This is a genomic window from Vibrio sp. D420a (assembly GCF_030248625.1).
Taxonomy (GTDB): Bacteria; Pseudomonadota; Gammaproteobacteria; order Enterobacterales; family Vibrionaceae; genus Vibrio; species Vibrio fortis_A.
On sequence record NZ_JAHGAN010000031.1, the window covers coordinates 1 to 57,671 of the forward strand.

General features: G+C 45.2%; 53 protein-coding genes (1 of these 53 running past the window's edge). 22 read left to right on the forward strand and 31 right to left on the reverse strand.

Translation table 11 applies throughout. The features are described 5' to 3' along the window. The 5 genes from KI743_RS19605 to KI743_RS19625 form a co-directional block, all read right to left on the reverse strand. On the reverse strand, positions 1 to 1,334 hold a 1,334-nt coding region (locus tag KI743_RS19605), incomplete at its 3' end, for a VWA domain-containing protein (RefSeq protein ID WP_285467832.1). Then, entirely contained in the window at positions 1,327 to 2,304 is a 978-nt protein-coding gene (locus KI743_RS19610) for a VWA domain-containing protein (protein WP_285467833.1), read from the reverse strand. The genes KI743_RS19605 and KI743_RS19610, both read right to left, overlap by 8 nt. Further along, positions 2,301 to 2,768 (reverse strand): DUF4381 domain-containing protein, encoded by a 468-nt coding sequence (locus KI743_RS19615; protein ID WP_285467835.1) that lies wholly within the window; start codon positions 2,766 to 2,768, stop codon positions 2,301 to 2,303. The genes KI743_RS19610 and KI743_RS19615 overlap by 4 nt, the downstream gene beginning before the upstream one ends. Continuing rightward, positions 2,758 to 3,690: a DUF58 domain-containing protein gene (locus KI743_RS19620; RefSeq protein WP_285467837.1), complete on the reverse strand. Its 933-nt coding sequence runs from the start codon at positions 3,688 to 3,690 to the stop codon at positions 2,758 to 2,760. Before KI743_RS19620 ends, KI743_RS19615 begins: the two co-directional genes overlap by 11 nt. Positions 3,691 to 3,698: 8 nt before the next feature. After that, positions 3,699 to 4,655 carry a MoxR family ATPase gene (locus KI743_RS19625; RefSeq protein ID WP_285401615.1) on the reverse strand — a complete coding sequence of 319 codons (957 nt, stop codon included), beginning with the start codon at positions 4,653 to 4,655 and terminating at the stop codon, positions 3,699 to 3,701. Between the two features lie 379 nt (positions 4,656 to 5,034). Between KI743_RS19625 and KI743_RS19630 the strand changes: the two genes are divergently transcribed. Both KI743_RS19630 and KI743_RS19635 read left to right on the forward strand, forming a co-directional pair. Then, positions 5,035 to 6,951, forward strand: a complete 1,917-nt coding sequence (locus KI743_RS19630; protein ID WP_152469861.1) for a methyl-accepting chemotaxis protein — start codon at positions 5,035 to 5,037, stop codon at positions 6,949 to 6,951. A gap of 132 nt (positions 6,952 to 7,083) precedes the next feature. Beyond that, positions 7,084 to 7,281, forward strand: coding sequence for a hypothetical protein (locus KI743_RS19635; protein ID WP_032550492.1), 198 nt, complete (start codon positions 7,084 to 7,086; stop codon positions 7,279 to 7,281). A 413-nt stretch (positions 7,282 to 7,694) separates the two neighbouring features. On the opposite strand, the gene malK is transcribed toward KI743_RS19635, so the two are convergent. Beyond that, positions 7,695 to 8,807 (reverse strand): maltose/maltodextrin ABC transporter ATP-binding protein MalK, encoded by a 1,113-nt coding sequence (gene malK, locus KI743_RS19640; RefSeq protein ID WP_285401617.1) that lies wholly within the window; start codon positions 8,805 to 8,807, stop codon positions 7,695 to 7,697. Positions 8,808 to 9,493: 686 nt separating this feature from the next. Here malK and malE point away from each other — a divergent pair. The 3 genes from malE (at position 9,494) to malG (ending at position 13,230) form a co-directional block, all read left to right on the forward strand. After that, complete coding sequence (malE, locus tag KI743_RS19645; RefSeq protein WP_032550490.1) at positions 9,494 to 10,678, forward strand: maltose/maltodextrin ABC transporter substrate-binding protein MalE; 1,185 nt, start codon at positions 9,494 to 9,496, stop codon at positions 10,676 to 10,678. A gap of 78 nt (positions 10,679 to 10,756) precedes the next feature. Next, a complete protein-coding gene (gene malF, locus KI743_RS19650; RefSeq protein ID WP_285467840.1) occupies positions 10,757 to 12,328 on the forward strand; it encodes a maltose ABC transporter permease MalF in 1,572 nt (523 codons plus the stop codon). 11 nt (positions 12,329 to 12,339) lie between these two features. Next, a complete protein-coding gene (malG, locus tag KI743_RS19655; protein ID WP_239839628.1) occupies positions 12,340 to 13,230 on the forward strand; it encodes a maltose ABC transporter permease MalG in 891 nt (296 codons plus the stop codon). A gap of 519 nt (positions 13,231 to 13,749) precedes the next feature. Here the strand turns inward: malG and KI743_RS19660 are convergent. The 3 genes from KI743_RS19660 to KI743_RS19670 all read right to left on the reverse strand — a co-directional run bounded on the left by KI743_RS19660 (position 13,750) and on the right by KI743_RS19670 (position 16,101). Next, positions 13,750 to 13,995: a hypothetical protein gene (locus tag KI743_RS19660; protein ID WP_032550642.1), complete on the reverse strand. Its 246-nt coding sequence runs from the start codon at positions 13,993 to 13,995 to the stop codon at positions 13,750 to 13,752. A gap of 168 nt (positions 13,996 to 14,163) precedes the next feature. Then, positions 14,164 to 14,658 (reverse strand): acyl-CoA thioesterase, encoded by a 495-nt coding sequence (locus KI743_RS19665; protein WP_032550487.1) that lies wholly within the window; start codon positions 14,656 to 14,658, stop codon positions 14,164 to 14,166. Positions 14,659 to 15,207: 549 nt separating this feature from the next. After that, positions 15,208 to 16,101, reverse strand: coding sequence for a DMT family transporter (locus tag KI743_RS19670; RefSeq protein ID WP_285467841.1), 894 nt, complete (start codon positions 16,099 to 16,101; stop codon positions 15,208 to 15,210). A 99-nt stretch (positions 16,102 to 16,200) separates the two neighbouring features. Here KI743_RS19670 and KI743_RS19675 point away from each other — a divergent pair, with 99 nt between their 5' ends. Together KI743_RS19675 and KI743_RS19680 are read left to right on the forward strand one after the other, a co-directional pair. Then, complete coding sequence (locus KI743_RS19675; RefSeq protein WP_032550484.1) at positions 16,201 to 16,989, forward strand: helix-turn-helix domain-containing protein; 789 nt, start codon at positions 16,201 to 16,203, stop codon at positions 16,987 to 16,989. 99 nt (positions 16,990 to 17,088) lie between these two features. Further along, entirely contained in the window at positions 17,089 to 18,264 is a 1,176-nt protein-coding gene (locus KI743_RS19680) for a MalY/PatB family protein (RefSeq protein WP_285467844.1), read from the forward strand. A 31-nt stretch (positions 18,265 to 18,295) separates the two neighbouring features. Here KI743_RS19680 and yidZ read toward each other — a convergent pair whose 3' ends face one another. Continuing rightward, positions 18,296 to 19,243: an HTH-type transcriptional regulator YidZ gene (gene yidZ, locus KI743_RS19685; RefSeq protein ID WP_285467846.1), complete on the reverse strand. Its 948-nt coding sequence runs from the start codon at positions 19,241 to 19,243 to the stop codon at positions 18,296 to 18,298. Next, positions 19,218 to 20,402, reverse strand: coding sequence for an MFS transporter (locus tag KI743_RS19690; RefSeq protein ID WP_285467847.1), 1,185 nt, complete (start codon positions 20,400 to 20,402; stop codon positions 19,218 to 19,220). Before KI743_RS19690 ends, yidZ begins: the two co-directional genes overlap by 26 nt. Positions 20,403 to 20,777: 375 nt before the next feature. On the opposite strand from KI743_RS19690, the gene KI743_RS19695 reads away from it, so the two are divergent. Continuing rightward, positions 20,778 to 21,197: a hypothetical protein gene (locus KI743_RS19695; RefSeq protein ID WP_285467849.1), complete on the forward strand. Its 420-nt coding sequence runs from the start codon at positions 20,778 to 20,780 to the stop codon at positions 21,195 to 21,197. A gap of 117 nt (positions 21,198 to 21,314) precedes the next feature. Continuing rightward, the gene (locus KI743_RS19700) at positions 21,315 to 21,914 is read left to right on the forward strand and encodes a cytochrome c oxidase assembly factor Coa1 family protein (RefSeq protein ID WP_285467850.1); all 600 of its coding nucleotides are present in this window, start codon (positions 21,315 to 21,317) and stop codon (positions 21,912 to 21,914) included. Positions 21,915 to 22,217: 303 nt separating this feature from the next. Here the strand turns inward: KI743_RS19700 and KI743_RS19705 are convergent, their stop codons facing one another. The 5 genes from KI743_RS19705 to KI743_RS19725 all read right to left on the reverse strand — a co-directional run bounded on the left by KI743_RS19705 (position 22,218) and on the right by KI743_RS19725 (position 27,943). After that, complete coding sequence (locus KI743_RS19705; RefSeq protein ID WP_285467852.1) at positions 22,218 to 23,330, reverse strand: lipocalin-like domain-containing protein; 1,113 nt, start codon at positions 23,328 to 23,330, stop codon at positions 22,218 to 22,220. Next, complete coding sequence (locus KI743_RS19710) at positions 23,330 to 25,828, reverse strand: FtsX-like permease family protein (RefSeq protein ID WP_285467853.1); 2,499 nt, start codon at positions 25,826 to 25,828, stop codon at positions 23,330 to 23,332. The genes KI743_RS19705 and KI743_RS19710 overlap by 1 nt, the downstream gene beginning before the upstream one ends. Further along, the gene (locus tag KI743_RS19715) at positions 25,815 to 26,534 is read right to left on the reverse strand and encodes an ABC transporter ATP-binding protein (RefSeq protein WP_285467854.1); all 720 of its coding nucleotides are present in this window, start codon (positions 26,532 to 26,534) and stop codon (positions 25,815 to 25,817) included. The genes KI743_RS19710 and KI743_RS19715 overlap by 14 nt, the downstream gene beginning before the upstream one ends. A gap of 215 nt (positions 26,535 to 26,749) precedes the next feature. After that, positions 26,750 to 27,370, reverse strand: coding sequence for a heme-binding beta-barrel domain-containing protein (locus tag KI743_RS19720; protein WP_285467856.1), 621 nt, complete (start codon positions 27,368 to 27,370; stop codon positions 26,750 to 26,752). A 189-nt stretch (positions 27,371 to 27,559) separates the two neighbouring features. Next, positions 27,560 to 27,943: a hypothetical protein gene (locus KI743_RS19725; RefSeq protein WP_285467858.1), complete on the reverse strand. Its 384-nt coding sequence runs from the start codon at positions 27,941 to 27,943 to the stop codon at positions 27,560 to 27,562. A gap of 690 nt (positions 27,944 to 28,633) precedes the next feature. Between KI743_RS19725 and KI743_RS19730 the strand changes: the two genes are divergently transcribed. The 4 genes from KI743_RS19730 (at position 28,634) to KI743_RS19745 (ending at position 34,696) form a co-directional block, all read left to right on the forward strand. Then, positions 28,634 to 29,722: a hypothetical protein gene (locus KI743_RS19730; RefSeq protein WP_285467860.1), complete on the forward strand. Its 1,089-nt coding sequence runs from the start codon at positions 28,634 to 28,636 to the stop codon at positions 29,720 to 29,722. Then, on the forward strand, positions 29,719 to 31,644 hold the full coding sequence (locus tag KI743_RS19735) for a DUF3857 domain-containing protein (protein ID WP_285467862.1): 1,926 nt from the start codon (positions 29,719 to 29,721) through the stop codon (positions 31,642 to 31,644). Before KI743_RS19730 ends, KI743_RS19735 begins: the two co-directional genes overlap by 4 nt. Before the next feature lie 323 nt (positions 31,645 to 31,967). Continuing rightward, on the forward strand, positions 31,968 to 33,353 hold the full coding sequence (locus KI743_RS19740) for a TldD/PmbA family protein (RefSeq protein WP_152469846.1): 1,386 nt from the start codon (positions 31,968 to 31,970) through the stop codon (positions 33,351 to 33,353). Further along, positions 33,353 to 34,696, forward strand: coding sequence for a TldD/PmbA family protein (locus KI743_RS19745; RefSeq protein WP_285467863.1), 1,344 nt, complete (start codon positions 33,353 to 33,355; stop codon positions 34,694 to 34,696). Before KI743_RS19740 ends, KI743_RS19745 begins: the two co-directional genes overlap by 1 nt. A gap of 127 nt (positions 34,697 to 34,823) precedes the next feature. Here KI743_RS19745 and KI743_RS19750 read toward each other — a convergent pair whose 3' ends face one another. Together KI743_RS19750 and KI743_RS19755 are read right to left on the reverse strand one after the other, a co-directional pair. Further along, positions 34,824 to 35,402, reverse strand: a complete 579-nt coding sequence (locus tag KI743_RS19750) for a hypothetical protein (RefSeq protein WP_285401647.1) — start codon at positions 35,400 to 35,402, stop codon at positions 34,824 to 34,826. Between the two features lie 192 nt (positions 35,403 to 35,594). Beyond that, positions 35,595 to 37,193, reverse strand: coding sequence for an isocitrate lyase (locus KI743_RS19755; protein ID WP_152469843.1), 1,599 nt, complete (start codon positions 37,191 to 37,193; stop codon positions 35,595 to 35,597). Positions 37,194 to 37,324: 131 nt separating this feature from the next. On the opposite strand from KI743_RS19755, the gene KI743_RS19760 reads away from it, so the two are divergent. From KI743_RS19760 to KI743_RS19770, 3 genes are all read left to right on the forward strand, one after another. Next, the gene (locus KI743_RS19760; RefSeq protein WP_032550470.1) at positions 37,325 to 38,278 is read left to right on the forward strand and encodes a LysR family transcriptional regulator; all 954 of its coding nucleotides are present in this window, start codon (positions 37,325 to 37,327) and stop codon (positions 38,276 to 38,278) included. A gap of 116 nt (positions 38,279 to 38,394) precedes the next feature. Beyond that, positions 38,395 to 40,581 carry a malate synthase G gene (locus KI743_RS19765; protein ID WP_285467864.1) on the forward strand — a complete coding sequence of 729 codons (2,187 nt, stop codon included), beginning with the start codon at positions 38,395 to 38,397 and terminating at the stop codon, positions 40,579 to 40,581. A gap of 344 nt (positions 40,582 to 40,925) precedes the next feature. Then, on the forward strand, positions 40,926 to 41,498 hold the full coding sequence (locus tag KI743_RS19770; protein WP_032550467.1) for a malate synthase: 573 nt from the start codon (positions 40,926 to 40,928) through the stop codon (positions 41,496 to 41,498). 93 nt (positions 41,499 to 41,591) lie between these two features. On the opposite strand, the gene KI743_RS19775 is transcribed toward KI743_RS19770, so the two are convergent. From KI743_RS19775 to KI743_RS19790, 4 genes are all read right to left on the reverse strand, one after another. Then, the gene (locus KI743_RS19775) at positions 41,592 to 42,521 is read right to left on the reverse strand and encodes a M14 family metallocarboxypeptidase (RefSeq protein WP_285467865.1); all 930 of its coding nucleotides are present in this window, start codon (positions 42,519 to 42,521) and stop codon (positions 41,592 to 41,594) included. Between the two features lie 146 nt (positions 42,522 to 42,667). Then, complete coding sequence (locus KI743_RS19780) at positions 42,668 to 43,885, reverse strand: GGDEF domain-containing protein (RefSeq protein ID WP_285467867.1); 1,218 nt, start codon at positions 43,883 to 43,885, stop codon at positions 42,668 to 42,670. 138 nt (positions 43,886 to 44,023) lie between these two features. Next, positions 44,024 to 45,052: a dihydroorotase gene (gene pyrC, locus KI743_RS19785; protein WP_285467868.1), complete on the reverse strand. Its 1,029-nt coding sequence runs from the start codon at positions 45,050 to 45,052 to the stop codon at positions 44,024 to 44,026. Positions 45,053 to 45,245: 193 nt separating this feature from the next. After that, positions 45,246 to 45,404 (reverse strand): YqaE/Pmp3 family membrane protein, encoded by a 159-nt coding sequence (locus KI743_RS19790; protein WP_032550463.1) that lies wholly within the window; start codon positions 45,402 to 45,404, stop codon positions 45,246 to 45,248. A gap of 226 nt (positions 45,405 to 45,630) precedes the next feature. Between KI743_RS19790 and KI743_RS19795 the strand changes: the two genes are divergently transcribed. Beyond that, positions 45,631 to 47,472 carry a hybrid-cluster NAD(P)-dependent oxidoreductase gene (locus KI743_RS19795; protein ID WP_285467869.1) on the forward strand — a complete coding sequence of 614 codons (1,842 nt, stop codon included), beginning with the start codon at positions 45,631 to 45,633 and terminating at the stop codon, positions 47,470 to 47,472. A 127-nt stretch (positions 47,473 to 47,599) separates the two neighbouring features. On the opposite strand, the gene nadE is transcribed toward KI743_RS19795, so the two are convergent. After that, complete coding sequence (nadE, locus tag KI743_RS19800) at positions 47,600 to 48,430, reverse strand: ammonia-dependent NAD(+) synthetase (RefSeq protein WP_285467870.1); 831 nt, start codon at positions 48,428 to 48,430, stop codon at positions 47,600 to 47,602. A gap of 107 nt (positions 48,431 to 48,537) precedes the next feature. Between nadE and KI743_RS19805 the strand changes: the two genes are divergently transcribed. Next, complete coding sequence (locus KI743_RS19805; RefSeq protein WP_285467871.1) at positions 48,538 to 49,059, forward strand: nicotinate-nicotinamide nucleotide adenylyltransferase; 522 nt, start codon at positions 48,538 to 48,540, stop codon at positions 49,057 to 49,059. Positions 49,060 to 49,086: 27 nt separating this feature from the next. Continuing rightward, positions 49,087 to 49,572, forward strand: a complete 486-nt coding sequence (locus tag KI743_RS19810) for a hypothetical protein (RefSeq protein ID WP_032550459.1) — start codon at positions 49,087 to 49,089, stop codon at positions 49,570 to 49,572. A gap of 109 nt (positions 49,573 to 49,681) precedes the next feature. On the opposite strand, the gene KI743_RS19815 is transcribed toward KI743_RS19810, so the two are convergent. Then, positions 49,682 to 50,308, reverse strand: coding sequence for an AraC family transcriptional regulator (locus KI743_RS19815; RefSeq protein WP_032550458.1), 627 nt, complete (start codon positions 50,306 to 50,308; stop codon positions 49,682 to 49,684). Positions 50,309 to 50,484: 176 nt separating this feature from the next. Between KI743_RS19815 and KI743_RS19820 the strand changes: the two genes are divergently transcribed. After that, complete coding sequence (locus tag KI743_RS19820) at positions 50,485 to 51,591, forward strand: 1-acyl-sn-glycerol-3-phosphate acyltransferase (protein ID WP_032550457.1); 1,107 nt, start codon at positions 50,485 to 50,487, stop codon at positions 51,589 to 51,591. Between the two features lie 104 nt (positions 51,592 to 51,695). Here the strand turns inward: KI743_RS19820 and KI743_RS19825 are convergent, their stop codons facing one another. Then, the gene (locus tag KI743_RS19825; RefSeq protein ID WP_285467872.1) at positions 51,696 to 52,295 is read right to left on the reverse strand and encodes a hypothetical protein; all 600 of its coding nucleotides are present in this window, start codon (positions 52,293 to 52,295) and stop codon (positions 51,696 to 51,698) included. Positions 52,296 to 52,434: 139 nt separating this feature from the next. On the opposite strand from KI743_RS19825, the gene KI743_RS19830 reads away from it, so the two are divergent. Further along, positions 52,435 to 52,698, forward strand: a complete 264-nt coding sequence (locus KI743_RS19830) for a DUF1496 domain-containing protein (protein WP_285467880.1) — start codon at positions 52,435 to 52,437, stop codon at positions 52,696 to 52,698. A 29-nt stretch (positions 52,699 to 52,727) separates the two neighbouring features. Here KI743_RS19830 and KI743_RS19835 read toward each other — a convergent pair whose 3' ends face one another. Beyond that, positions 52,728 to 53,027, reverse strand: coding sequence for a YfcZ/YiiS family protein (locus tag KI743_RS19835; RefSeq protein ID WP_285467873.1), 300 nt, complete (start codon positions 53,025 to 53,027; stop codon positions 52,728 to 52,730). A gap of 529 nt (positions 53,028 to 53,556) precedes the next feature. Between KI743_RS19835 and KI743_RS19840 the strand changes: the two genes are divergently transcribed. Next, positions 53,557 to 54,018, forward strand: coding sequence for a TetR/AcrR family transcriptional regulator (locus KI743_RS19840; RefSeq protein WP_032550453.1), 462 nt, complete (start codon positions 53,557 to 53,559; stop codon positions 54,016 to 54,018). Positions 54,019 to 54,286: 268 nt separating this feature from the next. Here the strand turns inward: KI743_RS19840 and KI743_RS19845 are convergent, their stop codons facing one another. The 5 genes from KI743_RS19845 to KI743_RS19865 form a co-directional block, all read right to left on the reverse strand. Next, a complete protein-coding gene (locus KI743_RS19845) occupies positions 54,287 to 55,069 on the reverse strand; it encodes a heme ABC transporter ATP-binding protein (RefSeq protein WP_285467874.1) in 783 nt (260 codons plus the stop codon). Then, positions 55,069 to 56,106 (reverse strand): iron ABC transporter permease, encoded by a 1,038-nt coding sequence (locus tag KI743_RS19850; RefSeq protein WP_285467875.1) that lies wholly within the window; start codon positions 56,104 to 56,106, stop codon positions 55,069 to 55,071. Before KI743_RS19850 ends, KI743_RS19845 begins: the two co-directional genes overlap by 1 nt. A gap of 35 nt (positions 56,107 to 56,141) precedes the next feature. Continuing rightward, complete coding sequence (locus tag KI743_RS19855; protein ID WP_285467881.1) at positions 56,142 to 56,984, reverse strand: hemin ABC transporter substrate-binding protein; 843 nt, start codon at positions 56,982 to 56,984, stop codon at positions 56,142 to 56,144. A gap of 188 nt (positions 56,985 to 57,172) precedes the next feature. Beyond that, positions 57,173 to 57,589 (reverse strand): biopolymer transporter ExbD, encoded by a 417-nt coding sequence (locus KI743_RS19860; protein WP_032550449.1) that lies wholly within the window; start codon positions 57,587 to 57,589, stop codon positions 57,173 to 57,175. A 2-nt stretch (positions 57,590 to 57,591) separates the two neighbouring features. Continuing rightward, positions 57,592 to 57,671 carry the end of a MotA/TolQ/ExbB proton channel family protein gene (locus KI743_RS19865; protein ID WP_285467877.1) on the reverse strand. It continues 610 nt past the right edge of the window, so the window shows 80 of its 690 coding nt (coding positions 611–690); its start codon lies beyond the right edge, outside the window — the gene reads right to left on this strand; the stop codon is at positions 57,592 to 57,594.

Here is a 57,671-nt window from a genome sequence, read left to right on the forward strand (position 1 = left end):
TGCTGTTGCTGTTGCTCCAGAATCTCTAGATTGCTTTTGGCAAAGGCGTGATCAGGATTGTTCTCAAGGATGCGTTTGTACTCGTCAATTGCGGGTTCGAACTTACCTTGCTGTGCAAGAGCATTGGCGTGGTTGTAGCGCGCACGCTCTGTATCTAAAGCAGACAGTGTGTTTTCTGCCTCTTGGTATTGTCCGGCTTGATATTGAGCGACCCCTTTCCATTCCGGATCAGTAAACAGTTTTGCTGCTTGCTCAAAGTCACCTTGTTCGTAGTATTGATGGGCTATTTGATCATCGGTGAACCAAGGGCTCGCGAATGCTGGGTTTGGTTGAGCAGCCAATAACGCAAAGCCTAGAAAGCTCCAAATCACGCCCGGTCGGAATAGCCCCAAAGCAGGGAATAGAATCAATGGCAGTAGCCAAAAGCCGTGATTTACGCGGCTAGTGACACCTTGTGTCGTCTTCTCAACTTCAGCGGTTAGGCTATGAGATTCAATAAACCGAGTGATTGTCTCTATGTCTGAGTTGTCAGCTTGCACCAAAGCAAACACACCTTGGTTAGACTGGCTGATTGAACGCATGTTGTCGATGTCGCTTTTGGCGATTACGGTTTGACCTGAATCTTGAGTGAGCATGGAACCATTGCTCATCGTGATCGGTGAACCAGCTCGACTGCCAACGGCTAAAACTGACAAGCGCCAAGGTGTACCAGAAAGTAGGTCATTGATCGCTCCTTTCTCGTTGTCATCGATGTCATCAGCGATCAATATCAGATCGCCCTGAGAGACATTGGCGCGTTGCAGCATCTCAATACTTCGCTTGACCGCCTTGGCTGCATCAGCACCTTGATAAGGCATAATATCTGGCGACAGGTTAGGGACAAGGTTCGAGATGGTCGCGCTGTCGGTCGTAAGAGGGCTGACAGTATAAGCGTCACCCGCGTAAGCGACCATGCCTGTTACTCCTTCACGCCATTGAGAAAGCAGATCCAACGCCTTGTAACGAGCTTGGGTTAATCGGTTAGGTTTCACGTCGGTGGCATACATCGACATTGACATATCCATGATCAAAACTCGTGCTTGAGTCTTTTCAAAGCTTGGGCGTTCGCTGGTACTGAAACTTGGGCCCGCAAGCGCGATGATGGTGATGGTCCACCAAACAGAGAAAAGTGATAGCTTGCTGCGCGAATTGGTTACTTTCGCCGGGTCTAAGTACTGCGCGATGTGTGGCGCGAGTAACCCTTGTTTATGGTTACGGCGCGCAAGGATTATAATCACAGGCAGCGCAAACAAAGCGAGTAACCAAGCTGGATAGATAAAGGTAAAGTTAGACATTGCTTCTCCTAATGACTAACAAAATCAGTGATAAAGCGACAGCAACTGTAAGCGGCCAGTGGAACCACTCTTGCTGTGGGCGCCACACCTTAGTTGCGCCTGATATTGGCTCTAAACTATTAATCGTGTCATAGATGGTCGCTAGATCTTGGCTATCGCGCGCTCGGAAGTATTGGCCTCCGGTTCGCTCTGCCATGTCCATCAGCGTTCTCTCATCAAGGTCTTCGGCAGTATTCACCTTACGTGACATAAAGAACTCTTTAACCACCATTTCGCCAGCACCCACGCCAACGGTGTAAATAGTGGTGTCGAATTTCTTAGCAATATCTGCCGCTTCAAGAGGGTCAAGCACACCTGCCGTATTACTGCCATCACTGAGCAAGATCATCACGCGTTGTGGCGCGTCACTGTCAACAAAGGTTTTAGTAGCAAGGCCAATGCCGTCGCCAATCGCTGTTTGAGTGCCGATGAGCCTCAACACCGCTTGATTAAGCTGCTGGCTGAGTGTGTTTCTGTCGAGCGTGAGTGGCGTTTGTAGATACGCGTGATCGGCAAACAGTACGAGTCCGACGCGATCTCCTTTGCGTTTATCGATGAAGTCACTGAGCACACGTTTTACCGCCGATAAACGGTCGATGTACTCGCCATTAAACGCCATATCCTCTTGGCTCATTGAGTAAGAGAGATCGACCACTAACATTAAGTCACGGTGTTTAGGTTGAAACTCCACTGGCTCTCCGAACCAGACGGGTCTGGCACTGGCCGTGATTAACATCAGCCATATCAACGAGGCTAGAACTTTAGGTAGGCGAGTGCTAGGCGCTTTACCGTTGGTGTTGCTAGGTAAAAAAGGCAGTGTCAGTGTGTCTGTTGGCTTGGCGGCTGGTGCCAAACGAAGTACAAGCAGTGGTAACGGCAACAGCAAAAACATCCACCACCACACAAATTCAATATTCAACAAACTACTCATAATTGAGCTCTCTTTGGTGGCAATGCATGGCGAACCCAATAGATACAATCATCGATCAACATGCTGCGCGTTGAGGGATCGATTGGAGCCTGCTCGCTCTGATATAGAGTCCGCTGCCACACCTCGCTATGGTCAACAAAACGAGGTGACTTTAATTGCTCATCAAGAAACTGATACCACTGTTCTCCCTGCAAAGAGGCGATCGCTTCTCGAGGGAAGTAGCTCATTGCTGCTTGGCGAACTGTTGCGAGTGCCTGAGCGGGTGAAAGCTCACTATTCTGCGTCAGTTTAGTTAGAGCGATGTTTTGAACCTGGCGCTCCTGCTTATATTTTTTGTAAAGCATTCGACCAATCACAGCGAGTGCGATGACGGCAATAGCAAGGCACCACCAACCCCAAGCGAGTGGCCACCAATGCGGTGCTTCGGGAGTAATAACGGGGCTGAGGTCTAATTTAGGCGTCATGCTTACCCCCAGAAATTTGCTTCATCAAAGGCTCTGCGCTGGTGATTGAACTATGGGGAATAGCAAGACGTAAGCAGAGGTCTTTGATCTGTTGTTGATGCTCTTCGAAGGCGGTCTTTAGCTTGTTCTTCTCCGCTTTTGAAGAGAAGTTAAACCATTGAGTTCGCTCACCATCGCTGACATGCTTCATGCCTTTAAAACTGGTGTTACCTTGCTCTAAAGGGTCATAGAAGTGAACAAAACGGATTCTGTTGTGTTGACGCATCTGATTTAGTAGTGAGTAGTTACTATCTTTATAACGATTGAAGTCGCTTAAGAAAATAATGTCGCTGCCTTTAGGACTGAGTCGGTTCAATGACTTGAGTGCCATTGAAAAATCCGTCTGACAAGGAAGCCTAGTCGATTGCACCGACTGGTTATTAATCGCAATCAACTGCTGCAAGATACGTAATGGTGCGTGGTGGCTAGAGCTTGGTTTGATCTCAGTTAGCGTTTGGCCGTCATCGATGACTGCACCTATACGGTCTTTACCAGCAATCGTCAGCCAGCAGAGTTGGCTGGTTAGATGTGCAAGCTGAACCGACTTTAATAATAGAGTCGACCCAAACATCATGCTATTCGACATATCTAAGTAGAGGATGACAGGTTGCTCTCGCTCTTCAGAAAATATCTTAGTATGTGGCTTGCCAGTACGAGCCGTGACACGCCAATCAATACTGCGAATGTCATCGCCCGCTTGGTATTGACGAACTTCTGAAAAGTTCATGCCTCTGCCTTTACTACGACTTTCATGTTGGCCGTTGAGCTGGGACCAAAGGCTTTTTGCGGGTGGCAGCCAACGAATCGCTTGAGCTTTATATTGCAAAAGTTCATCCAAGCTGAGTAACACACCATTACTGTGCCGAGGGAGTTGTTGATTCATGCTAAAAACTACGCGCTGCCAACAAGAGAGATAAGATGAGTGATCACCTGATTTGGCGTGATACCTTCAGCCTGTGCGTGGTAGCTACGCAATAAACGGTGACGCAGCACTGGGAAGGCCATCGTTTGTACGTCTTCAGGCGTGACATAGTCACGGCCAGACAGCCATGCATGAGCACGCGCACAGCGATCGAGCGCAATAGTGGCACGAGGACTAACCCCCATCTCTAACCATTGAGCGAGCTGTGGGCTGTATTTCTCTGGCTGACGAGTCGCCATAACCAGTCTCACAATATATTGCTCAATGCTCTCAGCCATGTGCACATTCAACACTTCTTGTCTCGCTTCAAATACAGCTTGTTGCGGCATTGGTTCTGGCTGATCGAGTGCTTGGCCTTGAGCCTCACCTCGATTTAAGCGAAGTATTGCTAGCTCACTTTCCATATCTGGGTAAGCGACATCAAGGTGCAGTAGAAAACGGTCGAGCTGTGCTTCTGGCAGCGGGTAGGTGCCTTCTTGCTCAATCGGGTTTTGCGTCGCCATGACGAGAAAAAGCTCTGGTAGTGGGTAAGTCTTGCGCCCAGCAGTCACTTGTTTCTCTGCCATTGCCTCTAGCATCGCAGCTTGTACCTTCGCGGGTGCTCGGTTGATCTCATCGGCAAGAATCAAAGAGTTAAAAATTGGCCCCGCCTGAAAGGTAAAGTCACCAGTTTCAGGGCGGAAGATATCCGTTCCGGTTAGATCGGCAGGCAATAAGTCCGGCGTAAATTGAATACGGTGGAAGTCACCTTCTACGCAATCTGCAAGCGATTTAACGGCGCGAGTTTTTGCCAAGCCCGGTGGCCCTTCAACCAAAATGTGACCATCGGCGAGCAGCGCAACCATTAGCTGTTTAACCAGCTCCTGTTGTCCAATGATTTGAGCCTCTAGATAAGTTTTCAGCGTGTTGAAGGCGTTTGAATGCATGACGTTGTCTCGGAGTATCTTGTATTGAAATAGGAATTTTCTGTGTAATCACAGTGTATTAGCTACTTGGTTAGAAAATCTAGCCAAAAGTTCCGCAGAATGTTAAGAACTAACAAAGAACTGATTTTGATTGATGGTTTTATCTTCAATTCAGTGACAATAATCAAAATAATTAATGTTTTTTAGGCAGAAGAACGCATCGTTTTCTCGTCTTTTACTAACATTTACACGCATATTGGTGCAATGTTTGTCGTTCCAAACGTTTGCTTAAAGGTCATCGAGATTTATGGTTTTAGTGTTGCCATACGCTAAAGCTTATGAATAATTGGCCGATAATAAGTGAGTTACAATTTTACTTGCCCAATTTAGGTGTAGAGAGATGTTCAATTTAAATTCAATGAGTATTAAGCAGAAAGTGGTTGCCGGAATCACTTTTGCGGTACTAGCGTCAACGGTCATCGTTGGTGCAATGGCCCAGCGCCAAGCCAGAGACGTACTAAGCCACCGTTTGATAGATATCGAGCTTCCAGGCTTACTCGAGCGTATCAATGGCGAAATCGACCGTGAAGTATCGCAACTGCTACTTGCAGCTGAACAAGTTGCGTCGAATGAGTTCATTGCTGATGCGATTGAATCAACCTATCGCGATCCTGAAGTTGAAGCCAAGCTAGTCAAGCAGCTCAACAACGTTCGCAATCAATACCAGTTGAATGATGCCTCGGTAGCAAACCGTGAAACGGCTTACTACTGGAACCAAAATGGCTTCCTACGCCAGCTTAACCAGCAGCAAGATGGCTGGTTCTTTGGCTTTACTCAATCTGGTCAACCGACCATGGTAAGCATGTTCCAAGAAGCGAACGGCGAAGTGAAGATGTTCGCGAACTATCAGCAACCTGCTGGCAAAGCGATGTCTGGTTTGTCTAAGTCCATGGATGACATGGTTAACTTGTTAAACAGCTTCAAGATTGAGAATACCGGTTTTGTCTTTTTAACCAACAGCCAAGGTGATGTACAGATTCACCGTGACAGAGCGCGCAGTGATTCATCTCTACAACAACTATATGGCGCGCAAGCCAGCCAGTTGTTGAACAAATCAGGCTTTAACCTGATTACGACAGAGTTCCAAGGCCAAGAACTGTTTGTTGCAAGCTTGTATGTTTCATCAATGGATTGGTTCGTAATCGGTGTGGTTCCAACGTCTGAAGTGTTTGCAGAACTGGATGCAACCGCACAGAAGATGCTGATCATGACGGTGATTGTTGCTCTAGTGTTCATCTTTATGGGCTTCTTATTGGCAAACAGTATCACCAAGCCAATTAAACTTCTTTCTGAGCGTTTTACTGACCTAGGTAAAGGCGATGGCGATCTGTCGCAGCGTATCGAAGTAAAAGGTAACGACGAGATTGCACAGCTATCTGCAGGCTTTAATGGCTTCATCGAAAAGATTCACTTATCGATGAAAGAGGTATGCGAAACCAGTCAAGCGCTTCAAGTGGCGGCGGAAAGCGTATCGAGCAAAGCTCACATTACGCATGACAACAGCCAAGAGCAGCGTGACCAAACCATTCAAGTGGTAGCGGCAATCAACCAGATGGGTATGACCATCAGCGAGATCGCGTCTAACGCGGCAACGGCTGCAGAAACAGCGACTCACGCCTCAGACAACACTGAAGTCGGTCGTGAAGTGGTGAACAAAGCGAAAGATGCAATCAGCCGACTGGCTCAAGACATTGAGAGCACAGGTCAGGTGATCGAGCAGCTAGCGTCAACCACTCAAGACATCGGCTCTATTCTTGGTGTGATTCGTGATATCTCTGAGCAGACTAACCTATTGGCTCTTAACGCAGCGATTGAAGCGGCGCGTGCTGGTGAGCAAGGTCGTGGCTTTGCCGTGGTAGCGGATGAGGTTCGTAACCTAGCAAGCCGCACTGCAGATTCAACGGAAGAGATTCAGAAGATGATCAACCAGCTGCAGAGCGATGCGAAAGATGCGGTGACGGCAATGAGTGCTGGCAAGATCATTACGATGGAAGGTGTAACAGCCTCTGATGAGGCGGTTGAAGTGCTAGGTGGTATCTCTGATCGAATCCTAGACATCACTGATCGCAACACTCAGGTGGCGACAGCGACTGAAGAGCAATCAACAGTGGTGCATACCATCAACCAGAATATCGAAGAGATCAACGCGATTAACGAAGTCACTACGGGTACAGCTGAACAACTGGCTGATGCAAGCCAAGAGTTACGTTCGCTCTCTTCCCGTCTTGATAAGATGGTTGGCTCATTTAAGCTTTAAGCTTTTAGTTTTAAAATATTGATTTGCGCATCGGCCTTACCTTAGTTTTCGGGGGAAGGCCAAAGCACCTAGCATCATTGCCTAGAAATGAGTAAAATTGTCTTAGTATTAATGTTTAGGTAAGAAAAAATCATGAGCGATTTTGAAAAAGAACTTGAGCTTATGTCTCAAGAGATGGGCGACGAGCCAGAAGTGAAGCTACCTTCACTAGAAGAGCAAAAAGCCGTTGTTGCTGAGCTTAAGCGTCTAGAAGCGGAAGGTAAACTGACACCAGAAGTACTAGAAGAGCACTTCGGTAAGTTCAACCAAAAGAACACACCAATCCACTAATCTGGTCGGTGTCGGGGCAAACCCCTAAAGAATGACAAAGGTCTAGCGAATGCTGGGCCTTTTTTGTAGGTGCTGACAGGACTTTTAGGTGGTTTGAAGAAGGGGAGTAGAGCAGCCTTATACCAATCACAGTAAGTAAATGATCAGAAATAGCGCAGAAAAAAGGCTTGAGAACAAGGCAGGATTTTTCGATAAGTAGTTATTCTACAATCAAAAATTCTAACGCAGTTATCGAGCATTTTAACAAGCTAGGGCGAGCAGTTATTTACTACAATTGGTATTATAGGTGACTTATGTTGGCCATCTAGCTGGTATCAATTCACCCTGCCTTTGAGACAAAAAATCCCTCAAGAGGAGGGATTTTGATAGGGCAATTTATTCTTAGAAACAGAGCTCGAATCTATGGTCGAGGCTTATTCTGTACCTTTTTCTACGTATAGACGACGACATGCTTTACCGTCGCTATGGAATAGGTGACAACGGTGCGCTGGGATACCGATAGCAAGCTTGTCGCCTACTTCAACGTCTAATGTATCTGGTTGACGGAAGATAACGTCAGCATCTGCACTCTCTAGGTTTAAGTAAACCTGAGTTTCGTTACCTAGTTTCTCAACAATCATCACTTCGCCTTCGATGGTTGCGTCGCCGTTTTCTGCAGACAGCAAGTGCTCAGGACGAACACCCAGTGACATACGGTCACCAACGTTAACTGTCGTGCCATCTACTGGAATCCAGAAAGTCATGCCGTTTGAAAGTTGAACCATTACACGCTCAGACTCTACTGCTTCAATGTGAACAGACATGAAGTTCATCTTAGGTGAACCGATGAAGCCTGCTACGAAGCGGTTTTGAGGGTAGTGGTATAGGTCAAGAGGCTTACCGACTTGAGATACGTAACCGCCATCAAGAACAACGATTTTGTCTGCCATCGTCATTGCTTCTACTTGGTCGTGCGTTACGTAAATCATGGTACAACCAAGCTGACGTTGTAGCTTAGTGATTTGAGAACGCATTTGAACGCGTAGCGCTGCATCTAGGTTAGACAGAGGCTCATCCAGTAGGAATACGTTTGGTTGAGAAACCAGAGTACGACCGATAGCAACACGCTGACGTTGACCACCAGAAAGCGCTTTTGGTTGACGCTCTAGTAGGTGACCTAGCTGTAGGATTTCGGCAGCATGTTCAACACGTTTGTCGATCTCAGCCTTGTCTGCTTTTGCCAGCTTAAGACCGAAAGACATGTTGTCGTATAGGTTTAGGTGAGGGTATAGAGCGTAAGATTGGAATACCATGCCCACGCCGCGCTTAGATGGCTCAACGTCGTTCATACGCTGGTCGCCAATGTACAAATCACCTGAAGTGATATCTTCTAGACCTGCGATACAGCGCAATAGTGTCGATTTACCACAACCTGATGGTCCAACGAATACTACAAACTCACCTTCGTTGATCTCTAAGTTTACGTCCTTAGAAATCTGTACATCACCATATGATTTATAAACGTTTTTTAACGTGACACTCGCCATCTAGCTCGTCCTCGATCGATCAAATTTTAAAATTTACTGCTTATCATTATAAGAGATTATTGGGTCAGCAGTAACTGTAGGAATTGGTAAGCATTGAGTGTGTAAGAAAAAACGGGTGTGCTTGGTGGTTTCAATAAATTATCAGTCCAACCAAGCACACCTTCATAGCCAAGCAGATGTCTCTTTCCCCCACATCAAGCTAAACCTCCCCCGTGATTCCATCACTGGTTTAGCTTGATGCTTAATTTAAGACAAAAGCGGGCAATGCAAGCCAACAAGTATTGTTCGGTCTATATAAGAGCAACAAACAATTGCCGGTAAAGGGTTCTTACTATCCACTCTTGGATGACTGCAGTTTCGGTTAATCCAAGAAAGAGTACATCCTCCTAATGGAAAATTAACGAGGGGGAGTAGGAGGGGAGGAGTAGATAAAGAGGGTGAAACGCAATAGGCGATCCACTTCAAATAAATTCATCGGATAACGGTGATATTGATCACGGTGCTTACGATTTTTGTGATTTCGCTCTCTAATCCGACCCGATGGTGATCACGAATTTAAGCCATAATAGCTGGGGCGTAGTGGCTAGGATGATGAGCTTAAGACGGTTTTTTCAGATCATATCTATCGAAAACTGGCTCGTCTTAAATGAATGCGCCCTACGTATAAATATAAAAAGGATATTAACATGAAAAACGCTCTAAGCGCTGTAGCTCTAGGTACAATAGTTGCTCTGGGTTCTTTCGGTGCAAACGCTGCTATCGAAGAAGGCCAACTAACAATCTGGGTAGGTGGTGATAAAGCTTACGAAGGCATGGCAGAAGTAGGTAAACGCTTTGAAGAAGACACAGGCGTAAAAGTTACTGTAGCTTTCCCAGACAAACTAGAAGAGAAATTCTCTCAAGTTGCAGCTGCGGGTGACGGCCCAGACATGATTTTCTATGCACACGACCGTTTCGGTGGCTTCGCAGAAGCGGGTCTTCTTGTGGATATCAAACCTTCTAAAGAGACTAAAGAAGGTATCGTAGACTTCGCATGGGACGCAGTGTCTTACGAAGGTAAAACAATTGCATACCCTGTAGCGGTTGAGTCAGTTTCTCTAATCTACAACAAAGCACTTATCGAAACGCCACCTAAGTCTTGGGAAGAGATCCCAGCACTTAACGCTGAGCTACAAAAAGACGGCAAGAAAGCGATCATGTGGCCTCTACGTGGCGGCGCATACTTCACATGGCCTCTACTTGCTGCTGACGGCGGTTACGCATTCAAGCAAGGCGCTGAAGGTTACGACATTAAAGATGCTGGCGTAGCGACTGACGGTGTTCAGAAGTCTCTAGGCTTCATCGAGAAGATGGTTAAAGACAAAGTGATCTCTGCTGACATGGACTACTCTGTAGCAGAATCTGAGTTCGTTGCTGGTAACGTAGCAATGACAATCAACGGTCCTTGGGGCTGGGCAAACATCGAGAAATCTGGCGTAGATTACGGTGTTGCAACTCTACCTAAATTCAACGGTAAAGCATCTAAGCCTTTCGTTGGTGTATGGGCTGGTGGTATCAGCACAGCTTCTCCAAACCGTGACCTAGCGGTTGAGTTCATGGAGAACTACCTACTGACTGACGAAGGTCTTAAGAGCCTAAACGACGACAAGCCACTAGGTGCTGTAGCGCTTAACTCTTTCCAACGTCAACTAGACAGCGACACTCGTATCGCAGCGACAATGGACAACGCGATGAACGGCGAAATCATGCCTAACATCCCTCAGTTCACAACGTTCTGGTACAGCATGGAAGAGGCAATTGGTAACGTAGTTGACGGTCGTCAAACTGTAGACCAAGCTCTTAAAGCTGCTGAAACACGCATGACTAAATAATATCGACGAAACACCCTTTTAAGGAGGGGGTAACCCCTCCTTACTTTTCTATTTTATATATCGCTAGCAGGTTCCTCTATGCAGTCAGTTCAAGGTACAGATGCTATTCAAGCACCAACAAGCCTTCCAGGAAGTAAAAGCGTCTTCATTAAGTGGGGATTGCTTGGTAGCGTTGGCTTAATCAATGGCTACGCTACAATCCTAATGTATTCTCGCGGTGAGCTCGCATTCGCGTTGCTTACAGTGATCCTAACGGCTTTAGCTCTTTACGTTTTCGGTAGCAAGAAAACTTACGCACACCGTTATATCTACCCTGGTATTGCCGGAATGATTCTTTTCATTCTCTTCCCTTTGGCTTATACCGTCGGTCTTGCGTTCACTAACTACAGTGCAAAAAACCAACTTTCGCTTGAGCGTACTCAAACTGTCCTAATGGACCGTACGTTCCAAAGCGGTGACAGCTTCCCATTCACTCTGTACAAAACAGACAACGGCCACCAAATCGTGGTTAAAGATGGTGAGCAACTTCTCGCGACTGAAGAGTTCTCGTTAGACGGCTTGAACGTCACTGACATGGATCTGAAGGCGATCGACTCTGCTCAAGGCGAAAAAGAGAAGATCAAAACGATCATCCAAAATCGTACGGCAATCAGTGCTGTTGATTTCCAGCTACCATCAGGTGAAGACATCCGCATGAGCGGCCTACGTAAGTTTGCTGCTGTGGTTCCGCTTTACACAATGCAAGACGATGGCGAAACGCTATACAACAACGAAACGGGTGAAACTCTAAAACCAAATATGGAAGTAGGTTTCTACCAACCTGTTGATGAGAATGGTGCATTCATTGGTAACACCATCTCACCGGGCTTCGTGGTTGAAATCGGTACGGCTAACTTTGAGCGTGTTTGGAAAGATGAAGGCATCAAAGAACCTTTCATCAGCATCTTTGTTTGGACAGTTGTATTCTCGATTTGTACCGTTGCCTTCACTCTGGCGATAGGTTTGATTCTTGCGAACATCGTACAGTGGGAAGAGCTGAAAGGGCGCGCTGTTTACCGTGTTCTACTGATTCTGCCTTACGCAGTACCAGCGTTTATCTCAATCCTTATCTTTAAAGGTTTGTTCAACCAAAGCTTTGGTGAAATCAACATGGTGCTAGAGAGCATCTTCGGTCTTAAGCCGAACTGGTTCTCTGATCCAATCCTAGCGAAGACCATGGTGCTTATCGTAAACACATGGCTAGGTTTCCCTTACATGATGATCCTATGTATGGGTCTACTGAAGGCGATTCCTGATGACCTATACGAAGCGTCTGCGATTGATGGTGCGAACTTCATCGATAACTTCAAGCGCATTACGTTCCCGTTGATGATTAAGCCACTAACACCGCTATTAATTGCAGCATTCGCATTTAACTTCAACAACTTCGTAATGATTCAGCTGTTGACGAACGGTGGTCCAAACATGATTGGTACTTCTGAGCCTGCGGGTTACACAGACTTGCTTGTAAGCTACACGTACCGAATCGCGTTTGAAGGCGGCGGCGGTCAAGACTTCGGTCTAGCAAGTGCAATCGCAACGCTTATCTTCCTACTAGTAGGTGCCCTAGCGTTACTAAACCTTCGTTTCACTAAACTGTCTCAAGATTAAGGAGCACGACAATGGCTATGGTACAAGGTAAAAGCCTGAAATACCGAGTGTGGGCAACGCATATTGCGCTGTGGTGCTTCCTAGCACTGATTATCTTCCCACTACTGATGATCATCGCGATCTCGTTCCGTGAAGGTAACTTTGCAACAGGTAGCTTGATTCCAGAGAACCCATCACTGGAGCACTGGAAACTGGCACTGGGTATCCCAGTAACTAACGCCGATGGTTCGGTAACACCGCCTCCATTCCCAGTACTAACTTGGCTATGGAACTCAGTAAAAGTTGCAGGTATCACATCAATCCTGATTGTGGCACTGTCTACAACATCAGCTTACGCATTCGCTCGTATGCGCTTTAAGGGCAAAGAGACGATTCTAAAAGCGATGATGATTTTCCAGATGTTCCCAGCGGTACTAGCACTGGTTGCAATCTACGCGTTGTTCGACAAACTAGGTCAGTACATTCCGTTCCTAGGCTTGAACACACACGGTGGTCTTATCTTCTCTTACCTAGGGGGGATTGCACTGCACGTTTGGACAATCAAAGGTTACTTTGAAACGATTGATAACTCTCTAGAAGAAGCGGCAGCGCTAGATGGTGCTACTCCATGGCAAGCATTCCGATTGGTACTATTACCACTGTCTGTGCCAATTCTAGCGGTAGTATTTATCCTATCGTTCATCGGTGTTGTTGGTGAGGTTCCGGTTGCATCTATCCTGCTTTCAGACGTGAACTCTTACACACTAGCGGTTGGTATGCAGCAGTATCTATACCCACAAAACTACCTATGGGGTGACTTTGCGGCGGCAGCAGTACTATCGGCACTTCCTATCACTATCGTCTTCCTATTAGCGCAACGTTGGCTAGTTGGTGGTTTGACGGCAGGTGGTGTAAAAGGATAAGCTAGAGCTTATAAGAAAGACAAAGAGCGACCGCAAGGTCGCTCTATATTGGCATTTTTATTACATCATTTGGTTTGGCCGCCGATCAGTAATAAAAATAACCCTCAGGTTACGCATAGCTGGCTACTAATCAGGTTCCTTACGCTATTCAATGATTAGTGGTTTTTGTAACTCTAACCCAGGTACTTACTTGGGTTTTTTTATATCTGCAGAAAACCACTCCTTTCAAATGCGCTTACATCTCTTTAAGAGTTTCTCACCCTGTTCGAGATGACATGCCCATCATAGCTATAGTCACTTATTGTCTCGTTAACAACTAATCGCAAAGCCAGTATAAATAGGCAAAAGGGAATTGATACTTTGGTCAAAGCCCACTGCGTGAGACTTCAATGAAAGTCATGCAACAATGATTAGTGTTGCATAAAAATTGTATGGCAAGGATGTTTGAAGCTGAGTTCAACAAGGGGATTGGTCGCTTATCAATAATTCACTATTTATAAGCGACTGAAATGTATTGGATTAGAGTTCTCTATTGGACGGAGCGCAGCCAAGGTGTTGCAGCAATACGTAGATACTCTCTTGGTCTAATGCGACGCGTCTAAAGAGGTCTGCGAAGGTGTTATCGCCACCAAAACAGGTTTGAATATAGTGATTGATCTCTTCGTTGTTGTAGCCTTCTACGTACAGGGTTCTTACCCATTGATACTCAACCGCCTTAAGATTATTTAGGGTTGATTCACTCAAAGTAGTGCGCGTAACGCTCAAGAGGTGCTCCAGAAATACAGTGATGTCCATGTTAGATGGCAGTATTTAAGCAGAGCTAAATGACGACTTTATTACAGTTATAATATTTTACAGACTCGTGACTTGATAAACGAGTAAGAAGAGAAAATGGAGTTACACACTCAACGGTTAAGTGTGTAACTCTAAGATTTATTTCAGATATTTGACGTGTGCTTCCATCTCTTCGCCAATCTCTTTGCGCATGTTCATCAGGCGAACAGCAGAGTCGCGTAACTCAATATCTTCTTGGGTTTCTGGTACCCACTCTGGCACTTTGGTTGGTAAACCGTTTTCATCAACCGCCACCATGATAACAATACAGTGGGTCGTTAGGCGGTTATTGAGCTCTTTCGGATCACTCGCTTGTACATCAATCGCGATATGCATGGAAGAAGAGCCTGTGTAGATCACTTTTGCGCTTACTTCGACCAAGTTACCCACGTGGATCGGCGCAACAAAACGAATACCACCAGCATAGGCCGTAATACAGTATTTACCACTCCAACCTGCTGAACAAGCGTAGGCTGCTAAATCGATCCATTTCATTACGGCACCACCGTGAACTTTACCACCAAAGTTTACATCTCCGGGCTCAGCTAAAAAACGCAGGGTTACGTCGCGCTTTCCATTTTGACTACTGCTCATCTTTAGTCCTTTTTATTCTTATGTTGTACTGCAACAACTATGTTACTTACCAATAACATATACTTTAGTCGTAGGAATTAAAAGCAGAGTTTACTGGTTGAGCGGGGAAATATTGACGCGAGAGCTATTGGGAGAATTAACTGGTGCGGATATGAAAAAACACCGAGTATTGAGCTCGGTGCCTTCCATGATTGGGCTGATTATCTAGCCTCTATTTTTATAGCCAACTAACCGTTGTTTATTCGGTTAACTAAAGCGTATCCTATACTAATTGTGTGGGTATTGCCATACAATTTTGAACATTTCACCACAAGATATGGGACCTTCGCGTAGATGTTTCCCTTCGGATTAATGATTGGTAAACCTTTCAAGGAGTTACCTAAAAAGTAAGTTTGGTGATGGCAATAAAGAGAGATAGCGGTAGGTGATTTATTAGTGTTGAAGGTTTGGGTAGCCACCAAATGCTCAAGAGCGAGTCGTTTTGGTGTTATCGCCAGAGCTTTTAGCGGCTACATAGGTTTTCATGCCTACTTTCTCGATTAACCGGCACTATCCTTGTTGGGGAACAGCCCCTTTGACCACCTGCTTTCTCTTGATTTGCGCCATAATCACGCCAGAGATCACCATGATGCCGCCCATGAAGTGGTAGTCATGTACCGTTTCACCAAGCCAAGTTGCTGCTAGAACGACAGCGACAACAGGCAGCAAGTTCATGAACATAGCGCTAGAGTCTGCGCCAATTGCATCGATGGCTTTCACCCACATCCAAGGAGCCAATACTGAAGCAGCAACTGCAGCGTAAGCGATAAGTGGCAGTGACTCTTGAGAAGGCATCAGTTGTTCGCTCGACAACCATAAAGGCGTTAACATCGCGACCGCAAATAGACCTTGCATGTAGATCACTACCCAGTTACTCACCGGCATCTTCCAACGCTTGAGCAGTACACAGTATGAGGCGTAGACAGAAGCCGCAATCAACATATAGCCATCACCTTGGGTGAGTTCTTGGTGCAAGAAAAACAGTGGGTCACCTTTACCCAGCATAAATGCTAATCCTGACAGCGACAGCACGCCACCGACAATGCTCAGTCCTGAGATCGACTTATGCAGCAGAGGAACACTCAAAAACACGCTAATCAAGGGTACCAGCGAGGTAATCAGCGCCATGTTTGATGCGCTGGTAGTAAGGCCAGCATAGTAGCCAAGAGATTGATTCAGCACCATTCCCAACAAAGCCAGAAATGCTAGCTTTGCCAGATTCGGCTTAATCGCAGGCCACTGTTTAATGGCACTCGGCAGGCAGAAAGGCGTAAGAATGAGCATGGCGACAAACCAACGGAAGAAACTCATTGCGCTTGGCTCGATAACGCTTGCCGCCATCTTATTCACAATGGCATTGGCACCCCAGATACAAACAGTAAAAAATGGCAGAAGATATGACATGTGAATTCCATCGCAGAATGAGTTGATGTGCATAGTTTGACAGGTCGTTACACTAACAGATATCTTTAAAAAGACATCGAACGCGATAGGAAGACAAGTTTGAAAAAACAATCAAGAAACCTTCATCCGTCCTTATCAATTGATAAGGCACCATCCAACGTATTTATGAATTTCGAAGCGTTTCTCTCTAATACTGAAACCCGAGTCCACAGCCATCCTTGGGGACAAGTACAACTGATCAGTGGTGGCATCTTAGAAATGGAAGCGGAAGGAACTCGTTTCTTAGCACCGCCACATCTAGCTATTTGGGTGCCAGCTGGCGTTATGCACTGTAGTTACAATCGTAAGCCCCTAGATTACTGCTCATTAAATATTGCGCCAGAGCTGACTCAGCACTTGCCAGAAAAGACCAGCCTAATCAAGATCACACCGATCGTGTCGTCGATCATTGATGACTTTCGTGAAAGGAACATCAATGTCGCTGAAAGCGAACCCGACAAGCGTTTAGTGCAGGTACTGCTTGATCAATTAGCGGAGCGACAGGTTGAACATCACTTCTTACCGTCAACCGACAATAAATATCTCGCCCCAATCCTTGCAGCTATTGAAGAGAACCCAACCGATGAGATTTCTCTTAAGGATTGGGCTGAGCGGGTTCATACCACAGAACGTACCTTGTCGCGCCATTGTCAAAGCGAACTGGGGATGAGTTTCACCGAGTGGCGCTTGCGTGTTCGTTATCTCTACTCAATGGATCTGCTACGTAACGGTCAATCGGTGAAAGAGGTCGCACTCACCCTAGGCTATAACCAAGCAAGCCCTTTTATTTCTATGTTTAAGAAGTATTCCGGCCAAACACCAGAGCAGTATAAGAATCGACTATTGTAAGAAAACGGTTATATTTCGAAAAAATTGAAAATATTTTGCATCTTTTTCTCTGCTGCGACGTCTTATAGATACAAAACTTGAGATTAGTAGAGAGAAAAGATGTTTAAAGCCATTCCTGACAACCCAAACGCCGCCGATAAATTCATTAAGCATGACAGCAAAATGCTCAAACAAATTTATGGCTCGGATGACGTTACCCCTTATTGGATTGCCGATATGGCTTTTCCTATTGCGACGCCAATTACTACAGCCATGCAGGATTTGGTGAGCCGCGAAACTTATTCGTATGAGTTTGATTCTGACACCATTTTCAAAGAGATCGCGCTTTGGAATCAGAAACGTCATGGCTTGGAGTTAGAGCCAACTAAGTTCGTGCAGGTGCCGGGTGTGTTAAGTGCGATTGCGCTTCTTATTCGCGAGTTTACAGAGAAAGGTGAGGGCGTCCTTATTCAAACGCCGGTTTACCATCAATTCCGCCGCTTGATTGAGTCGGCAGGGAGAACCGTGGTCAACAACACGCTTAAGATTGAACAAGACCATTATGTGATGGACTTTGATGCGTTCGAAAATCAACTTCGTGATGGTAATGTGAAGATGGTTTTGCTGTGCAACCCTCATAACCCAGTTGGTCGAGTTTGGACACAGCAAGAGCTGGCTCGAATGGTTGAGATCGCAGAGAAATATCAGACCTGGATTGTAAGTGATGAAGTACACGCGGATATTGTTTTCGATGGCGCGAAATTTACCAGCATGGCCGAGTTCGATTACGAAAAGAGCGTGACCATTATCGGCTCTCCGGCGAAAAATTTCGGTCTCAACAGCATCTCCAATGGCTACATTTACACGGCGAACAGCGGGCTGAAAGAGCAAATCAATGCGACCGTAGAATCCATGGCACTCAATCATGGTAACGCTTTTACCACCTATGCGACGATTGCGGCTTACCAACAGGGTGAAGCGTGGTTTGAGCAATTTCTTCAATACACTCAAGAGAGTCGAGATTGGATTGTTGGCTTTATGGCGGAAAGCTTACCGCAAGTGAGAGTGTTCAAGCCGCAAGGGACGAATCAGATTTGGTTTGATTTTTCGGGATTAGGTCTAGAGGCCGAACAACTTAAATTACTACTGGTGAACGACGCGAAACTGGCGCTGACTCCAGGTACTTGGTTTGGCGAACCTGATAAGAACTTCTATCGCATGAACTTTGCTGCGCCATTGGAACAGCTGAAAGCTTCGCTACAGTCACTGCGCGATGCTGTGAACCAAGCAAAGTAAATTGGCAAAAGCAGATCAATTAGGCTTCGTTCTACATCAAGCTCCTGAGTGTTTCTTTTAGCCAGACAATCTTAGGGTTATAGGCGTTGCGTTTATGCCAAATCATAGTGAAGGGAATTGTCATTTTCTCTAGCTGTTCGTTGTCTAACGGTAGCGGCAGTGCCACAAGGTTTGGGTGAAGCTGCTTGATATAGTCCTCACAATAACCGGGAGACGTCGTCAGCATTTGATGTCCCGGTTGCGTGGCCATGTAAAGTGCCTGCTCAAAGCTAGATAGGGTTAAACCTGCATTGCGGGTCCTCCCTATCTCTTTTAGAACTTCATCCAATGCCCACGTCTCACTTTTCTCCCATACGATGTTGATATGGGTATATTTGAGAAAGGTGTCGAGCGTCCAATCTTCTTTTAAAGCGGGATGGTCGTCTCGCAGGAACACCTTAGGTTCGTCGTTGAACAACACCTCAAAATCGATCGAATAAGGCATCAGATCCAGAGACTCTTTCGACCTTGGGTGAGTCTCACGCCCTGTAAACGCAATATCAGCCTCTCCACGAATTAACGCGTCTATCGAATCATAATCCCAGTTGCTGGTTTTAACGCTCGCATTGGGATAGCGCTGCTCAATTTTGAGTAGCAGGTCGTTCAAGAACGTCAGTAATAAGGGAGATTCAATATGAAGATCAAAGTGCACCTTATTGGTTGCCGCTTCGCTGCGTTTATCCATCAGTTGATGGCTTTTTTGCAACCAGTCTGACAGGTCTTGCTCCATACTCTCGACTAGGGGCGTAGGCGCTAATCCTTTTGGAGTCTTTACAAACAGAGGGTCGTCAAACCAATCCCTCAGCTTGTTCAAAGACTTACTCACGGTAGACGGCGTAACATTAAGTTTTTTTGCCGTCATAGACACGCTGCGTTCTTGCACCAGCAATTGCAGCGTGAAAAGTAAGTTGAGGTCAAGACGGTTGAGAGCTTTCTTCATAGTGGCGATTCGTTGTTTGTACTCGTTCTAATAGTAATAGAGCGCAACTGGCGATACTACCTAAGACTAGGATAAAGATCAGAATATTCAATGCATTAATGCCTAGCACTCCCATTAGCCAGATATAGGCTGCCGAGAAAGAGACATGGCTAATGCCAAGTAGTGAGCTAGCGACCCCTGCACGTTGGCTAAATGGCGCTAAAGCCTGACTCATTGTTACCCCAAAGCCCAAAGAGAAACCAATACACAAAGCGACGAACGATGCGAGGTAGTAAGGTGTAACGAGCTGTAATTGAGAAGAGAGCAATAACCCTGACGCCGCAGTCGCAAATAGAAGCTGTGCGCTAACGATTAGGGTCTTCTGATTCACGTGATTTAAGACAAATGGCGTACAAAAAGAGGTGAGCATGCCCGCCAGTGCGGTATATGCCATGACAGATGAATAACCGTCACGATCCATCTCTAGCGTCCCCATGATCACCATTGGTGATACGTTCACATAACTAAGAATGGTCGCAACGCCTAGGGTTGTAATAGCCAGCCTTCTTAAAAAGTAGCGATTGATAAAAGACTCTGAGCTCTGTTTTTGAGTAGCCTTAGACGGCCCTTTAGTCAAGGTTTCACGCAGCACAAAGGTGGCAAGAACACATACCACAATCCCAATAGCTGCCATTACCGTGAATAGAGTTTGCCACGGAGAGTAGAGCATGATCATGTGCCCAACCACCGGAGCAATCACCGGAATAATACAAGTGATGCCATTGAGCATAGAGAGCACTTTAGCTCGGGCTTGGTCATCCAGCACATCTCGAAGAATCGCAAAGGCGACCACGTAACAAGCTCCAGCACCAACCCCTTGAAAAAATCGACCAGTTAAGAACACCGAGATTTCTTCGGTACTGCCCGCAAACAGAGATGCGGCGATAAAGATCAAAGCACCAATAATGATGACAGGCTTACGCCCAAATTGGTCTGCCACTTTACCAGCTAACAACATAGTGCTCGCCATGCCCGCTAGGTAAATCGAAAACGCAGTATGCAGGTGTGATTCGGTCGCATTCAGATCCGCCGCGATTTGCGGCAATCCGACTAAATACAGGTCAATAGCAGTCGGGTAGAGCAGTACAAAGCTAAAACTACACAGTAAGAAACGGATCATAACAATCTCTAAACTCGAAAAGATGGCGTGAGTTTAAAGAGTGCAGCATGTAATAAGCGAGTGAACACCACGACAACAGGTATGTCGTGATTGGACATAGGTGAATTGGGGGAAAGTCACTAGGGGGATGATGATTTATATGAATCAATAGCTTTGGCGCATTATGAGGGTGATTTTTTGATGCTGAATTATTTATGGGTTTTATAAATTTTGATCAATGCATCATTATGTATAACATTAAGTCCTTGTTTATAAATAAAAACCACCTGTAAAATTCTAGCGACAAAAAACTAGACAGGAAATCTATAGCATTGAATGCATAGAGTTTTTTCTGAGAACTGTTGTATTTTTTATCACACGTATTGAGGAGTATATGTGAAAAATAGTTTAAGTTTGTCGGCGATCCTTCTGACAGTATTTTCTCTAAGCGGTTGTGTTGGCGTCGTTCACACATATGAAGGCTCGAAAAAGCCCTTGAATGAAGTGGCTGTTCTAAAAGGTGAAAATCTAGAATTTGCTGGTAGAAACTATCGTGTCCTTTTTTCTAGCTATACAGATTTATCTGATGATGAAAAAGACTTTAAGAACGTCGGTGATGCATTTATTGGTTATCCGAAGGAAATTCATATGTTGCCAGGTGATTATGTCGTTTTGACTCACTGTATAGTTGGTGATGAATATGCGTTTCCTGCAGTAAAAGCTAGTGTGAAAGCGGGTGAAACGTATGAGGTCAAATGCGGCCCCATTCCGGATAAGTTAAATACTGTTGGAGCGATGATACAGGTAGTTGAATAAGAAACTAAGTAATGCACTTACGAGTTGCGCAAGGTTGATTCGGAACACGTGGGTATTGTTACTGTCCGTTGAATACCATTTAGCACGTGATATGTGACAAGAGGAGTCCGAAGGTAAATGCAAAATCAGAAAGAGTTTCCAGATGATTTAAAAGGATGGAATTGGGGAGCATTTTTCTTCAATTGGATCTGGGGTATTCGCTTCAGGACTTATAGGGCATTATGGGTATTGGTACCATTTGTTAACCTAGTGATGCCCTTCATTTTGGGCTTCAAAGGTAATGAATGGGCTTGGAACCATAACCAATGGAGCAGTGTAGAGGAATTTAAAAAATCACAGAGGAGGTGGTCAGTTGCGTCTTTAACATTAATAGTCTCAGGTGTTGTTCTCGCCATTGGGGTTACTATCAGTGTAAATGATTCATTTGAAGAGTCAGGCTCCACAAAGCTGGCTCTTAGTACTTTGGAACAAACTAGCAAGTTCCAGGAGAATATAGGTGCACCGTATTCTATCGACTTAAAGCAGGGGACACTGAGTAGTTCTGAAATATCTGGCTATGCAGAAATGCAGTATGAAGTGGAAGGAGTACATGGTGATGGCGTGTTCGATGCCAGAGCAGAGCTAATTGACGGTGTTTGGCATTTAACTTGTCTGGAAATTACTTATCTATCTAGTGAACAGGTGGAAGTATTAGTTTCTTGTGAAAATGCCACATAAAAATGTATTTAACAGCGATGCTAAAAGCTTGTAGGTTTCTCCTCGCTCACGTATAGCAAGACTACAGGAGTAGCGAACTTAGCATTCTGTTTACAAGGTTATGATGAGAAACCCGATACTTACTTTTAACTTAAACATGTTCAGTGGAGAAAGCTCTCCCTGTGGAAGGTTTTTCAAAATATGTCGGTTCATTAGACATTTACGCGATTGAGCAGTTAGTCTCTCATGGTGTTGACCTAACCCTAAAGAACCGGTTTGACGCACCCGCTACAAACCGTTTCTACTCAGAAGCTATGCTTTCACTCAATACCCCGTCAGCTCCATATAGCCACTTCCAGAGTGAGAACCTTGGATGGTGACTGGGCCTTCCCAGTATGGGACTGACAGCGGCATTTTTGCGTTGGGGTTAAGTGCTGAAACGGTAAGTTCAATTTCGTGGTTTGGAATCGAAACTGTCCACTCAGTTGGATAGTCTCGGTTGTCGATTTCCGCATATTTTTTTACACGCATTACAATCTCATCTTGTGCAATAGCAGTGCCTGAACCGTCTTTATGCATTAAGCGTGCATGGGAGTAACTTGCGCTTCCTGTTTTTGAGTCGCGCAGTTGGAATACCACTAGGCTAGTTTCTTCATCAAGCCTTAATGCAAACCAATCCCACCCCTGCTGTGAATCAAGCAAGAACTGCGAGCTCCACTCCCTATCTATCCAGCCTTTTCCGGAGACTTGATGCGTGTTGCCATCAATGATGACTTCTCCAGAAACATCAATAAACGGTTGGCTGTAGTAGTAAGAAGCCACCTGCCCATCGGCACTTTTTACACTGTAACCCTGCGTACCTTGCTTTTGATAAGGCGCGCTACTGTTGAGAGTGAGCGAGTAGCCGAACTGTTCAGATCTTGCATTTAACGTTGCTGGGAAAAGATCTTCGGTCGACGATGTCCATTGCCAATCATCAAGATAAACACGAAATGGCGAAGTATCGACACCTGCTAAAGCTGCGTGGTCACGAGACCATTTTTCATCGGCGTAGTGTTTTGTATTCGTTGTAACAGCACTGTGTGCCATGTAGATCTGGTTGCTTTGCCATTGCGTTTTCTTGGCTTCATTTGAATTAGATGGTGGAGCGGCCGCGAAGCGAAATTGGGTCCACTGTACACCGAGTGATTGCCCTTCTTCATCGGTTAAATTGGCGGTTAAGTACCACCATTCATGGCGAAAGTTGGGATGGGCTTGGTGATCTGCGGGAAAGTTGATTTCAATTCCTTCCATAACGGGTGTGAACTGGTCATCTTGTGATTGGTCGCTTTCAGCACTTCCCAATAGTGTCCCCATGGTTTGAGGTTGCTGCTCTTCGCAACCAACCAGTGCCAGAGCAAGTAGTGTAAGTGTGTTGAGTTTGATGGGGTGTATCATTACAAAACCTCACTTTGCAAACTGGAGACGACAGGTTTACTCACTAAACGCCAAAGCGGTATTAGGGTGGCAACCACCCCGACCACAATGGTTACGGCCGAAATGCTCAGTGCATCGCTCCAATCCCATAGATAGTTCAAACTCCAGCCAAAGGCGCGCAGGGTAACAACATCGGTGAGCACATAACCGACTAAAGCGCCCAATGGTAAGGCGATCACCAGAGTAAAACTAACCAGAGCTGCAATCTGCCCGATCACCATCGCCATCAGCTTTTTACGATTCACACCAAGTGCATACAACCTTGCAATCGCGGCTTTTCGCGCATCGAGCAACATAAAACAGGCAGTGAACAGGCCGACTACAGCAACCATCAATGTAACGCCATTTAAGGCTCGGGTGATGGCAAAGGTCTGCGAGAATATATCCAAAGCGATGGATTTGATCTGCGCTTGGTCGTAGAGCTGATTTGGGTGCAGATTCAACTCTGTACGTAACTGCTCATAAACCAACGTTGGATTGCTAGAGACTTTAATTCCAAGGCTGGTGGGCAAGTCAGTGAATCCGCTTTGTCGCCATAGTTGTGGCGCTAGGAGTACTTCTCCATTTGGGGAACCGTAATCATGGAAAACAGCACCGACGATGAGTTCTTTGTTGGGAATCGCGTCGAGCTTAAATTCACTTTCCAGTGATAACCCAAGTTTCACTGCAGTTGGTTCGCTGATGGCGACGACTTCACCTTGGTAAAAACGCGACCAAAAGTCATCTATCCGAGATTGAAACACCATGGTCTGCTCTAAAGTGTCTTTGTCTTTGGTGCCGAGCAAAATGGGTAAGCCATTCAGATTGTCGTCAACGTAGTACTGTTTGTAAACGGTTTGGACGTTTTCAAATTGCTCTAAAGCTAGCTCAACATTGGCGATTTCCCTTTGAGATGGGCTGACATAGATGTCCGCATGAAGTCGCTGTTCAAGCCACTGTTTGAGTGTTGATTCAAAGCTGCCGACTAAGGTATTCATCCCCATATTGGCGGTCACGGCGAGAAGCAGTGCCATCATCGCCAGAGACAGAGGGGAGATAAGCTCTCGCAATTCTGCAAACAGATACTGCATTAACCCAGAATGCGTGCGCTGTTCACACCAAACCGCTAATACCATCAGTGTTTTCGGAAGATATAGAGGAATCGACACTACTAATAGACCCAACCATGCCATGGTGAAACGATGATGTTCGCTCAGCCAAAGCCCTGTTAATGCCATGATGGTGAGTAGCACGCCTGCAATAAATAGTTGGTTTTCATTGGATGAATCTGGCGCTTGGTAATATCCGCCATGGGAAGAGAGCGGTTGTTGCACTCGTTGTTTAAAGTGCTGCCAACACGCAAGCAGTGTCGCGGCCAAAGTGAGTAGTAGAGCTTGAACCCACCATTGCCACTGCCATGTTCCCGGCAGTAACGTCGCACCATAAAGTTGCTCTAAGGTAAGAGCTACGGTTGGGTGTAGCCAATGGCTGAGCTGCATACCCAGAACAAAGCCGATTGAGGCACCAATGGCCACTAAGATGGTGAGCTCGACCAACAAGGCTGAGAGCACAAGAGTGGGCGCTATTCCGGCTTGCTGAATTTGCACGAGCAGCCGGTTACGTTTGAGTAAGCTGTATTTTACGCCGTTATAGGCGATGAACAGTCCGACCAGAAATGCGAGTAAACTCATTGCCGTTAGATTGAGATGAAAGCTGTCGGTAAGAGAGCCTAAATCGGTGCTTTGATTATTGGTTATCCATTGCCCTTGGTCGCCAATGTATTTTTGCCAAGCGGCTTGATTGTCATTCCCCAAATCGAAAACGGCGATGTAACTGAGTTGACCTTGTTTATTAAGCAACGTCTGCGCAAATCCAATATCCATCAACATTCGGCTACCGAGCTGCCATTCATCGGGTAAAACCGCAACTTGCGTTTTATTGTCGTCCAAAACCAGCGTGTCGAGTTCGCCGATATTTTGGTACTGCGATTGGCTCATCATCACGAGTGGCTCGTTTGCTAACAGTTCTGGCAGCGGTAATAGGCTATCGAATAGAGAAACATTCTGATCGTTGTCAGATGCGTATCGCGAACGTGAGGTGATCGCAGTGATCAGTTCACTGCCTTGTATCGACCAACGGCGACCTTGCTCGTCTCTCACTCTTCCTTCAATCACAGGCAGTGCGGCGCTCAACCCTTGCTGTCTTAGAGTGAAGTAAAGTGATTCCGGTAAGTAGTTTTGCCCTGCTGGTGGAATAATTAGGTTCTGAGCTTGTGCGCTGAGCTGCTCGGTAGATTCCGCATAACTGCGCTTGGCGTTGAGGTTGATGGCTTGCACTGCAACAAACAGGGTCACGGCTAATACAATGCCAATTAAAATTGCTGCAGCTTGGAGGGGCGCTTGCCGATAGTGGGCGGCGAACAGATTCAGCGCAAGTTTGGTATGACTGAATTTGAAAGCGTTAACTTTAGCGTGCTTCATATAAGGCGTCGCTTTGGCTTTGTGGACGCACTCGCTGATCGTTATGCAGCACGCTGTTTTCAAGGCGCAGACGTGTTTGCATAAAATCGGCGCAGTCGTTGCTGTGGGTGACCAATAGAACTGCTGTGTTTCCTTGGGTTGTGATTTCACTCAGTAGCTTCATCACTTCGATACCGGCTTTTTGATCGAGGTTGCCTGTTGGTTCATCGGCGAGCAGCAGTTTGGGTTGATGTGCTAGGGCTCGTGCGATCGCCACTCGTTGCTGTTGGCCGCCGGATAGCGCAGATACATGTCTTTCTAGCAGTTGGTTGATGCCAAGTGTCTCGACCAAATAGTCACACCAGTCATTCCATTGTTGTTGATTCAAATGTAGTGGAAAGGAGATGTTTTGTTTTACATTCAGGGGCGTTAATAGGTTGAACTGCTGGAAGATCACGCCGAGCTTTTGATGGCGAAACTGGCTCCAGTGTGGGTCTTTCCAGAAGTTGGTGTTGTCGCCATCTAGCCACAGCTCTCCAGAAGATAGCGGCTCAAACCCTGCAATCATATTCAGTAGAGTGCTTTTCCCACTTCCACTGGCTCCTGTTAACGCCACACTTGAACCTGTCTTTAGTGCAAAGTCGACACCTTCTAATACTTGATGGTTTTCTTTGCCATCGACAAAGCTTTTACTGGCACGTTTAAGTGCGACGAGTGGCCTTTCCATCACCTCTCCCTTAGGGCTTGTTTTAGCGGTACCGCTTATAAATTGAGTTACTTAAAATCTTAGCTCACAAACAGAGAGAAGGGCGCGATTTAGTTCGAATTATTAATAACTTGGTAATAATAGCGAGCTTAGAAGGGAATGAGAAAACGCCCAAAGCAGATGTGCATTGGGCGTTAGTTTTGTTCTGGAACTATTACTTCGAAGGCTTGATCTTGCTAGTCGACCTTAACCAAAGTGCTTGAGTCGGTGTGAGCGAACACGTTGTCATAGATCTCTAAGCCCGTGGTTTGAGAGTAAGTGATTTGCTCATCCGAAATCACTAAGTTCATGGTGAAGTCAGTGGTCTTCGCGTTGTCGGTCATGTATTCAGACTCTGCGATGCCGCGCTTCGAAGAAACCAGTGTCATGTTGTCACCTGCAGGCCCTTCTGCTGTGACACAGGTGGTTCTTGGTACGCAAAATGAGTTGTAGACGATTTGATTCTTCTGATCGTAAATGAAGTAACCACGCTGATCATGGAACTTAGAATCATCCGACTTTCTGAATACCTCTTGCTTGTAGTACAGCGCAACAAGGTACTGATCACTGGCATTGGTTGCATCCGCTGCGACTTCAAACGTCATCACTTCATAAAACGGGGTCACCGCTGGGCCACCTGCGCCAACTTCTGTGCCTTTCTGGCCGGGGGAAACATCTACGCCTGCAGCATCAATAGATTTCCATGTACCGACAAGTTTCGCTAGTGGGCCAAAGTCCATACCATTGATGGTGGTGTGGTCTGCGAATACGGGTGTTGAGACTGCTGTAGCTATAGCGAGGGCTAGAATTTTTTTCATGACTGCTTCCTTATATTTTTATTATTAAACCATTTTAAAAGTAAGGTTATTTTGCAGTCGATTTATTAACTCAGATCAGTATTGCTGACTGTTATTAGAGCAAGTTGTAAGCTTATGTATCAGTCGGTTAGCTCCAATGAATTAGTCATACCATTGAACTAAATTTGCCGTAAATACGCGTGGTTGAGTTCAAAAATCTTGTACTAGTGTGGGTGTATTGGAGCGAAAGAGTTTGGTGAACAGAGATTTGTATCTCCAACCGAGTGATAACAGATGCTGCGCTAATCTTCTGTTTTCGATGATTGCGACTTCAATGCCTCGGTAGTGGTAAGGCGAGCGTTTTACATAGTCGATGAACTCAGTCAGCACACCTTGACTGCGGACAGAGGGGGAGAAGTTAACCGACACAATGCTAAAGCGCTGGCTTCCCACAGGGCAGCGCACGAAGCAATGACCAAACTCGGTGTGTATGGTTTCGGAAAACTCGGGAAACGGTCGAGACTGGCATGTCTCAGAAAGAGCATCGTATTCAGCGCAAAGCTGGTTAAGAAGGTGTTTGGCGTCATCATTCATACTGGCTATTCCGGGTTCGGTCTTGCTGTTTTTCTGATGATTATTTTACCGCTGATTACTGGTGTAAATACGGTATAAAGCGTTACCTATTTTGTTCCGAGTTTTGGCTCAGTACATCGAGAAAAAGTTATGAAAGAGATGAGGTTTACATGGCTTTGGGATTCGCAGAGCCCTTGCCTCTCGTAGTGATGACGCTCTTTGGGAAGTCTTTTAAATGCTGTTGACCTAAGAGCGGTGTTCCTCTTTAGCGGATCAAGTTATCGCTTACCTTTCAGGGTTTTTACACTCAGTGTAAAGAATTTAGCTTTTTAGTAACTTAATAAATTGAAGTGTCTTTGCTAGTAGATTTATCCCTACTCTTAATGGCTTCGTGTCTCTATATTTGTCGCTAATGGTTGTCTCAAAATAGTCAAAGGTGTATCGAGAGAGCCATTTACTCTTTTCGTTAGTTATCCTTATCACATCCATGATGTGCGTTTTGTAAAACTATCACAACTGTCAGTTATTGTTTGTTATTTTTCATTCATGTTTCAATGCATCCCTGTTAACATTCTCAGTTTATAAAATATAAATATAATAACTACTTAGCATGAAATTTATTCATCTAGTAGATGAAGCAATGTCTTTAGAATCGTCATTAATCGTTGATTGTGATGTGTTGGCTTGAAAATAAAACATGGATTTTTACAAATGCAAGAAATCACCAATATGCCTTGCGACGAAACACAAAATATCTCTTCACCTAGTGAACAAAAGCCAGGAAAAATAAAGGCTTCTTATCCAAGAAAACCGTTCGTAGATGCGCTCTTGTTTTTCTGCACCTTTGGCCTCTATTCCAGTTTCTGGCTTTACCGTCGCGTTAAAGAAATCAAGCTTATATCTAGAGCTGATTTTAAACCTTGGTTATGGGTATTCGTTCCTTACTTTGCCATCGTGCAGTTTTTCGCTTTTCGAAACTTAGGTAAGGCACTGAGTGATTTAGAAGATGATAGTACTGAGTCGAAGGTTAAAACCATATATGACTTGGGCTGTCTAGGCTTCGTACTAACCACGCTGTACTTCTCTGTGACTTCCAAATGGGCAACCCCAGCATGGCTAGAGTTTGTTGTATACATACTTGCTGCCATCGCGTTTGGTGCTATCGCCTATCGTGTAAACGCCTATAAAAAACAGGTTAAAGGAATCGAGTTCACAGGCAAGGAGCGCGGTTTCAATCCATTAGAGTGGGTGATCGTACTAGTCATGACACCGACAGTTTTGGGTTTATTTGTCTTCTCTATTATCTCTCCATTAATGGTAGAGAAGTTGGATACTTTCTCTGATGGAAGTGTATTCGTACAAGAAAATCATGACTATCAGTTGACCTTCCATGGAAAAGGGTGGCAACAAGTGGAAGTCGGTACGTACTCTGATGGCACCGCATTAGCTGAATTTGAAAGTGAAGATTTTGATGCTTACTTTACGGTTTTTGAAAATGGGAAGTTCTCGGCTAACGACGTCAATGATCATATACAATGGCGTCGTCAGTGGTTCGGAGAGCAAATTGGTAATTCTAGCTGTAGGGAGGAACGTCGATTTATAGGAGATGAATTTGTCGTAAAGATTGAAGTTATCTGTGTTGAAGAAACCTTCAAGCCTGACGCTGCTGCCTTTTTGGCATTAATTCATTCACAAGATAAGACATACGAGTTGCTTGGCGTGCTCTCCCAACCTGAGTTGTCGTTCAATCGTAGGAAGCCTCAATTTGAAGCGATGATCAGGGAGTTTACACTGCAATGAGATTTAATCAGTTATTGGCATTAGCCTTGGCAACTTTGTCAAATTTCTCAATCATTCACGCTTATGAATTGTCTAGTGTTGGATGGGATCTTTCTCAAGATGGCCTCAAAGATACTCTATTGTTGATCCCTCAAGACAATCAATATTCTGAGATGGTACAGCTGCTCAGAGATATAGAGTTCGATGTTCAGAAAGAACAAGTTATTGAACAAAGAACTGTAGTCAATTATTTCCCTCGGTTTGTCGATACTGAGTCATATGGCACGATGAGTTTGTATTTCGACCCGAGTTATCAACAAGTGGTTATTCAGGCTGCCGCTTCGGTTTCTCCTGCTGGTGTTGTAAAACAGATCTCACCCTTACAAGTCCAGTTGTTGAACACTGGTAGTTACAACACATTTTCCAGTCGAAAAGAACTCGCGTTGGCTGTTCCTGGCCTAGAGGAAGGAAGTGTTGCGATACTGAAATATCAGGTTGTTACTCAGCGTTCGATGATGGAACATGACTGGGCTGAAGAGTTATTTACTCAACAAAACTACCCAATTGCTGCGTATAAACTCAATGTAAGTTGGAGTAATGAATCTTCGATATCCTGGTCCAAAGACACCGAAGTTGTTGAGTGTGAACAGTTGAATAACACCCTCGACTGTCAGGGGGAGGATATTCCTGCCTTTGAAGGGGACTATCAAGTTTTGTGGCGTGATGGAATCAACCGTGTTTCGTTGGGTTCGTTAAATTCTTGGCAAGATGTAGCAGATTTAGCGTCAACGAGGATGGCGGCAGCTTCGACAGACCAAACTGGTTTGGATAACCTCTTTTTAAGGCTAACAGTAGGAGCGAAAAGTACGGATGAAAAGATAGAGCGTATTTTGGAGTTTGTCTCTCGAGATATTCGATATGTTTCGCGCTCTGAATTCGGCCATGCAATGACGCCTCATGATATTGCAGAGACGATAGAAAATCGATTTGGCGATTGCAAAGATAAATCTACTTTGCTTTTGAGTCTGTTGAAGAAACTCAATTTAGAACCAGAATTAGTATTGGTAGCTACAAACCGAAATGACCCTAAAAGAGTTATCATACCAAGTATGTTGGCATTCAATCATGTCATCGTCTGTTTTGAATATGATGGTCAGCGTTATTGCGTTGATCCAACAGACTCTCAAACTCACTGGCAATATACGCCTGCATGGGTACAAGGGAAAGTCTCGCTGCCATTAACAGTAAACACGCAACTTGGTCAGGTACAAAAAAGTCCTTATCGCTGGAAGGTACATACACAAACAAAGATTGTGTTTGATGAGTTTGGCGGGCAAAAAGAGACTCAGAAGCGCAGTTATGTTGGCGAGTATGCTGCAGCTGTGCGATCTAATTTGTTTGAGTTGAATGATGATGACCGTCTGAATAAATTGACCGATGAGTATCACGAAGTCATTTCATCAATAGGTCACCCAGAATTTCGTGTTGAGAATATTGATGCGATGACTAAAGGTTCTGTGATTCATTCCGAAGCTACTCTAGAACCGTTCCTAGTTGTTGGAGAAGAGCTGAGCTATGGAGAGTCTGACGCTTGGATTGAGCGTGAGCTGTCAGAATTAAAGATGTTTAATGAGCTATATCCTGCGCTTTTCCATGGCGTAAATATCACTTCGACTATCAAATATGATACCAATGATGTATGGGAAATTACTGACGTGCCGCCAACGTTAGAATTGAGCCACCCACTAGGCTCGTTGATACGTCAAGTGACTCTAGTATCACCGACAGAGCTCTCTATCAAAACCGAACTCAAAGTTAAATCGCGAATGATTGAACCGGAAGAGCGAGAGAACTTTAATCGAATGCTGAGCGTATTTTCAGAGCAGTCGTTTATAAAGTTCTATGGTAAAGCTGCTTCAAAATCCCCAGCTGCTAAATCATAACGAGTCACATAACTGATTTTAGTAATCCATGTAAAACGCTGCTTAGTCAGCGTTTTATTTTTGGATTCAGTCTATCTAGATGTGTATCGAAAGGTATGAATACGCTGGGGGTGGAGTTCATAAGATTTACACTCAGTGTAAAGAATTTAGCTTTTTAGTAGCTTAATAAATTCGGCTTTGTTTAGAGCATATACTACAAATAATGTTAAAATTTAACGCATTGCCAACATGTCTTCAGTGCCGTAAACGATTGAATCGCATAATGAAGAGGTGCTGATGCGTAGGCTAGATTGGCTAGGAATATCAACGAGCAAGGAGATTTCATGCTTAATTCTGTAACGGCGAAAGCGGTGATCGATCACGCTCTCTTTTTAGGGGCTGATTTCGCAGAGCTATTCGTTGAGCACCACCAAACCAGCAGCGTACAAATTGCGTCTGGTGAAGTGGACAAGGTTAACTCGGGTATCGATTTTGGTATCGGTATACGCCTCTTCTTCGGTCATAAAGTCCTTTATGGCTACACCAACAGTACCGATGAGAATGAACTAAAACGCGTAACATCACTGCTTGCGGCAAAAGATAAACGTGAGCAAATTGCTTCTGCAGGTGCTCTGAATCTGAACCGTTACCCAGTGCAGCATGGCTGTCGTATGCCATTGAGCAAAGACGCGAACCTTGATTCAAAAATTGCGTTCTTACTGCAAGCGGACAAAGCGGCTCGTGCAGAAAGTGAGTACATCAGTCAGTTTATCGGCAGTGCGCTACAACGCGAGCAGCAAGTCTCTATCTTCAACTCAGAAGGCCTTCACGTTGACGATACTCGCCACTACATTCGTGTTTCGGGTAACACTGTTGCGCAAAAGGGTACTGAGCAGTCTTCTGGTATGGAGGGGCCGGGGGCACTCGCTGGTTGGGAATTTAGTGAGCAGTTAGATGCCAAAGAGCTGGGTCAAAGCATTGCCCAGCAAGCCCTGATCAAATTGGGTGCGGATGTTTGTCCATCTGGTGAAATGCCAGTGGTGATTGGTAATGGTTTTGGTGGGGTAATTTTCCATGAAGCGTGTGGTCACTTACTAGAGACTACTTCTGTTGCTAAGAAAGCATCTGTATTCCATGACCAAATGGGTGAAATGATCGCGCATACCGCTGTAAACGCAGTGGACGATGGCACCATGACTAATGAGTGGGGCTCCATTCACGTTGATGATGAAGGCATGCCGACACAGCGTACTCAGCTGATCAAAGACGGTAAGCTCACTAGCTTTATGGTTGACAAAATGGGTGGCATGAAAACCGGTTATGAGCCGACGGGATCGGGTCGTCGTCAAAACTACAAGTTCGCACCAACGTCTCGTATGCGTAATACCTTCATCGAAGAGGGTGAACATACTCTTGATGAGATGTTCGCAGGCATTGAACGCGGTATCTACGCGAAGAAGCTGGGCGGTGGCTCGGTGCAGCCGGGCACTGGTGAGTTTAACTTTGCGGTCCGCGAAGCTTACTTGATTGAGAATGGTAAAGTCACCAAGCCATTGAAGACAGCGACTTTGATTAGCACTGGTCCTAAAGTGCTGAAAGAGATCAGCATGGTTGGACAAGATATGGCGTTAGCACCGGGTATGTGTGGTTCGGTGAGTGGTTCGGTACCGACGACGGTTGGCCAACCTACGTTGAAGGTCGATAACATCCTAGTAGGAGGCGGTAACTAATGAGTCAAGAACAACAACTTTTTAATGCCGTTGAATACGTACTTGCCGAAGCGAAACGCCAAGGTGCTGAAGCAGATGTTATCGTTAACAGCAGCAATAGTTTCTCGCTTAAAGCGAACCAAGGCCAGCTTGATGAATATAAAGTGAGCTCAAGCCAAGTTCTGGGTGTGCGTGTGGTCAAAGATGCACGTGTCGCGACTAGTTACTCGGAATCCCTAGAGCAACCAAGCCTTGATCTACTGCTGACGAATGCATTGCAGAGTGCTCGTTTCTCTAAGCAGGATGAGCATCAAACCATCAGTTGTGTGAACAGTACCATTACGACGGATGTGGCTGAGATTGCTCAACAAGACACAACGTCGGTTGATGAAAAAATCGAGCTCTCTTTGGCGCTTGAGCAAGGTGTGGTGAGTCAACCTCATGCGAAGAGCTCGCCTTACAATGGTTACAGCGATGGTGAGTCACAATTGATCATTGCCAATACTCAAGGCTCACTATGTAAGCATTTTGAGCGTTCGTTTAACTGTTATGCCTACACGCTATTTGAGAAAGATGGTAAGCAGTCAATGGCGGGCAAAATGTCAGTAGGTCGTCGCTTCGATGAGTTGCAGCCAGCCTACTGCATTGAAGAAGGTTACAACCTAGCTCGTGATCTGCTTGATGGTGCTCCAGTTGCTACTGGGAACTATTCTGCGATTTTCAACATTAACGCGCTTAGCAGCTTGTTCGGCGCGTTCGGCAGTGCATTTTCTGGGGTGAGTGCTATGAAAGGCATTACGCCACTCGGCGACAAGTTAGGTCAAGGTATCGCGAGTGAATTGTTGTCGTTCACCGATAAAGCGTATATGCCGAATGGTATGGCGATCGCGGGCTTTGATAGCGAAGGCTTTGCGACTCAAGACAATGCGATTATTGTCGATGGTCAGTTAAATACACTACTTCATAACAGCCAAACAGCGAGCTACCTAGGTGCAACATCGACGGCAAGTGCAGCGCGTGGTGCTAAATCGAGCTTAGATGTATCAGCAAACCATCGTGTGATTACAACAGGCCAAAGTAGTGTAGCAGAAGTGAAAGCGGGTGAGTACTTGGAGTTGGTAGAGCTGCAAGGTGTTCATTCGGGAGCAGATGCGGTGAGCGGTGACTTCTCATTTGGTGCGAGTGGTTTCTTGTGCCGAGATGGCGAGAGAGTTCAACCTGTTCGCGGTATTACAGTTGCGGGTAACTTCTACAAGATGCTGCAAGAAATTGATGCTGTAGGTAATAGCCAGCTCAGCAATGATAGTCGCACCTTCTTTGCTCCAGATGTGCGCTTCGCGCGTCTAAGCATTGGTGGTAAATAGCATTGGCGGCTAATAGCGGTCTGATAATGATCTAGGTTATTCAGCTAAGAAAATTAGCAGCACCAAAACGACAAAGAGGACTCAATGAGTCCTCTTTTTAATTCTATATAGCTTAATGTGATATCAATCAGTCAGCCATTTCTGGTTCAAGCACTTCGCTGATGCATGCGCGGCTGATGTCTTCGTTGATATACGCCATGCCGAGCTTATTTTGGTAGTCCATACGATCTGCGGAGCGAAGATCAATATCCGGTCCTTCAATACCACACTCTTGGTATACCTTAGCTAAGTGTGCCATGAAGTTCTCGCCGATACTCATCATTAATAGGCTCATTGCACCCACGTCCGGTCTTACTTTCGCTCGTTGTTTTTCTGATAAGTTAACCGCCAGTACGATAGGTTGCTCATCACCTTCGAAACGTACGCTACGTTCACGTACCGTTTGTTGCGCCCAGTAGTATGCCAGCTCTTTACTTTGAGTCAGGAATACAGGCTCAGTCGATTCGGTGTAGTTATTGCCAATCGTGGCCATTGTTTTCTGCGCTGCTTCATTCAGTGCTTTGTCTCCAGAGCGTTTCAGCCCTTGACCTTTAATGGAAGCAAGCAAGGCTGAAGAGGTTCCGTGATACCAAATATCACCGGTTGCAAAGCCATCGTCAGTTAGCAGTTCTTTTGCATCTTGTAAGTAGGTAGGTACAGAAATCATAGGCACTCTCAACAACATGAATGGTATTAGTTTAGCCAGAAGAGCGAGAAGGGACAGTGGTTTATCACGCAAATCTGGCTTTTGAAAAAATCGCGTTTTGTTTATTTGATACCAAGCCTTCGGGGGATAAAAGCTGAGTAAGATGAGCTTCCCCTCTCACCAGGAGAAGAAGAGAGGAAGCTCGTTAAGCGATTAGTCAAATTGGTGTGAAGTATTCAACTCACCCGCAGCTTTCAGTGCGTTCTCACCAGCAAAGTACTCTTTGTGATCATCACCCATATCTGAACCAGACATGTTTTGGTGTTTAACACAAGCAATGCCTTGGCGAATCTCTTTACGTTGAACGTTTGCAACATAGCCCAGCATACCTTGGTCACCGAAGTACTCTTTCGCTAGGTTATCTGTAGATAGCGCAGCCGTGTGGTACGTTGGTAGCGTGATTAGGTGGTGGAAAATACCTGCTTCACGAGACGCATCTGCTTGGAAGGTACGGATCTTCTCATCAGCACGCTTAGACAGCTCAGTTTCGTCGTATTCAGCACTCATTAGGCTAGCGCGGTCGTATGCAGAAACGTCTTCACCAGCTTCAACCATTGCATCGTATGCTTGTTGACGGAAGTTTAGTGTCCAGTTGAATGATGGTGAGTTGTTGTATACCAGTTTCGCATTAGGGTGTACTGCACGAACGCCATCCATCATCTCTTTGATTTGACCAATGTGTGGTTTCTCAGTCTCAATCCAAAGTAGGTCAGCACCTGCGTTGATTGCTTCAATACAGTCAAATACACAGCGGTCTTCACCAGTACCTTGACGGAATTGGTATAGGCCTGAAGGTAGACGCTTAGGACGAACAAGCTTGCCGTCACGGTTGAAGCAAACGTCGCCTTGCTTCATGTCAGCTACATCGATCTCTTCTACATCTAGGTAAGAGTTATAGATATCGCCTTGGTCACCCGGCTCTTTCACTACAGCGATCTCTTTTGTTAGACCTGCACCTTGTGAGTCAGTACGCGCAACGATGATGCCGTTGTCGATGCCTAGCTCTAGGAAAGCGTAACGAAGTGCACGTAGTTTCGCGTGGAAGTCTGCGTGAGGTACCGTTACTTTACCGTCTTGGTGACCACACTGCTTCTCATCCGCTACTTGGTTTTCAATCTGTAGACAACAAGCACCCGCTTCAATCATCTGCTTAGCCATTAGGTAAGTCGCTTCTGCGTTACCGAAACCTGCATCGATATCCGCAATGATTGGTACAACGTGTGTTACGTGGTTGTCGATTTTGTCTTGAATAGAGTCTTGTAGGTCAACATCACCTGCTTCACGTGCTGCGTCTAGTTCACGGAATAGACCACCTAGCTCACGAGCATCTGCTTGACGTAGGAATGTGTATAGCTCTTCAACTAGGCCAGCAACGGTTGTTTTTTCGTGCATTGATTGGTCTGGAAGAGGGCCGAATTCTGAACGTAATGCCGCAACCATCCAACCAGAAAGGTATAGGTAACGACGATCTGTTTTACCGCCAAAATGCTTTTTAATTGAAATCAGTTTTTGTTGACCGATAAAACCATGCCAGCAACCTAAAGATTGAGTGTATTGAGAGCTGTCTTTGTCATAAGCCTCCATATCTGCACGCATAATGTCTGCCGTGTATTGCGCAATGTCTAGACCGGTTTTGAATTTATTTTGAGCACGCATACGAGCAGCAGATTCAGGGTTGATAGCATCCCATGGAGCACCAGCAGCACGTTTTGCAACTTCGATCATTTCGATATCTTGTGTGATTTGCGACATAACTATTCCTTAGTTTCACGTGGGGTATGTTTGCCAAATTTGGCTTGGATTAAAACTTTGCTATGGACAAAGAATAATCACACATGTGATAATTTTGTTAATTTATAGTTATTATATTCGGTATTTTTTATATGAATATTGCTCGTATAGACCTTAATCTACTTGTGTATTTAGACATGTTATTGCGAGAGCGAAACGTGACTCGTGCAGCCAAACAATTGGGTATTACTCAGCCAGCCATGAGTAATGGGCTTCGTCGATTGCGTGACCTTTTAGAGGACCCATTATTGGTGAGGACCAGTGAAGGGATGATACCAACGGAGCGCGCGCAAAAGCTTCAGCCGTTGATTCGAAATATCTTGGCTAATGTAGAGAAGACGTTGCAGCCAACCACCGAATTCCGGGCGGAAGACAGCGAACGCGTGTTCCGAATCATGGCGAGTGACTACGCAGAATCGACCATTATTCAGCCATTATTAAGAAGGCTTAGTGAGATCGCACCGAAGATTCGTCTCGATATTATGACGCCCAGTGACGTGAGTTATCAGGACGTAGAACAGGGCACCGTTGATATTATTATCAACCGTTTTGACAACATCCCTCAGTCCTTCCATCAGATGAGCCTTTGGCACGACGGCTTCTCCTGTTTGTTTAGTTGTGACAACCCAATTGCCGATGACTTTAGCCTTTTGTCGTATTTAAAAGCTCAACATATTTGGGTAAGCAAGACGGGAATGGGTACTGGCGTCGGGATCAACCCAAGTGAAGCACAGAAATTGGGGTGGATAGATGAGGCACTAATGCGCATCGGTAAAACGAGAAACATCACCGTGTTTACGCGACATTATTTGTCGGCCATTCTTTTTGCCCAACAGAAGAATCTGATTCTGACGATTCCAACAAAGGCGGCTCAACTGCAAAGAGATAACCCTAATTTGCTGATCAAGCCTGCGCCATTTGCTATTGAACCTTTTGAGGTGAAGATGGCATGGAGTCCGTTATTGCAGAGTAATCCCGACCATCAATGGATGCGTCGTTTGATTAAAAGTGTCGCTAGTGAAATAGAGAGCGGCGTGACAGGATAGCCCCGATTTACGGGTATTTTTTTCATGAATATTCAATATAAATGGCATAAATTAGCTAAATTTTGGTCCGTTACGTAGTTTATTGAGTAGTCATCGGTTAATTTGAGAGAGATTTTATGAGCAGTCGTATTCAACAGGGAAGCTTGAACATTGATAGCACCCTCTACCAGTTAATTAATGAACAGGTCATTCCGGGAACAGGCATTAACGCCGAAGATTTTTGGCAATCTTTTGCTGATATCCTCAAAGACCTTGCCCCAAAGAACCGAGAATTATTGATTAAGCGTGATGACCTTCAGCATCAAATTGATGTGTGGCACCAAGAGCGTGCTGGTCAAACGCTGGATCCGGTTGAGTACAAGCAATTCCTACAGCAGATTGGTTACCTTGTTCCAGAAGGTGACGATTTCGAAGTCACCACAGCAAGCGTAGAACCAGAGATCGCAACTCAAGCAGGCCCACAACTTGTAGTGCCTATTATGAATGCGCGTTTTGCACTTAATGCCGCAAACGCACGTTGGGGTAGCCTATACGATGCCCTTTACGGCACGGATGTGATCAGCGAAGAAGATGGCGCAGAGAAAGGGGGTAGCTTCAACCCAGTACGTGGTGCCAAGGTAGTTGCGTATGCTCGCGAATTTCTAGACGAAGCAGCGCCATTAAACGGTGTTTCCCACAAAGACGTCACCAAATACAGCATCAGTAATGTCAGCAAAGGTAATACTCTTACCGCAACGCTAGAGAACGGTGAAGAAGTTACGCTTATCGAGCACAGTCAGTTCATCGGCTACCGAGGTGAGGCAAGTGCACCTTCTTGTATTCTTCTTAAACACAATAACCTTCATATCGAAATCCAAATTGATCCGAGTGCACCTATCGGCAGCGTAGATGCTGCTGGGGTTAAAGACGTTCTGGTTGAAGCAGCACTGACGACCATTATGGACTGTGAAGACTCTGTTGCAGCAGTAGATGGTGAAGATAAAGCGCTTGCTTACCGAAACTGGTTAGGCTTGATGAAAGGTGACTTGCAAGAGTCACTTGAGAAGAATGGTAAGACTATTGTTCGCAGCCTCAACCCAGATCGTCAGTACACCAGTGTTAGCGGTGGAGAGATTTCTCTGAAAGGTCGAAGCATGCTGTTTGTGCGTAATGTTGGGCACTTAATGACTAACCCAGCCATTATCGACGAAAACGGTAATGAAGTACCAGAAGGCATCATGGATGGCATGATCACTTCGCTTATCGCAATGCATGATTTGAAAGGTAACAGCCCATACCAAAACTCGACAGCCAATAGCATCAACATCGTAAAACCTAAGATGCATGGCCCAGAAGAGGTGGCTTTTACCAACGAATTGTTTGGTCGAATTGAGGATGCCCTAGGTCTTGAGCGTTTCACGATTAAAGTGGGCATTATGGATGAGGAGCGCCGTACCTCGGTTAACTTGAAAGAGTGTATCCGCGCTGCGAAAGACCGTGTGGTATTCATCAATACCGGTTTCCTAGACCGTACTGGTGATGAGATCCATACCAGCATGGAAGCAGGCCCGTTTGCTCCAAAAGCACAACTGAAAACCATGACTTGGATTGGCGCGTACGAAGATCAAAACGTCGATCTCGGTTTAGCGTGTGGCCTACAAGGCAAGGCGCAAATTGGTAAAGGCATGTGGCCAGAGCCAGACAACATGGCCAAGATGATGGAAGCTAAATTAGGTCATCCTAAAGCGGGTGCGAACACAGCATGGGTACCATCACCGACTGCAGCAACACTGCATGCACTTCATTACCACCAAGTGAGCGTACCGAGTCGTCAAAAAGAACTCCGTGAGCGTGTAAGAGCGAATGTCGACGACATCCTAACGATTCCATTGCTAGGTAACCAAAAGCTGACTGCTCAAGATATTCAGAGTGAGCTTGATAACAACACCCAAGGTATTTTGGGTTACGTAGTGCGCTGGATTGACCAAGGTGTTGGTTGTTCTAAGGTGCCAGACATCAACGATGTTGGATTGATGGAAGACCGTGCAACACTGCGTATCTCAAGTCAGCACATTGCAAACTGGATTCGTCACGGTATCTGTGATGAAGCACAAGTGATGGCCACAATGAAGCGCATGGCTGCAGTGGTTGATGAGCAAAATGCAGGAGACCCAAATTACCGCAACATGGCGGATGATTTTGAAAATAGCATTGCGTTTTCTGCTGCTTGTCAGTTGGTTTTCGAAGGTTGTGCTCAGCCTAGTGGTTACACTGAACCTGTACTTCATGCGATGCGCCTGAAGTTAAAGGAATCGACCAGATAACAGAAATCTAATAAAACGAATTTCACAAAAAAAGTGAAACTGTAAAATCCCTGTTATTTACCAAGCCCAAGGTGCCGCACTTATTAGTGCGGCTTTTTTTGTTTTTAATTTCAGTGATATAGGAAGGGTTTTGAATCAGTTTTAGGTTCTCTGATTAGGATGATCTCGCGCTGTAAAATTGACAAAATCTGTAAAATTAACACTGTGAAGTTTTTGTTGTGAAATTGTTTCTAAAATCGATGTAGTCTTTAGTTACTGCAAAACACAACGCAATAATCAATTAAAAACGGGTCGATTAAGCTTTTTGATCTAGATGGAATTTAAAGCCGTACGAGGGAAAGACTATGAACATGCTTACATTGGATAAAACAGAACTTCACAGAAACCATTCTACCTTTATCGCTGAAGCTGTCTTTGCTGTCGAAATGGTTAAAGCGGATAAACAGATGGAAAAGCAACGCATGGCGAAGCAACTGCTAGACACGCTTTTCCCTTTAGAGAGTGGTTCGCATGAAGATGCAGTTAGCTATGAGATCGATTACCGTCACGTGCAAGTTTACTTTAAGAATGGTGAACACACGGGTCTGAAAAGAGCGAAGCACTTTGTGGCTTACGCAGGCGACAAATCTAAGCCTTCAGCAATCCTGTTCCGTGACGAAAGCGGCACACACGTAGAGGTTACCATTGGTGCTCGTGCCGGCACTGGTCGTCTAGAACTTGTAAATATCGAAGATATTCAGCTAGAGACATGTACCACATTTGGTCAAACGGAAGAGAGCTACTCTTCAGGCATCAGACACTGGGTTAGCTTGGTACAAGGTGATGAGAAAGGCCGACCAACTGCGTGCAGTGAAGACAAAGAGTACACTGCGAAAAACGGCGATGATTACAGCCTAGGTTTTAGTTTCGCACTGTAAGGTGACTTTAGCGATAAGGGATAATCCTGAATAGCAGATACATAAAAGAGCGACAGCATCTGATGCGAGTCGCTCTTTTATTTATAGAGTACGTTAAGCGCTTAGCTCATGCTTAATCACATACTCCAAGCCACCCACGATTGCCGCAACTTGAGCATCATTACACTCTTCGTCAGTCACTTTGTCACTATCTGGGTAAACCTCGGTTGTTGTACCGTACTTGCAGCTGGTTACGCCGCCACATAGACCAAGCTCTTTCATTGGGTAGTTGATCACGCCGTATTGAGTCACCGCTGAACCGATGATCTTACCGTCGGCATCCGCAGGCGCGATGTGAGTAACTTTCTCTACAGAAGCGATAACTGCTGCTTGGAAGTCAGGCTGCGGGTTTTCTGTGTCACCGACTGTGTAGAAGCCATCTGGGATCATACCTTCGATGTATTCAAGGCCATCGCGCGCAGCTAGAGCAGGACGGAACTCGGTCTCATCAGAGTCTGTTGTTTCATGAAGATCAATGTGCATCAGTACTTCTTGTGGAAGTGAAGCAACGAGTGCACGTAAGTTCGCTGACTCTTCTGCAGGCGTATTGTCGTAGAAAGAGCGGTTTGGATCGACAGCGTTTGGATTCCAACGGTTGATCACTTCGTAACCCCAAGGGCTCACACAAGGCGCTACAACGATGTTGAAGTATTGGCTGTAGTGTTCAGCTTGTGTATCTGCAAACTTCAGCGCGCCATGAACACCGCTGGTTTCGTAGCCATGAACACCACCAGTCACGAGTACCGTTGGCTTTTTCTCATCCCAAGCTTTCGTTTTGATGGCGAATAGAGGGAAGCGAGCTTCGTCATAGCTCAGTGCGCCGTATTGCTCTACATCGAAACGTTCTGCAAGAGCTTTGATCTTTGGCACAACTTCTTGTTGGTATTCGCGCTTGATTGTTTGGCTTTCACGCCAAGCTGTGCGCTCAACGTCTGTCCACTTTTTGCCAGGTTCACCGATAGGGTAGGAGTAGCTGTCTTTCATTATTCTTTCTCTGTGTAATCCATTGCAAGCAGAGAGAATAGTCAGCTGTTAACTGGATAGCAACTGTTATTGGAATCAGTGATATGAGGTGGCGAAGTCATTAATGATGCATTTAACTTACGCCGTTTAATCGAAGTACTTAAGTATTAATGAGATGAAGTACCTAGCAAATAAGCCTCGTCTACCGCTGAAGAGGTATTGTGATTTTGGTCAAAGCACCCAACGGCATTCCGACCATGTTCTTTGGCGTAATAGAGAGCAATATCCGCTTGCTTAACGGTACGAGCGAGACTGTTTTCCTTTTGGTGAAGGCTTACCCCAAAACTAGCAGTAATAGGTTTTGGTTGCTTGAGCCAAAACCTTTGGCGCTCAATCAGCAATCTGAGTTTTTCAGCGACTTGGCAAGCGCCGTCAAAGTTGGTTTCAGGGAGCACAATTAAGAACTCTTCTCCGCCATAGCGAAAAGCAAGGTCATGGCCTCTTAGTTCATTGAGTAATAATCGCCCAATGCCACTTAATACCCTGTCACCTGTTTGATGACCGTATCTATCATTGATCTCCTTGAAATGATCGATATCCAGAATAATGAAAGAGATGGAGTTGTTAAAACGAGTGTTGCGTATGATCTCACGAGGAATCAGCTCAGTCATGGCACCGCGATTATAGACTTGGGTAAGGCTGTCTTTGAGTGATGAGCTATAGAGAGACTGCATGAGCCGAGTGTTAAGAATCCAACTATAAGTAAACCCGAGAGTACTAATCAAAAGCGCAGTGATAATGATGGCAAACTGATGAATGCTACCTGCGTACAAGAAATCGCCTATGTTGCCCTCATTTAGAGTGAACCAGATTCGATACATCATGAACACTGAATGGAGGATTAAGACAACGAGCAAAAGTCTTAGCGAAGAACTAGGGTCTTTGGCTGTACCAACATTAATGACTTTGATGCTCGCTAGGCTACAGAGCGTAATGTACAGGCTCATTACAATCACGCGAGCGTTTGTTGAGGGGGCAATAAAGGTGAAGTAGATAAGAGCGGCAATGGTTATCAGTAGTGCTAGTCCACTACTCACAGCATAGTGTTTTGGGGATTGTCTGAGTTGGCATAAGCTCAGTACGATTAAGCAAAATCCGCCAGCAATAGTCGCGTTGGAAAGGATCTTGGAAACCCATAAGTTGATGTCGTTTCCGAAGCTGAGCAGCGAAAAGCCGATCATAAATAACAAGATGGCATAGAAAAGCGTGCGTACGCCTGTGGTTTGAGGCTGACTGTGTTGTTTGATCAACAACCCGACACAATAGGTGCCCGATAAAAAGACCATGATTAAACAGAGTGTGCGGATATCTAAGCCTAAATTCATGCAAACCATTTAATAAGTGTGGTTACTATTTATATAAGATTAGATACGATTAATGGATTCGCAAGTGACTTTGTTCACAAACAAAAAAGCCCCGCACAGATAGTGCAGGGCGTATTATTTTTGCGACAAATTAAGAACTTATTTAACTGTCCAACCGATTGTCTCACCGCCACGGATTGGCACAACAATGTCTGAACCGAACGGCATAGTTTCTGCTACGTTCCACTCTTCCTTGATAAGAGTTACAGTGTCGGTGTTACGAGGTACACCGTAGAAATCAGGGCCGTTGTGACTTGCAAAAGCTTCTAGGTTTTCAAGCTTGCCTTCTTGCTCAAATACTTCAGCGTAAAGTTCTACTGCAGCATGCGCCGTGTATGAACCTGCACAGCCACATGCCGACTCTTTCGCGCCTTTTGCGTGAGGTGCAGAGTCTGTACCTAGGAAAAACTTCTTGCTACCACTTGTTGCTGCTTCAATTAGCGCTTGCTGGTGGGTGTTACGCTTAAGAATCGGTAGGCAGTAGAAGTGTGGCTTGATGCCGCCAACCAACATGTGGTTACGGTTGTACAGTAGGTGGTGTGCTGTGATGGTTGCTGCAACGTTCTCGTTAGCATTTTTAACGAATGTCGCTGCATCAGCCGTTGTGATGTGCTCTAGAACAATCTTAAGGTTAGGGAAGTCGTTAACGATAGGTGCTAGAACGGTATCTAGGAACTCTTTCTCACGGTCGAAGATATCAACGTCATGAGTGGTTACTTCACCATGAACCAATAGCAACATGCCTACTTCTTGCATTGCTTCTAGTACGTGGTAGATGTTCTTTGCAGACGTCACACCAGAATCCGAGTTCGTTGTTGCGCCTGCTGGGTAAAGTTTCGCTGCTACCACTGCACCAGACGCTTTCGCTTTGCGGATCTCGTCAGGAGTTGTGTTGTCTGTTAGGTAAAGTGCCATCAGTGGCTCGAACTGCTCACTGGGCTTTTCTGCCATGATGCGCTCGCGGTAAGCCAGCGCCATTTCTGTATCAGTTACAGGTGGGACAGTGTTTGGCATGATTAACGCTCGACCATTGTAACGGCTGATATCGCGAACTGTATCTTTCAGTACTTCGCCATCGCGTAGATGAACGTGCCAGTCGTCAGGACGAGTAATCGTAAGTTGTGTCATTGAAAGCTCCCACCAATTGAAATGTTATGTAGTTGGAGCCTAAACAGTGCGAAATCTGTGAAAGCAATCGCTTACGTTTAGGCGACAGGATGATAGTGGAAAAGCCGTTTTATTTCATCCTATTTTTACTACTTCATCGGTAGAAGCTTCGATCTGTACAAGCAAAGGGTTGATTTGTATTAAATGTGCTCGATTATCGAGTCGCCACCCATAAGCCGTGAATCATTCCCGGAACCCAGAAGAAGATCGTGAGTACAATGTTGATCAATAGGTCTTTGCCTGCGCCACGAGCGACGAACACACCAAGTGGTGGAAGAAGAACACATAAGATGATGACGAGAAGCTTATTCATGATAATTCCTTTTTATTCAATGACGTTTCAAAAGTCTCACCTTGCAGCTTGATAAAAAATACGCAACCACAAGGCTCCTGATTTTTATAACACGACTAATGGTTAAAAGTATATTTTGCTCACTTCTCAATATAATAGCTGAGTATCAAGTGTTTAGTGCGAGCGAGTTCCTAAAACTAGGTGCATTTGTTAGCATTGTAAAAAATCTAATAACACTGGAGTCGTTATGTCAAAGTCCTCGGAAGCTCAAAGTCCTTATCTCTCTCAGGTGAATGTTTATCCTGTTAAATCAGTTGGCGGGATCTCGCTATCAAGTGCATGGGTAGAAAAACAAGGTCTGAGTTTTGACCGACGCTTTATGTTGGCGTTAGCGGATGGCTCAATGGTAACGGCTCGTAAGTATCCGCAAATGGTAAAAGTGTCTTCTAGCTTGCAACCGGATGGCTTGATTTTCACATGTGAAGGTAAGCCTGCGCTGCGCGTGAAATACAGCGAGTTCAAGATGCAGGAAACACCAGCCACGGTTTGGAAAGACAACTTCACCGCATACACCACCAATGATGCCGCAGATGATTGGTTCAGTGATGTGCTCGGACAACGTGTCGAGTTACTGTTTACGGGTGAGCAGTCTAATCGCGTGCGTGAGAAGCTCGGACATAATGTGAGTTTCGCTGATGGTTACCCACTTCTTATTATTAGTGAAGCATCGCTAGCGGAACTTAATCGCCGCAGCCCAGAGCTGCATACCATGGATCAATTTCGTACCAACCTAGTGGTCTCGAACACCGAAGCGTTTGGTGAAGATGGTTGGAAGCGCATTCGAATCGGTGAAGTCGAGTTTGAAGCGGTGAAACCGTGTCAGCGCTGTATTTTAACCACAGTTGATGTAGACAAAGGTGAGTTCCGCCCTTCAAAAGAGCCACTGAATACCTTCTCTCAATTTCGCGCTGATAAGACTGGTGGTGTTTTCTTTGGTCAGAACCTTGTAGCGAAAAACGAAGGTGTGATTAAGGAAGGCGATAAGATTGAAGTGCTAGAGACCAAACCTAAAGAGCAGTATGAAGATACGTGGGTTGAGTCATTGCACCTTACGTGTGTTGAGCGTGAAGAGATCGCGCGTGATTTCACAACGTTTTGGTTAGAGCCAGCCAAAGGTGACAAAGTCCTACCTAGTTACCAGCCAGGTCAGCACCTACCGATTGAGATGACCATCGATGGCGAAAAGATTTCTCGTCGTTATACACTGTCTTCAAGCCCATCACGCGCAGGTCGCCTTGCGATCTCGGTAAAGCGTGTCGATGATGGCCGAATCTCAAACTGGCTTAATGACCATTTCCAAGTGGGTGATACGTTAGTGGCACAAAACCCAGATGGCGCTTTCTATCTGGAAGATAATCCAAATCACCCGCTATTGCTGCTTTCTGCAGGCAGCGGTGTAACGCCTATGCTTTCTATGCTGCGTTACCTTGCCGACCACGACCAAGTAGAAGACGTGGTGTTCTATCATCAGTGCAGCAGCGAGCTAGATATCCCTTATCAACAAGAGATTCAAGAAATTGCTGATAAGCACCCAGGTCTAAAGGTGATCTACTCACTTAGTCAGCCAGCTAAAGATTGGCAAGGTTTGTCAGGGCGTTTGAGCGTTTCTCATATAGCGAAGATCGATGACCTGCATCGACGCCAAGCATTTGTTTGTGGCCCAGATGGCTTTATGGACAATGCTAAAAAGATGCTGATTCAAATGGGTTTAAATCCACAGCATTATCATCAAGAAGCGTTTGGTGTTAACCAAGCAACGGAAGAAGTGGTGAAAACTCTGCAGTTAAGCGTTAATGGTTATCTGTTTGAGGGCAACAACCAAGGTACTTTGCTTGACCAAGCGGAAGCTGCGGGTGTTTCAATTGCGTCTAGCTGCCGAGCTGGATTTTGTGGGGCGTGTAAGGTGACTCTAGAGTCTGGGCAAGTGCATCAACCTGATGTTCCTGCGCTGCAAGATCATGAGCGTAATATGGGGCAAGTACTAGCGTGTTGCTGTGTACCACAAACCGATATCGAAGTGGTCGACTAATCGCCAAAGGTCAACAGATTCTGGTGATAAAACATAATGAAAAGGCCGACGGTGTTCACTGTCGGCCTTTTGCTTAGCGAGTCTTGAGCTAGGTAGGCACGCAGATTACTGCGCAACCAACTTGAGCTTAGTCGTAGATCGTTGGGATCGGTTGACGTTTGTGCTGCGTCGCTTGGTAAATGCTTACTAGACGATCAGATATCTCTTTAGACACCTCTTTGCCTTCTAGGAAGTCATCGATCTGGTCGTAAGTTAGGTTTAGTGCATCTTCGTCTGCTTTCTGAGGATCTAGCTCTTCAAGGTCAGCTGTAGGTACTTTTTTCACTAGAAGCTCTGGTGCACCTAACGTTGCTGCCAGCTCACGAACTTGACGTTTGCTTAGACCAAACAGTGGTGCAAGGTCACATGCGCCGTCACCGTGCTTTGTGTAGAAACCTGTGATGTTTTCTGCCGAGTGGTCAGTACCGATAACTAAGCCACCAACGTAACCTGCGATTTCGTATTGAGCGATCATGCGAGCACGAGCTTTTACGTTACCTTTTACGAAATCAATCTTAGCTGAATCAGTAGGAAGAAGACCTGTGCCTTCAAGCGCAACATGAGACGCGGCGTGCAGGCCATCAACGCCCGCTTTAATGTTTACTGATACAGATTGAGATGGTTGGATGAAAGAGAGAGCAAGCTGCGCTTCATCTTCGTCTTTTTGCTCACCGTAAGGCAGGCGAACGGCGATAAACTGGTAATCGTTGCTGTTGCTTGATTCGTTAAGACTGTCTACTGCTAGCTGAGCGAGTCGGCCACATGTTGTTGAGTCAACGCCACCGCTGATACCCAGTACAAGAGACTTACATCCTGATTGTTGTAATTTGGTTTTGATGAACTCTACACGACGATCTACTTCAAATTGAGCGTCAATTGATGGTAGAACGCGCATTTCATCACGAATTAACTGTTCCATTCGTATTCCTTTCCTGCAAGCAAATTGAAATCTAGTGTTATCATACCGAAATCAAGAGAGATAAAAACCTCTTTACACAGTGAGATAAAAGAAGGCAGCGACAAGCGATGGAAAAAATAGCGGTTTTTGGTAGTGCATTTAACCCACCAAGTTTAGGGCATAAAAGTGTCATTGAGTCTTTGGTGCACTTCGACCGAATTTTACTTGTTCCGAGCATTGCTCACGCGTGGGGAAAAACCATGCTGGATTATGATATTCGATGTCAGCTTGTTGAGGCATTTATCAATGACTTGGCTATTGAGCAAGTTGAACTATCTTTAGTAGAGCAAAGTTTGTACACCCCGGGTGAGAGCGTCACAACGTACGCAGTATTAAAAAAGCTTCAAGAATCTCATCCAACGGCCGATATAACTTTTGTCATCGGGCCGGATAACTTCTTTAAGTTCTCGTCTTTTTATAAGTCTGACGAGATCACTGAACGCTGGTCTGTAATGGCTTGCCCAGAAAAAGTAAAAGTTCGTAGCACCGATATTCGCAATGCGATTATAAATGGTAATGACTTTGCAAATTTGAGTACAAAGTCAGTTACAAACATCTTGCAAGACGGTGGGCTGTATAAGACAATGTAGTCCTTAATTCTTAGAGGTCAGAGCACTATGCTAAAAAGAGCACTTTTAACGACCAGCTTCGTCGTTACCTTCAGCTTGCATGCGCATGCTGAGTGTGATCTATTCAGCTTAGACTCAATTATGTTTGATTCGGATGAACAGACGACATGCCTCAACTTTTCAGACAGCCTTGAATCTTTCAGCCAAAGAATGCTGAGCCTGAGTGGGTTTAGTGACGAACCTGAAGCCTCTTCAAACGACTACTGGTCTGATTGGGTACTACAAACCAAAGACTCACCAATCATTACTCAAAGCATTAGCTCGAACTATGTTGGCTTGGGGATGTGGTTTCCTGAAGATCTGGAAGATAAAAAGTACGACATGACCACAGAAGAGTGGATCCTAAACCATGGTTTGCAGCTCAGCATTGGGTTTGGTGAGAAATCAGTGGGTGAACCTCGCATGCGATTCGATTATCGCTGGCATGATGCTAGAGAAGCCGACATGATGATGCAGATTGAGTTTCCGTTCTAAAAGAGCTCATTTCCGGAAAAATAGGCTCTAGAAAAACATACCAAATTAAAAAAGCCGCGACTCTCATAGAGTTCGCGGCTTTTTCGTTGTCTGAGCAGACTATGTCAGTTTACAGCGTGTCGCCAAACACCAGCATACACAGCTGCTCGAATTCTTCGGTTTGCCCCGAGAATAACTCGTCAATTACCTTCTCTTTCTTCTGACCTGACTGCATGCGTTTTTTCGCTTCACGCATCACCATCACTAGGGTTTGTTCTTGAGATAGTGGTGAGTCTTCAATGTTCCAACGGTTGAAGCGTTGCGACAATTCGCTTTCACACAGCAGTGGCTTAAAGGTCAATACTTCCTGCTTAACTACCGCTAATAGCTCTTTAAATGTTGAAGACGCATTGTTGGTGTCTTTGTTTTTAACTGCCAAGGTTGCGAGCTTATCGAGCAAAGCTTGTGAAAGTGGTGTTTGATTCACGTAGCCCGCTTGCTTAGGGAAGGCATCGGTTAGGCGCACTGAAAAGTCGACGCGTGCGATTCGCGTGTTCGGAAAGTAGGTGAGGGAAGTTAAGCAATCAAACGGGATCCAAAGGCTTTGACCCGGCTCAATGGCGTGTTCCTGTTTACCAATCTTAATCAAAACTAATCCGCTTTCAACGGATACAAGGCTATGTTTTACCACTTTTTTTCTAGGAGTGATTTCTAGGTGGGAGTAGTAAGCCGATGTGTATTCGATAGCGAAGTTCATAGAAGGTCCTTAGTTTTGCGGCCGCTAAGATTACCGTTAATTTTAACGTATGCCAACAATAATGCAGGTAAATCCGATGTTTCTGGTCTGACCTTGTCAAAAGTATGGGCTCTGTAGCTGCGAGAAAGCAAAACAATGCGTAGAATGAGCCAGCTTTTTATTAGATGTAGTGAAAAATGACCTCTCAGACTGATCCATATATTGATATCCGTCCTTATAATGACGACGAAATTCCTGCGGCACTCGATCGCCTAATCAATGATGAAGAATTCATCAGCGCGATCCTAAACTATCGCTTCACTAATCACGCAGCTTGGTTCCAAGCAATCATGAGCCCAATCTTGCGTGTTTACCTAAAAATGAAGTGGAGCAAGCTGCAGAGCGTAGAAGCGATTCAGATCGAAGTGAAAAAGTACCTTCGTGATACCTTAGCGAATACCACTAAAGGTGTGACTTACACGGGGCTTGAATCGTTAGATCAAAATCAGTCTTACTTGTTTGTCTCAAACCACCGCGATATCGCCATGGATCCGGCTTTAGTTAACTATGCACTGCATCAGCAAAACCACAACACATGCCGTATTGCGATTGGTGATAACCTGCTTAAGAAGCCATGCGCGACTGAACTTATGCGTTTGAACAAGAGCTTTATTGTTAAGCGCTCGCTTAAAGGGCCGCGTGAGATGATGAAAGCGCTTGGCCAACTCTCTTCTTATATTAAGCACTCTCTAGATACGGGTAACTCTATTTGGATTGCGCAGAAAGAAGGGCGTGCAAAAGACGGTAACGACTTCACTGATCCAGCTATCCTGAAGATGTTCCACGTTGAAGGTCGTAAACAGAAAGTTGCTTTCGCTGAGTATGTTAAGTCATTGAAGATCGTACCGGTTGCGATCTCTTACGAAAATGACCCGTGTGATACGGCAAAAGCGCTAGAGTTGTTCGAAAAAGACGTCAATGGTTCGTATGAGAAAGGCGAATTTGAAGATATCGAAAGCATCATTCAAGGTATCGTGGGCAATAAAGGCCATGTACATGTTGGCTTTGGTTCTGTGATTGACCAAGATTTTGAGACGCCAGAAGCACTAGCTGAAGAGATTGACCGTCAAATTCATGAGAACTACAAGCTGTTCCCTGTGAACCTACTGGCAGCAGATAAAGAAGACGACAGCATTACTGAAGCGGTGAAGCGTGAGTTTGAAGAGAAACTATCAAGCATCCCTCAAGGTGCGCATCAGTACCTGATTGATAGCTACGCTAACCCAGTAAAGAATGTCGGCTAAATTCAGTCTAATGATTTAACGACTGCAGATAAAAACAAAAAGGAGCGTCGTGCTCCTTTTTTGATCGCAATACATGGCAACTCGTCATGCTCCTACTTTCCTGCCTAGCGGGCTACCGCGCCACCCAGATTCAATGTCGTTGGCCATTTGCTAATGACATTTCCACCGAGATAGATATTGCCGTTCACCGTCATTACATCGGGGAACTGTGTAATCGCAGAACCACCAATATAAAGATTCCCTTCAACCACAATGCCATTTGGCAGTTCGGTCAGCGGGGTTCGAATTAAACTCAAGTCGCCTTTAACTCGAAAACCATTCGGTAGCTTTTTCAGTGGCGTATCGGTGAAGTTGATAAAGCCACCAACCTTGACGCCCTTCGGCCAACTTTGTATCTGACTTCCAAGTAAGTTGGCGTAACCTTTGATAGAGGTGCCGGCGGGTACACGTCTGAGCAAGCTATTCGCCGCTTGTAGACTACCACCAATTTCGAGCTCTTTTGGTAGTTGTTTGATAGACGTTTTCTCTATATTTAAATTACCTTTGACGACTAACCCTGTCGGTAATTCGGTATAAGGCTTATTACGCAGGTAAAGATTTCCGTAATTGTCGAGATGATTCAATATTTGATAGTGATCGAGGGGCCGGGAGTAACTATTTGATATGGTGAGTAAGCACGCAAGCAATGTGACAATTCTGAGCATAATGACGATCTTCTAACAGAGTTGCGCTTACTATATCGGAAATTGCATGCGAGCCCAGAAATATTGCCGATAATTGTTAAATTTAGCCAGTTAAACAGAGAGCGAAATATAAGTGAAAAGATTAAATGCAATTAAAGTCATATCTTTGACAGTAATCTCAGGTCTATTTGGGAATAATGCAAACGTTTATGCCGACAATATTATTTCTGTACCGGCGAAAAAGGCGGTGGTTGTATCGCAAAAGAATACGCACCCACGGGTCTGTTATTACGATGATAAGGCTTACAGTTTAGGTGCTGTTCTGGAAATATCAGGAGTAGTGATTCAGTGTGCAGAACAGAATGATTTCGAGACAAATGGCGCTCTTTCATGGAAAACACTCGAAAAAAAAGACGAGCAATAGGCTCGTCTTAATCAATAGAGTAGGGCGCGTTATCGTGCGATTGAACGTGTTTTTAGTTCAAAGATAATTTTCTCTGCGCTCACTTCGAACTTGAAACGTGTACGTAGTTCGTTGCTTTCTTCTGTCAGTTCTGTTGATTCAAACTCAACATTGCTTGAAACTTGTTTAGCTAAATCAATGTACTTAGCTAGCTCTGCTTCCATCGCTTCTTTCGAGTTACCGTAGATTACAACTTCCGCTACATCGTCGCCTTCTTTAATGATGAAACCCATTTCGCCTGCGCAACCGCAAGCTTCGCATACATCATTAGTGCCAACATCTTGGTTCATAAATAATCCTCTTACAAAATCTGAGGTTATTTTACCGAGCAATTTGATCTGTATCTACAAAAATTAAATCCTTTGGCCTATCTTGCATTGGTATGCTATGTTGTTTGTTGAGGAAAACAATGAGCATGGCGTTTTATAAATGTGAATATGGGTGTGATCAAGCTCATATTTTTCTGAAAATTAGTGTCATTAATTTGTCAGAACATCATTCAGTTAGTTGCACCCTGAATGATTTTATAAGAGTATCTATCGCTTGATAGGTATTTATATAATGAATTTATTGTTTCGCATTTCATATTCTAAGCGGTTATTTTAAAACACTGCTTTAGAACGGTAAGGTGAATTCCGAAGACTAATTAAACAAAGTGCGCAAAGACGCAACACTGTAAAATTGGTCGTACAGAGTATTCTCGTGTTATTGGGCGCAAATACTTGCGAAAAATCGCCTTACTCACATAATGCTGATAACGATTTTCATTCTGACTTCATTTGATGAGTTAGATGGATTTACAAAAAGAAGAGCCTGAATATGCCAAAGCGTAGTAAAGAAGATACAGAAATCACTATCCAGAAAATCATGGATGCCGTAGTTGACCAGCTACTAAGACTGGGTTACGACAAGATGTCATACACGACGTTGAGTCAACAAACGGGTGTTTCTCGTACTGGTATTAGCCACCACTTTCCAAAGAAGACAGATTTTACGGCAGCGCTTGATGGTCGTATCTTCAAAATGTTCATGGAACACATTGATTTCGAAAATGGTTTAGATGCATTTTCTGATAGCTGGATTAAAGCCCTGGAAGATGCTGAGTTCCTAGCAATCTTACGCCTGCTATTCCACCATATCGTTACTTCAGAAAGCGCACACGAGTTCGCTGCTAACGGTATTGACCGCCTGTACAAACTGACTGAAACTCAGTTTGGCGACACAAGTGGTAAAGAACTAGAATGGTTAATTGGTAAGTCTCTAATTCAAATGAGCAAATAATCCATTGAAAGAAAAGCTCCTTATTAGGAGCTTTTTTTGTGCCTGCTGTTTTTGTGGTCAACAATCATTTGGCTCTCATTGTGGCTTCAAAAGTAGCGAGGTGACTAACGTTTAGAGGCACCTGATTAGGTACATGGAATCGTTCAGAATTATGTAAATCTCTAGCAATAATACCTATTGTTAATCTGGACAATAGCTTAAATGGCCGTGAATGGCGTTTTAAGCCTTTAGAAACTAAAAAGAGCACCGTTAGTGCTCTTTTTGTTTATTAGCCAGCAGGGTGGACTTGAGGGAAGCTCATAGTAGGGTGTTTTTCAACAATACTCCGATACCCATAGACATCTTCAATCATCTCTGGTTTTAGTGCTTCCCATGGTGTTCCATCACACACTAACTGCCCGCCTTTCAATACGACCAAACGATCAGAATACTGCGCGGCCAGGTTCAAGTCGTGTAGCACCACAATGACTGCCGCGTTTTGTTCGTCTGCCATTTTACGAGCGATTTTCAGTGTGTTGTGTTGATGAGCGAGATCGAGCGCTGAAGTGGGCTCGTCGAGCATCAATACACATTGGTCACCAGAGTGATGCAGTTGAGTCAACACGCGCGCTAGATGTACACGCTGCTTTTCACCACCAGAAAGTGATGGGTAGAGACGGTCAGCCAGATGAGACACGTCCGCCGTATCCATTTTCTCTTGTGCGATTTTAGTCAGTGCTCGATTGGATTCTTGTAGTGGAATGCCACCAAGCTCAACCACTTCGTTAGCAAGGAATGGAAAAGTGAGTGTGCTGTGCTGTGGGAGCATCGCTAAATGCTTCGCCAGTGTGCTCGGTGACCATAGTGCTCTGTCTCGGCCAAAGTAATTGATGTTACCTTGGCTTTCGATCTCTTGACATAACGCTTTGAGTAACGTGCTTTTTCCGGCGCCATTTGGGCCAAGAAGTGTCGTTACTTTACCCGCTTCAATCTCGATAGAGACATTATCTAGAATCACTTTGCTGCCAAACTTTACATGGATGTCGCTGGCTTTTAGGGCTGGGGAGTGCATTACAGAATTCTCCCTTTTTGTTGGAATAGTAGATATAGGAAAAACGGTGCGCCGATAATGGCAGTCACGATACCAACGGGCAGCTCGGCTGGTGCCAATACCACACGTGAAAACATGTCAGCAGCTGTCAATAATAGTGCGCCTAGGACTGCGGATAGAGGGAGTAGTACACGGTGATCAGGACCTGCAAGCATGCGACCCAGATGAGGAATCACTAAGCCAATGAATCCAATCATACCTGAGAGACTTACCGTAATGCCGACGCCTGCCGCAGTCAGTAAGATCAATTGGCGTTTGAGCTTTTGAACGGGAATACCTAAGTGTTGCGCTTCTGACTCACCAAGGAGTAGTGCATTTAACGACATAGCTTGGCGATAGAACAAGATAAACAGTACAACCAAGGTGACAAGGGCCAATGCAATTCCAGACCATTTAGCGCCCGCCAATGACCCCATCGACCACAATGAGAGATCTCTCAGCATTTGATCGTCAGCGATGAAGTTTAAAAAACCAATGCCAGCACCAGACAGGGCACTAATTGCGACACCTGCCAGTAGCATGATGGTCACGGAAGTACCGAATTTACCTGTACCCAGCTTATAAACTAAAAGAGTCGTTAATGCGCCGCCAAGAAAGGCGAACACTGGTACAGCTGCAAAGTTCATGAAACCTGGGTAGTTAAGGCTCAGTTCAGAAAAAAGAACGATTGCTAACGCAGCACCTAACGCAGCACCAGCGGAAACACCAATGATTCCCGGCTCTGCTAATGGGTTTCTGAATAAACCCTGCATCACTGCGCCACATAGCGCCAATATGGCACCAATCACCATACACAGAATGGTTCGTGGCAATCGAATCTCTTGGATAACCAGATTGATGTGAGGCGCGAGTTCATTGTTTGGATTGAACAAGCTTGCCGCACTGTCGCTCAAGCTAATGTTCATTGGTCCAACAGTAATCGAAAACAGGGCAATGAAGACTAGGGCGATACCAAAGCCTACCATTGATGTTTTTAAAGGTACGGTTCTTAACAGCATAATGAGAGCCTTAAACTAAACGCACAATCAGTAAGTTATTGTGGATAAATACGTGCGTTTAAACGTTTTGCTTCGGCAAGACTCGCTAAGCCAAGACCGCCAACTAGTGCGCTACCGTTAACGGTGATGAACTGCTTGTTTACACCCGCTGGCGTAGCCGCTAGCATTGGCAGTGATTTCAAAATAGCGTCTGCTCCGCCCATTTTTTGGTAGCTACGGCCACTAACAAGAATAACGTCTGGTTGCATCTCAACCATAGATTCCATAGACAATGGTTTATAAGATGTTAAGCTTTCAGCCGCTGGGTTAATACCACCCGCAAGCTCGATGATCGCGTTTGGAGAGGTCTCACTGCCCGCAACATTCGCTGGGCGACCTTCGTGAAGTAATAAGAACAGCACTTTTTTAGCTTCATTTTGAGGAACTTGGTTAGCTTCAAGCGCAGCGATTTTCTTATTCACGCTCTCTTTTACCGCTTTAGAATTCTCTTCTGTATGCGTGATCTCTGCGATTTGGTCGATACGCTTAAGTAGTCCCTCTACGCTTGCCTCTGTGTTAACGATTTCAACATCAACCCCTGCAGATTTCAGTTGAGATATTGCTGTATCTGGACCCATTTCATCAGAGCCGATCAGAGTGGTCGGTTGCAGAGCAATAAGACCTTCTGCTGATAAATTACGGTGGTAGCCAATTTTAGGAAGTTTGTCTGATTGCGGGAAACGGCTGGTAACATCAATTGCGACCAGTTGATCTTCGGCGCCAAGTGCCAATACGAGTTCCGTGACTGCACTACCGGCACTGATAATACGTTGTTGGTGCGCATCGTCGGCCGCAATCGCTGAATGAGTTGCGAGGGAAAAGCCTAAAAGCGCTGCCATCGAAAGTAGCCCCTTCTTAAGCGGCTTTTTAATTGAATGATTGTGATTGAGCTCTTTAATTGTATTCATAATTCTATTCTTATTGTCTGTTTTTGTCGGTTCGCATATATGGCCGACATGATTTGAAATCTTTACGAGGCGTAGATTGGTGCCTACGCCTTTGAGGTTTGCCGCCTAACGTCAGCTGTTTATTCGCCTTCAGTCAGTAGTTGCGTTGCTGGGATACCGTTGTCCTGTAGGAAGGAGAGCAACTTAACGAGGTTCTGCACATCCGCGGTTTTGTCCGCACCAATGATGATTGGCTTCTTGTTATCACCAGAACCGACTTCTTCAAGTAGCGCCAACTTAAAGTTCTCCCAATCAATGTACTCTTTACCGTTGATTGCCCAGTAGGGTTCGCGGTTAAGCAGGTTTACGCTGATCGAGTCTTTATGCACCTCAGACACATTGCTGCTGTCATTACTCGGTAACTCAACGTCCAATGACTCCAACTTCACGGAAGCAGTAAGAAGCAAGAACACCATCACGATAAAGATGATGTCCAAAAGAGGTGTCAGATCAGGCGTTAAACTTGATGCATTGTGATTCTGAGAGACTTTGATCATGACTAGCGCGCACCTTCCGTTGTAGCGGTCTGCTGTGATGCGGTAACTTGAGTCGTGGTTGGTTGCATCGACATACCCTCTA

Excerpts from the sequence above, each read along its gene's own strand:
- KI743_RS19610 (WP_285467833.1), bottom strand. The coding sequence starts at position 2,304 with ATGAGTAGTTTGTTGAATATTGAATTTGTGTGGTGGTGGATGTTTTTG.
- KI743_RS19615 (WP_285467835.1), bottom strand. The coding sequence starts at position 2,768 with ATGACGCCTAAATTAGACCTCAGCCCCGTTATTACTCCCGAAGCACCG.
- KI743_RS19620 (WP_285467837.1), bottom strand. The coding sequence starts at position 3,690 with ATGAATCAACAACTCCCTCGGCACAGTAATGGTGTGTTACTCAGCTTG.
- KI743_RS19625 (WP_285401615.1), bottom strand. The coding sequence starts at position 4,655 with ATGCATTCAAACGCCTTCAACACGCTGAAAACTTATCTAGAGGCTCAA.
- KI743_RS19630 (WP_152469861.1), top strand. The coding sequence starts at position 5,035 with ATGTTCAATTTAAATTCAATGAGTATTAAGCAGAAAGTGGTTGCCGGA.
- KI743_RS19635 (WP_032550492.1), top strand. The coding sequence starts at position 7,084 with ATGAGCGATTTTGAAAAAGAACTTGAGCTTATGTCTCAAGAGATGGGC.
- malK (WP_285401617.1), bottom strand. The coding sequence starts at position 8,807 with ATGGCGAGTGTCACGTTAAAAAACGTTTATAAATCATATGGTGATGTA.
- malE (WP_032550490.1), top strand. The coding sequence starts at position 9,494 with ATGAAAAACGCTCTAAGCGCTGTAGCTCTAGGTACAATAGTTGCTCTG.
- malF (WP_285467840.1), top strand. The coding sequence starts at position 10,757 with ATGCAGTCAGTTCAAGGTACAGATGCTATTCAAGCACCAACAAGCCTT.
- malG (WP_239839628.1), top strand. The coding sequence starts at position 12,340 with ATGGCTATGGTACAAGGTAAAAGCCTGAAATACCGAGTGTGGGCAACG.
- KI743_RS19665 (WP_032550487.1), bottom strand. The coding sequence starts at position 14,658 with ATGAGCAGTAGTCAAAATGGAAAGCGCGACGTAACCCTGCGTTTTTTA.
- KI743_RS19670 (WP_285467841.1), bottom strand. The coding sequence starts at position 16,101 with ATGTCATATCTTCTGCCATTTTTTACTGTTTGTATCTGGGGTGCCAAT.
- KI743_RS19680 (WP_285467844.1), top strand. The coding sequence starts at position 17,089 with ATGTTTAAAGCCATTCCTGACAACCCAAACGCCGCCGATAAATTCATT.
- yidZ (WP_285467846.1), bottom strand. The coding sequence starts at position 19,243 with ATGAAGAAAGCTCTCAACCGTCTTGACCTCAACTTACTTTTCACGCTG.
- KI743_RS19690 (WP_285467847.1), bottom strand. The coding sequence starts at position 20,402 with ATGATCCGTTTCTTACTGTGTAGTTTTAGCTTTGTACTGCTCTACCCG.
- KI743_RS19700 (WP_285467850.1), top strand. The coding sequence starts at position 21,315 with ATGCAAAATCAGAAAGAGTTTCCAGATGATTTAAAAGGATGGAATTGG.
- KI743_RS19705 (WP_285467852.1), bottom strand. The coding sequence starts at position 23,330 with ATGATACACCCCATCAAACTCAACACACTTACACTACTTGCTCTGGCA.
- KI743_RS19710 (WP_285467853.1), bottom strand. The coding sequence starts at position 25,828 with ATGAAGCACGCTAAAGTTAACGCTTTCAAATTCAGTCATACCAAACTT.
- KI743_RS19715 (WP_285467854.1), bottom strand. The coding sequence starts at position 26,534 with ATGGAAAGGCCACTCGTCGCACTTAAACGTGCCAGTAAAAGCTTTGTC.
- KI743_RS19720 (WP_285467856.1), bottom strand. The coding sequence starts at position 27,370 with ATGAAAAAAATTCTAGCCCTCGCTATAGCTACAGCAGTCTCAACACCC.
- KI743_RS19725 (WP_285467858.1), bottom strand. The coding sequence starts at position 27,943 with ATGAATGATGACGCCAAACACCTTCTTAACCAGCTTTGCGCTGAATAC.
- KI743_RS19730 (WP_285467860.1), top strand. The coding sequence starts at position 28,634 with ATGCAAGAAATCACCAATATGCCTTGCGACGAAACACAAAATATCTCT.
- KI743_RS19735 (WP_285467862.1), top strand. The coding sequence starts at position 29,719 with ATGAGATTTAATCAGTTATTGGCATTAGCCTTGGCAACTTTGTCAAAT.
- KI743_RS19740 (WP_152469846.1), top strand. The coding sequence starts at position 31,968 with ATGCTTAATTCTGTAACGGCGAAAGCGGTGATCGATCACGCTCTCTTT.
- KI743_RS19745 (WP_285467863.1), top strand. The coding sequence starts at position 33,353 with ATGAGTCAAGAACAACAACTTTTTAATGCCGTTGAATACGTACTTGCC.
- KI743_RS19750 (WP_285401647.1), bottom strand. The coding sequence starts at position 35,402 with ATGATTTCTGTACCTACCTACTTACAAGATGCAAAAGAACTGCTAACT.
- KI743_RS19755 (WP_152469843.1), bottom strand. The coding sequence starts at position 37,193 with ATGTCGCAAATCACACAAGATATCGAAATGATCGAAGTTGCAAAACGT.
- KI743_RS19760 (WP_032550470.1), top strand. The coding sequence starts at position 37,325 with ATGAATATTGCTCGTATAGACCTTAATCTACTTGTGTATTTAGACATG.
- KI743_RS19765 (WP_285467864.1), top strand. The coding sequence starts at position 38,395 with ATGAGCAGTCGTATTCAACAGGGAAGCTTGAACATTGATAGCACCCTC.
- KI743_RS19770 (WP_032550467.1), top strand. The coding sequence starts at position 40,926 with ATGAACATGCTTACATTGGATAAAACAGAACTTCACAGAAACCATTCT.
- KI743_RS19775 (WP_285467865.1), bottom strand. The coding sequence starts at position 42,521 with ATGAAAGACAGCTACTCCTACCCTATCGGTGAACCTGGCAAAAAGTGG.
- KI743_RS19780 (WP_285467867.1), bottom strand. The coding sequence starts at position 43,885 with ATGAATTTAGGCTTAGATATCCGCACACTCTGTTTAATCATGGTCTTT.
- pyrC (WP_285467868.1), bottom strand. The coding sequence starts at position 45,052 with ATGACACAACTTACGATTACTCGTCCTGACGACTGGCACGTTCATCTA.
- KI743_RS19790 (WP_032550463.1), bottom strand. The coding sequence starts at position 45,404 with ATGAATAAGCTTCTCGTCATCATCTTATGTGTTCTTCTTCCACCACTT.
- KI743_RS19795 (WP_285467869.1), top strand. The coding sequence starts at position 45,631 with ATGTCAAAGTCCTCGGAAGCTCAAAGTCCTTATCTCTCTCAGGTGAAT.
- nadE (WP_285467870.1), bottom strand. The coding sequence starts at position 48,430 with ATGGAACAGTTAATTCGTGATGAAATGCGCGTTCTACCATCAATTGAC.
- KI743_RS19805 (WP_285467871.1), top strand. The coding sequence starts at position 48,538 with ATGGAAAAAATAGCGGTTTTTGGTAGTGCATTTAACCCACCAAGTTTA.
- KI743_RS19810 (WP_032550459.1), top strand. The coding sequence starts at position 49,087 with ATGCTAAAAAGAGCACTTTTAACGACCAGCTTCGTCGTTACCTTCAGC.
- KI743_RS19815 (WP_032550458.1), bottom strand. The coding sequence starts at position 50,308 with ATGAACTTCGCTATCGAATACACATCGGCTTACTACTCCCACCTAGAA.
- KI743_RS19820 (WP_032550457.1), top strand. The coding sequence starts at position 50,485 with ATGACCTCTCAGACTGATCCATATATTGATATCCGTCCTTATAATGAC.
- KI743_RS19825 (WP_285467872.1), bottom strand. The coding sequence starts at position 52,295 with ATGCTCAGAATTGTCACATTGCTTGCGTGCTTACTCACCATATCAAAT.
- KI743_RS19835 (WP_285467873.1), bottom strand. The coding sequence starts at position 53,027 with ATGAACCAAGATGTTGGCACTAATGATGTATGCGAAGCTTGCGGTTGC.
- KI743_RS19840 (WP_032550453.1), top strand. The coding sequence starts at position 53,557 with ATGCCAAAGCGTAGTAAAGAAGATACAGAAATCACTATCCAGAAAATC.
- KI743_RS19845 (WP_285467874.1), bottom strand. The coding sequence starts at position 55,069 with ATGCACTCCCCAGCCCTAAAAGCCAGCGACATCCATGTAAAGTTTGGC.
- KI743_RS19850 (WP_285467875.1), bottom strand. The coding sequence starts at position 56,106 with ATGCTGTTAAGAACCGTACCTTTAAAAACATCAATGGTAGGCTTTGGT.
- KI743_RS19855 (WP_285467881.1), bottom strand. The coding sequence starts at position 56,984 with ATGGCAGCGCTTTTAGGCTTTTCCCTCGCAACTCATTCAGCGATTGCG.
- KI743_RS19860 (WP_032550449.1), bottom strand. The coding sequence starts at position 57,589 with ATGATCAAAGTCTCTCAGAATCACAATGCATCAAGTTTAACGCCTGAT.